The sequence below is a fragment of the Anaerococcus sp. Marseille-Q5996 genome (assembly GCF_946893725.1).
GTDB lineage: Bacteria > Bacillota > Clostridia > Tissierellales > Peptoniphilaceae > Anaerococcus > Anaerococcus martiniensis.
On record NZ_CAMPPE010000001.1, the window covers coordinates 57,672 to 115,342 of the forward strand.

Below are 57,671 nucleotides of genomic sequence, written 5' to 3' on the forward strand. Positions count from 1 at the left end.
TCTTATTGAAGGAAGTGAGCCTGGCAAATGTCTTGCAATTAGAGCTGATATGGATGCTTTACCAGTTCATGAAGAAACAGGACTTGAATTTGCATCTACCCACCCAGGCAAGATGCACGCTTGCGGCCACGATTCCCACACAGCTATTGCCCTAACTGCTGCAAAAATCTTAAATGAGAACAAAGATAAATTAAAAGGATCTGTAAAATTTATCTTCCAACCAGGAGAGGAAATCCCAGGTGGTGCAAAACCAATGATTGATGAAGGGGTTTTGAAAAATCCAAAAGTAGATTTCATAATCGGTATGCATGGAGGCCACCTAGCAGAAATCCCACGCGGATCTATTGCCTTTAAGGAAAATGAAATGATGGCTGCCATGGATAAGTTCACTATAGAAGTAAATGGTAAAGGTGGACATGGAGCAAGCCCACATCTTGCTATTGACCCAATAGTTATTTCTGGGGAAATCCTAATGGGACTTCAAAAAATTATTTCCAGAGAGATAGCACCAGTCGATTCTGCCCTAGTTTCAGTTTGCAAAATCAACGGTGGTTTTACTCAAAATATAATCCCAGATAAGGTAGAAATGATGGGAACAGCAAGGTCTCTTGATGAGGATGTAAGGGATGTGGTTGAAAAAAGAATTGGTGAAATCTGTGATGGAATTGCAAAAACTTATGGTGGATCTGCTGATGTAAATTACGAAAGATTTTACCCAGTGCTTAACAATGACCCAGAATTTACCGGTCAAATTAGAAATATTGTAAGCGACTTAATGCCAGAAGATGTGTTTGAACTTAGAAAACCAGTTATGGGTGGAGAAGACATGGCCTTTTACCAGCAAGAAGTACCAGGCTGCTTTATGTTTTTATCAAACCTAACAGAACACTCAGATGGAGTTTGCTATCCAAACCACAACTCCAAATTTAACCTTGATGAGTCCCTATTCTACAAGGGAGTTGCTACATTTATTGCATCTGCCTTTGAAATTTTAAAATAGAAAGAGATTTTATGCACAAATTTAAAATAAAAGATGACTTAGGCATGCATATTACAGTCCTGATTTTGGCTATAATAAGCATCCTAATCGGTCCAAAAAACTTAAATGTCGGAGGAATAACAATAGTATTTTCTCCCCTGATTTGGGCAATGGTTCTATCATTTGCCGTTTATATGTCACCAATTAAAACTTTAACAGAAAAAGAAGCTCCAGCTGCAAACTCCATGATGAGTATCATGCTTGCAATCCTTATTGCAAAACTAGGAGTTGCCAGTGGATCCCAACTTGAGGCTATCAAAGAAGCAGGCCTTGCCCTTGTTTTACAAAACTTTGGTAACCTTGGTACAATTATTATTTCTCTGCCAATTGCCATGCTTCTTGGCCTAAAAAGAGAATCTATTGGTATGTGCCATGCCCTAAGTAGGGAATCAAACGTAGGCCTTATCCAAGACACTTATGGAGCCCAATCTCCAGAATTTAGGGGTGTAATGGCAGTTTATATTATAGGAACAATTTTAGGACCTATAATTTTAAGTATCATAACATCAATTACAATTTCTCTAGGAATAGTTAGCCCACAGGCAGCAGCCATGGGAACTGGAGCAGGATCTGCTTCTATGATGACAGCGGGACTTTCTGCACTAATTGCAAATTATCCACAATTTGAGGCAGAAATAACAGCCTTTGCTGGGCTTTCAAACCTAATTTCCAGTGTAATTGCCCTGCCACTTGGTATATTTTTAGGGCTGCCAATTACAGAATTTTTATACAAGAGACTTGATAAGCTAAGAGGAGGAAAAGGTGCAAAAGTTCAAAACTGATTTTCCATCCATACTTATAGCCCTATTTTTTACAATAATTGCTTGTACTGTTGCAAATATGATTGGCTATGAGAGCCTGGGCAATTCTCTGCCTGGTATCTTGGTTTTATCTGCAATTACCCTAGTAGGATATTTTTTATCATATGTAGTACCTCTTAAAAAAGTATCGGCAGTGCTTTGGATTTCAATTATTGCAATCCTTATTTCAAGCCCAATATCACCAATATCTGATTTTGTAATAACAAGTGTGGATAATCTAAATATCAACGCAATTATTACACCAATCCTAGCCTATGCGGGTGTTATAATCGGTAAGGACTGGGGAGCATTTAAGTCAGTTGGGGTAAAGGGAGTTATAGTTTCTATTTTTGTAATCATAGGAACATTCTTAATCTCAGCCCTCCTAGGTGACTTCTTTATGGGTATATTTAACTAAAAATAAAAATCGCTAAGTTTTTATCCTTAGCGATTTTTTATTTATTCACTTTCAAAGGTCCTAGAAAAATCAGAAAACCACTTTAATTCTTCTTCTGCAGTTTTCTCATCCCAACCGTATTGGCCGATTAGAAATTCTTTAAAATTTTCTACACTTGTAAGGTCGGCATCTAAGGGCTCACTTTTTAAAGCTCCCCAATGATCTATTGCCAAATGCCCATTTTTATTCCATATATCTTTTATTTTTAAATCCATATCATACTCCTTTGCTGCAATATAGATACCCAAAAATAAGTTATAAATCCACAGGAGCCATTAAAACTTTTCCTGAGCCGCGATAAACATTTACAAAGCCTTCTCCACTGGCAGCAGATCCTATTAGTGACCTTGTTGTTCGCTCTACTGTAAATTTTAGTGAAGAAGACCAGGCTACTGCAAAAGACCCGTCTATTCTTAGCTCATCATCTTCTAATTCTACTTCGATTAGCTCATTTCTTGCGACCGGAGATTCTAAAGCTACTACTCCATTACCAAATAAACCTAGGTTAAACAATCCTTCTCCACCGGCAACTGCTGATGAAATTGAAGATCTGGCTACTGTCTTGTGGTCTAGGGATGATTCGCAGGCTAGGAAATATCCATCTTCTAAAACCAATCCACCATTCCAGTTTTTAACATCAAGTAGGACTATGTATTTGTAAGTTGGTTCTAAAACTACCATTCCTAAGCCGTGGTATTCTGGTTTTATGGCTGATTCGTTGGTTGCAGATGATCTTAGGCTCTTGCTAAAGAAATCTCCCACACCCTTGATGCCTGTACCAGCATTTACATCACCAACCATCCATTGCATAGACCCTTGTTGAAGAGTTACTGGATTTACCTGTAAATCACAAATTAATTGCTTTAGCCTAACTCCCATTTGAGCTGCAAAATATTCTTTTTGGGCAGTTTCCTTAGTTACTGACAAATCTCTTTTGTATTCTGCTACCCTAAAGGCCCCTTGCTGGTCAGTTATCATTATGTCATCATTGTCCAAAAAATTATTAATCCTAAACACATCTGTCTCCCTTTTATATAATTCTATAATTAATTATATTACAAATTTAAGAAAATTTAACTTTTATACTAAAAAACGGAATCTACTTTAAAATTTAAGCAGATTCCGTTAAAATATTTATACTTAATCTTATTTTCTAATTATCCAACAAGTCTTTCAAGTTTTCTGATGATTATTCTTTGATTCTCTACTAATTTTGCTAACTTTTTTGCTCTTGGATTATTTTTATTAGCTCTAACTACTCTATCTGCAAAATCTAGTTGTTTTTTACAATTTTCGATAGCAGCTCTTAGGCGAATCCTTTGCTCAGGCTTAAATCTAACAGTTCTTCTTTTTCTGTCATCATCGTCGTCATCGTCGTCATCGTCGAATTCGTATGCTTCATATCTGTCATCTAGGTCGTCATTGTCATCTGCAAATGCAGAAACTCCTGGCAATACCAAGCTAGTTGCTAGTGCAAGGGCAAATACTTATTTTATTTTCATACTATATTATCCTTTTTAAAAAATATTTATTATGATGTGAAACTGATTACATATATATTATACAATATATTGTATTGATTATCAGCTTATTTGTAAAATATTTCAAAAAAATTTATAAAATTTAGTTTAATTAACTAAATATCCCGTTTGTTTTTTAAATTTATAATATTTATTGAAATTTAAGGTATCTAATTTGTGGCACAAAAAAAGACGGGATATTCCCGTCTAGCTTATAAAAGTATAGCCAGCAGCAAAAGTGGACCTATTACAAGTAGTAGTCCTGGCAAAAATACTCTTATTGCTGCTAAAAACATTGCTAGTTTGTCATTTTTTTCAAGATTATTTTCATCTAACAAGTTTTCTTTTTCATAGATTTCATCTGCGTTTTTTTCGCTAAACCTATCTATGGGTTTTCTCATAGAGCGCTCATTTCTTCTAGGTCGTGTTCTTCTTTATTTCTCAAAGCTTGATTTTTTTCAAAGGCTTTTTGTTTTTCTTCTTCACTTACTTCCATAAGGTGGCAGGCTACATAGTGGCCATTGCCGTAGTCTTTTAGTTGTGGTTGGTAAGTTTTACAAATATCCATTGCATATTGGCATCTGGTGTGGAAACGGCATCCTTTTGGAGGATTTACTGCTGAAGGAATGTCTCCCTCAATTGTTTGCAGTTCTTGGCCTTGGTCCACATCTGTTCTAGGAATTGCTTGTAAAAGCGCTTGAGTATATGGATGCATTGGATTATCGAAAATTTGCTCTGTGTTTGCAAGTTCTACCAAAACTCCTAGATACATTACCCCGATACGGTCAGATATATATTTTACTACTGAAAGGTCGTGGGTTATAAATAGGTAGGTCAAATTGTTTTGATCTTTTAAGTCTTGAAGTAGGTTTATAATTTGTGATTGGATTGAAACGTCAAGGGCAGATACTGCCTCATCGCAAACTATAAAACTTGGTTTTAGGGCTAGAGCTCTTGCAATACCGATTCTTTGTCTTTGTCCACCTGAGAATTGGTGAGGATATCTGTGCAAGAAATATGGTGCAAGTCCGCATTTTTCCATAGTTTCTTGGATGTATTCATTATATCCTTCATCTTTTCTTGATTTGAATAAATCATGGCCTAGGACACCTTCACCGATGATATTTCCAACTGTCATCTTTGTATCTAGTGATCCATATGGGTCTTGGAAAATCATTTGTAGGTCTTTTCTCATCTCACGCATTTCTTCATCATTTAGTTTTGAAAGGTCGATACCATTGTCTTTTTGACTTTCAAGCTCTTCAAAGCCCTCTTTGTCTTTTAGGGTGTCTCTATACGCTTCGATGTTGTTATGTTTTTCACCAACTACTTTTGATAATTCGGATCTTTTTGCAATTAATTCCTTATATCTTGGGTCATTATCACGTTTATTGTAATATTCGTCCCATTCTCTTGATCTCATTTGAAGTTTTTGCTCAAATACATCTATATCAGCAATAACTTTTGCACGCTCACGAAGACTTGTGTAATAGTCATTTAATAGGCTTTGGACCTTATCTAGGTCATCAGATACTAAAAGCCCACCAGCTATTCTTATCATATTTAAGTATTTTTCTTCGATCTCGCGGCGTTTGAACATTGCTTTTTCATTGGCCGCTGCACGTGCTTGATCATTAGCTGCATTTTCAATCTCAGCATAGATGTTATTTAGCTCTTCATTTGCATTTTTGTAGGTTGGGAATTGTTTAGAGATATTGCTAATCATTGTTCCCATGTATGCTGGTGCAACATCTTCTAAAGTTTTTCCGTAATAAAGGGTTGTTCCCTCTGTTTGGTCATAAATTTGTAAAAGTGTTCTACCAAAAGTAGATTTTCCACATCCGGATTCTCCTACTAGACCTAAAGTTTCACCTTCATAGATGTCAATAGAAATTGATTCATTGGCATGAACATAGGAACTAGGTCCTCTGTTGAATAGACCTTTTTTCTTAAGAGGGAAATATTTTTTAAGGTGTCTTATCTTAAATAATACCTTTTTTTCATTAGTATTTTCCATCTTCTCTTTCCTTTCTATTTGGATAGTGACATCTGATTCTTTGATTTTCATTAACTGCAACTAGTTCTGGCATTTGGTTTACGCATTTTTCTGTGGCAAATTTACATCTGTCTGCAAATTTGCAACCCTTTGGTAGATTTAATGGGTGTGGTACAGATCCAGGAATTATGTCTAGTCTCTGATTTTTATCACTTGTAATTGATGGGATAGAATTTAGTAGGGCTACTGTGTAAGGATGGTTGTAGTCTGTAATATCTCTTTTGAAAATATATTCTACTGGAGACTGTTCTACAATTTGTCCTGAGTACATTACCGCTACTTCATCTGCCATTTGGTTGATAACACCAAGGTCGTGGGTTATAAATAGGATTGATGTATTAAGTCTGTGTTTTAAATCATTCATCAATCTTAAAATTTGCGCTTGGATAGTTACATCAAGGGCAGTTGTTGGCTCGTCTGCAATTAATAATTTTGGCTCGCAGGCTAGGGCCATAGCAATCATTACCCTTTGGTTCATCCCACCTGAAAGTTCAAATGGATATTGTTTTGCTACTATGTGTGGATTTGGGATTTTTACAGAAGCTAATAGTTCCTCAGTTCTTTTTGCTGCTTGCTCTTTATTCATATTTCTATGAAGCATAAGGACTTCTGAAATTTGTCTTTCTACTGTAAAAACAGGGTTTAATGAGCTCATTGGCTCTTGGAAAATCATGGATATTTCATTTCCCCTGATATTTTCCATTTGGCTCCTGTTATATTTTACTAAATCCTCACCCTTATATATTATTTCACCATCATATATTTTTTGGTTTGGTTCAAATAATTGCAAAATACTCATGGCAGTTTGACTTTTACCAGAACCAGACTCACCAACAAGTCCTAAAGTTTTTCCCTCATCAACTGTAAATGACACTCCATTTACAGCTTTGATAAGGCCTTTTCTTGTGGAAAAATATGTGTGAAGCTTGTTAATTTCTAATAAACTCATTCTTTTCCTCTATCTCTCATTTGCTCTAGGGTCAATTGCATCACGAATTGCATCCCCCATTAAGTTTACAGAAAATGATACTAAAAATACTGCAAGTGCTGGGAAGACCCATCTCCACCAGTAAATATTTAATACTTCTGAACTTTGGGCAGCAGATAGCATATTACCCCATGATGGTGTTGGCTCTTGTACACCAAAACCTAAGAATGACAAACCTGATTCTGTTAGCAAGTTGCCAGCATAACCTAAGGTAGCATTTACAATTACTATAGATAGGATATTTGGCAGGATATGCTTAATCATAATTTGTGAATTTTTTACACCAAGGGCACGGGCCGCTGTAATGTAATCACGTTCACGTTCTGCAAGGATTTGTCCACGCACAAGACGAGCTAGTCCTGTCCAGCCTAGTAAACCTAAAAGCACCATAACCATTGTTATTCTTTGGGTTTGGCTAGCTCCTGGTGGCAATAAGGCAGAAAGTGAGATAAGCATTGGATAAAATGGGAATGATGAAATAATTTCAGAAATCCTCATTAAAATATTATCCACTCGTCCACCTGCAAAACCTGCAATCATACCAATTATTACACCAAGTACAACTTGGATTACAGTTGAAATTAGGGAAATAACCATAGTCATACGACCACCGTGGATTAATCTTGTAAAGATATCACGACCTTGATCATCAGAACCAAATCTAAATCCATTTAGACCCCAGGTTTTGATATTTCCTTCTTTATCTACTGCATATTGGTTAAAGTATGAGGCATATATTTGTTCAAATTCTCCTTCTGGAGCATTTAATTCACCATAATTGTCCTTACCCCAAGTATAAAGTTTGCCATTTTCATCTAAGGCAGTAAATGTTGTATCCCCACCTTGGATATCTACAATTGGGGCTTCAAATTCTGGAACATTGTCTCCAGAAATACCAGCCCTGCTTGGACCCCAAACATAAAGTTTGCCATTTTCATCAAGGGCTGCTGCAGATGAGCTAGTAAGGGCAACTTTTTTTACAAAGACAGATCCATCTGTAAGTTCTTTTGGCATAGTTGTTTGGTTTTCAGCACCAAGTACACCTAAAAGTTGGATTGTTCCGTCAGTTTTTGCAACCAACATATTGATTGGAGATGTATCAAAATCTTCTACCTTACCTTGAACATCAGATGGGATTAAATTTAGGCGGCTGGCCATGGTTGATCCCCAGACTACAAGATTTTTTGCTTTTGTAAGTACTACTGAATATTGAACACCTGCTCCAACTTTTTCTACCCCCTCAGTTTTGATTTGGTTTTCTTGCATTGGAGGCATTTTTGTTTGGTCAAAGGAATTATTTCCCCAACCTAAGATTTGATTATCATCGGTTGCAAGGATAACGTGTCTATCTCCTGCTGCAACATCAGTTACTTTTTTGCCTTGTAGAGATTTTTTTATATCTTCTGGAACTGTTAGTACCTTATCTTCATTATCAGACCCCCAAACATAAACATTGTCTTCATTTGTAAGTCCAACTGCGAAGGTATTACCAATTGAAATTCTTTTTGTACCCTCAGTTTCCATTTCTTTAGGAAAGTTCATATAGGCTCCACCTGGGGCAACATTTGTAAGGTTACCTTGAGAATAGTATTGGTTAAATGGAAGCACTGCACTTCCTACAAAAACTAGCAATATAATTGCAATAAACATTACTAAACCAATAACTCCAAGTGGGTTTCTAAAGAAGTTTCTAACTGCAACCTTACCTGGAGAAAGGATTGCTTCTTCTTTTAAATCCTTGTTTTCGCTTGATGGATCAGGTCCAGCTCCCACATTTGAATTTGGATTGTTAAGATTTTCTCTTATATCTTCATCTAGTCTTTCATCTTCTGGATTTCTTAGCTCATTTTCAGTATTTGGAATATCACTAGCAAAGGTAAAACCAGCACGCAAATATGATTTTAAGAATTTACCATAAGACTTTAATGATTTATTAAAAGTTTTATTCATGATTTCACCTCTTAAGCTTCCAATTTAACTCTTGGATCAACTAGCGCATAGGCTATATCCATTATCAAGTTGCCTAAAAGGGTTAGTAGGGCATAAAACATTGATAAAGCTAAAATTACGTTATAATCTTGGGAAATAACTGCAGTTATAAGCTCATTTCCTATTCCCCTATATGCAAAAATACGTTCTGTAATTGCAGAACCAGAAAACATGCCAAGTACAGCCCAAGTAAGGGCAGTAACTACTGGGATAAGGGCATTTCTAAATGCGTGTGAGTATATAACTGTTTTTTCCTTAAGACCCTTAGATCTAGCTGTTCTAATATAATCTTGATTTAGGGCATCTAGCATTGAGTTTCTTACATATCTTGATAAAGATGCAAGAGATCCTACAGTTAAGGCAATGGTTGGTAATGTCAAATATCTTACCCATTGGCCAAAGGTGTTTTCCCTAGGCATACCATTTGGAGGTAACCAACCTAATTTAAATGCAAAAATATAAATCAAAAGTAGGCCTATAAAGAATATAGGAATAGACATACCGATAAGGGTTAGGGTCTGGAAGGTCCTATCAAAAACTCCTCCCCTGTGGGTGGCCGACCTTATACCAATTAAAATCGATAACAAAAATGAAATAATAGTAGAGCCTATATTTAGATAAATAGTATTTCTAAGTGGTTCTCTTAAGTGATCTGTTACTGGTTTTTTTACTCTAAGTGATTCTCCCAAATCCCCTTGTAGGGTTCTGCCTAACCATCTTACATATTGCTCAGGATAAGATTTATCAAGACCATAACGTTCTGATAAATTTTTATACATTTGAGCTTCTTGCTCTTTTGTCATAGCTGTTCCTTGAGGCATCATAGCTTGGATAGGGTCTCCAGGCATGGCTTTGGAAAAAGCAAAAAGCATTATAGAAATGATTAAAGCTGTTGGAATCATGCTTAATATTCTTTTTACTATATAACGAAACATAACTTTCCTTTCTATATTGTTATATAAAGAAATTTTTAAATAATTTTACATAAATTTTACTAACTAAATCGCTAAAATCTAAGATTTTTTAGGCCTTATTGAAAAAGGTTATAAACTTCCAAAATAACAATTTTTATAAATAATATATTAATATAATGCACTTATTTTGTCAAATAAAAAAGTCCTATATTACCACTAAAAATTGCCATTTTGTAGGCAAAAATAAATGGATTTGCGAGTATATATTTATACACTCAAATTAATAATAATTTTAATTTAAAGATAATATTTATTTATAAATACTAAAAAAGCCCACTAGATGTGAGCTCATTTAGTTTTATAATTTATTTGACTATTTTAGTGTAACACCATTGATTTGGTCTTCGATTCCCCATGTTGGTGTATTAACATCAAATCCTTCAACTCTTGTTGTATATCCTGTGTGGTATAGGTTTGAGTAAAGTGGGATTTGTGGTAGGTAATCATTGTACCAAAGTTGGAATTCTTCCCAATTATCTAGGTATTCTTCTCTCTTATCTGATGGTGTTTGACGAAGTTTTACTGTCAATTCATCAGCTTTTGGATCGTTTGTTCTAGATTTGTTGTCATTACCATTTGAGTTATATTGTGCCCATGGGTCGTATACATCATCAAACTGTTGAGCCATTGAGAATGCTGTAAATTTAGCATCTTCTTCTGGGAATACATAGTATTCTTGAAGTGTTGGGAATGATCCTGCTTGGATGTTATATTCCATACCTGCTTGTTTAGCATTTACTGGTAATTGGCTGTTCATTAAGCTTGTGATTGGAGATTCTTCAGAACCGAATTGGTTTACTACAAGTTTTTCACCGTTTTCATCGTATCTGTAGTAGTCAAATCCTTCTGCATCAGCGTTAAATGCTTCTTCAGCTTTTGCACGGTCCCAAGGTGTTGTTCCATCAGCTTCAAATTTATATGGTGAGTTGTCTAGTACTTCGTTAGCTGTATCGATGTTTAATTGATAGTTTGTAAGCTCTGGATTAGATTCTAGATCTGCTCCACGTTCTTTGTACATCCATTGGCTAAGACCATATGCACCGTTAGTTACTACACCATAACCACCTGCATATGATTGAACGAATGTATTTCTATCCATTAGGTGAGCGATAGCTTGACGTACTTCTTTGTATTGAGTAGCTCCTCTGTCTGTTAAGAAGTTAAGTGAACCGTAACCATTTCTTTCAAATGTGTTTATCCCGATTTTGCCTGCATCTGCTGCAGCTTTCATCTTATCGATTTTTCCGCCATCACCTTCTTGTTGCCATACGTCTATGTCTCCATTTTCTAATAAGTCAACAGCTATATTATTGTTTACGTATTGAACAATGATGTTTGGAATTGTAGCTTTTTCTCCTTTGAAGTTTCCTTGGTATTCTGGGTTTAGAGAAAGTTTAACCATATTGTTGTTGTATTCGTCAAATTTGTATGGTCCTGAAACTACACTTGGAGCTGTTCTGTATTCGTTATATACATTTAGCATTGCTTGTTCGATAAGTTGTTCTGTTGGGTCAACATCACCGTCAAGTTTTTCTTGAAGGCCTGCAACTTTTTCATCATTAGCTTTTTTAGCTTCTTCATAAGCTGCTTTGTCTTCTTCTGATGCATCTTGTGCTGGTTCTTCTACTTCTTTGAATTCTTCATTTGCTCTATCAATTTGTTCTTGAACTGAGTCTTTGTATTTTTGAACTTCTTCTTCACTTGGTGTGTAGCCATCTTTTGCAACTAGTTTTTTACCATCTTCACTCAATGCTAGGTTTTCTGTAACTGCGTGCATTGGGAAAGCTGATATAGCTGCTAGGGCTTTTTCATAGTAGTAAGGAAGTTGTTCTGCAGCGATTGTATATGAGAATGTGTTTTCATCAATTTTTTCTACTGCATCAAATGTATCTGATTTACCAGAGTGGTAAGCTTCATATCCTTTACCAAATAGGTCACCAGGGTTTACTGATCCTGTTAGAGGCATAAATTCTGGGTGAGTAAATAGTAAAGATCCAAAGATATAGTCATCTACTGTTAATTCTTTACCATCTGACCATTTTAGACCTGGTTTGATTTTGAAAGTAAATGTTTTTGATCCATCTTCGTTATCTGTTGTTTCTGGTTCACCATCTAGTACTGCTGAGTTTGCAAGCCATTCTCCATTTTCATCAACGATCATTGTTTTAAAACCGTTAGATCCTTCGATACCTAGTAATTTTCTAATTACAACGTCGTATGCAGAGTTTTGCCAACCTTCAAAAAAGTCACCAGAAAATTCTGCAGAACCGATTACAAGGGTATCATCACTTGTTTGTGCTTCGAAGTTTTCTAATTCTGCTGCGTTTTCAGCATCTTCTTCGCCTTCAGCGTTTTCTGCTGTTTTATCATCTTCTTTTTTATCTTCGTTTGCGTCATCTTTATTTTCTTCAGCATTTTCTTCTGTAGTTTCTTCTGCTGCTTGATCTTCTGTTTTAGCTTCGTTATCTGTAGAAGTGGTTGCTGAATCTGTGCTTCCTCCACAAGCTGTTAGGGTTGTTGCTAGTCCTAAAGCCATTAGGGAAGAGAAAACTTTTTTCATTTTCACTTTGCTTTCCTCCATTAAATTGTGATATGAGTATTTTATGCTAAAAAAATATTTTTGTCAATACTTGAAATAATTTTTTATTAATCACCGCGTATTATTATACATATAAATCATTGAAAAACCATTATCCTAATAATGCCCCTGCAAATTTTTCCATATTCCTTTATTTGATTGAAGTGGCAAAGATAGTGAAGTTTCAATCTTTGTTAAAAATCTATACTATTTCTATAGCATAGAAGTGGATATCCTTTGCCTATGCATTTTTTTAGGAAAATATAAATTTTTATTAACTGATTTTTTTAATACCTTTTTATTTATAAATGAGTTTTGAATAAATTTTAATTTTGTCCACAAAAAAACAGCCTAAGCTTGGCTTAGACTGTTAGTATATTTTTCTTATTTTTTGTTAACATATGATCCACTAGAGCTTGCTCCTACAAGTCTAAAGTATTTTACTGGTAGGCCTCTGCTATCTCCCATGTATCCTTTTCTAGGTGTTACTGCTACACCATTTTTGCCATAGGTCATGTGGATGATTGTATCTTCTTGTGGATTTAGGATAAATCCTGTATGGCCTGCTGCTCCCATAGATCCACCTGGTGTACCTGCTACGAAAATATCTCCGTGTTGAAGTTCATTTTCTTTTATTTCATACATTACAGTACCCTTTGCTCCCATTTGGAATAGAGTTTCTGTGTTACCAACCCAGGCATCTTTGCCTAAGAATCCTCCGTGGATTAGGGCTCTGTAAACTGCTGATGAACAGTCAGCTTGTGTTGCTGAGTTTCTACCAGCTCCCATATTGTATGTCATTTTTTTATCTCTTGCAGCAAACATCCATTCCATTACTTTATCAATGCTTTTTTCTCCTGGAATGTTGTTATCTTCTTTTGTTGCTACACCATTAGCATCTACTGTGTATACAACACCTTTTTGTGTAACTGTTTGGTTTGGTGTTAGACCATTTTGTGTGAAATAATAATAATTTCCGTCTATTCTCCACACACCTTCTTTTACAAATCCTGCTTCGTTTGTGTGGTATTTTTTGCCATCTAGTTCTACCCATGAGTTTTTAATAACTTTTGCTAGACCTTTGGCATCTGATTTGTAGTATTTACCTGCATAAATAGATGATTTATTTTGTTCTAATTTTCCATTATCATCAAAAACGTAAAGATTTTTGTTGATTGTTTGGGCACCCTTAGCAATTTTACCATTGTTATCTGATCTATATGTATTGCCAGCTATTGTAAACCATTTATTTTTTATGTTTGTTGCTACACCATTTCTGTCAACTTCATAGTATTTGTCAGCTGTAACCAGTTTTTTGTTTGTTGTTAGTGTTCCTCTGTCGTTAAAATAGTATGATTTGTTGCCAATTGTAGCAATACCTTTTAAAAGTTTGCCGTTATTGTCGTTGTAGTATTTGTTTTTGTTGATTGTAACCCAGCTATTTTTAGGCGCAGTCATAGAACCATCATTAGCTAATTCGTAGTGAGCCTCACCTGTTACAATTTTTTTGTTTCTTTGTAGTTGGCCTTCTTTGTTGAAATAATATTTTTTGTCTTTGATTTGGGCAATACCCTTTGTAAGATTGCCCTTTTCATTCATATAGTAAATATTATCGCCAATACGTCCCCAAAGAGTTTTTGGGTTTGTTGCATTACCGTCTTTGTCAATTTCATAAAATTTATCTTTTACTATAACATTTGTGCCTTTTACAAGCTTGTTATTTTCGTAATATTTTGTATTATTTCCTTCATGAACAAAGTATCCTGTGCCTTTTGGAGCATAGTAATTTGTTTGGTCAAGATTTGTTTCTTCTTCTTTGGTTTCTTCTACATTTTCTGTTGAATTTTGTTTTTCTTCTTTTAAGTTATTTTCTACTTCTTTTGTTTGAGAAACTTCTGCATTTTGATAATTAGATACACTTTGAGCTTCTGCTGCATTGTAATCTTCATTTAATGCTTCATCTAGGTTTGAGTTGTCATAGTAAATTACATCATTTACATCAGCGCTAGATGGAGTTTGAACTTGTACTTCTTCTGCTGGTTTTTCTTCATCATTTAATTCAACACTAAAATCAGCTTCTGTTAGTTTAGAATCTGTGTTTTGTAAGTCTGTAGTATTTTCTTGTGGTGTAAGGCTTTGGGATTGATCAATAGATTCGTAGTTTGAGATAGCTTGATCATCGTAGTTGATTATTTCTGGTGAATTAATATCAGAATTTTGCTCTGCTTCTAAATTTTCGCTTTCTTCGGTTTCGTAGTTATCTAAATTAGTCGACTTGCTCGGTTCAACATTTAGGTCATACCCCTCATCAGCATATGATTTATCGGCTGTAGTAACAGCAGTGGATACAAATAATGTTGAGGCAAGTAACAATGTTTTGTTAAATTTTTTCATTATTCTCCCTCACTCTATATTACAATATTATTACAATTTGTTCTTTATTTTTTAATCACTGAACATATTATAATCTATTTTTTCATAAATTGCAACAAAAAGGTTACAATTTTTTGAAATATTTTAAGTTTTATTAGGATGAATAGTTAAAATTTGGTTACAATTGCCCCTCCAACTACTAAAATTTAGCGAAATAGGGTAAAATAAAAATTGATTAGGAGGCCCTTATGAAAAATAACAAAATTATAATTGCACTTGGACTAGTCCTTACACTGACAGCTTGCGATCAAAATGCAAGCAAAACAGCAGTTTCAGAAGAAACTATCTCCCAAGCCCTAGATGGCCCAGTAGAAAATCAAGACATAGTTGATGAAAAGCAAGATCAAACTGAAGAAACTCAAACAAACGAAAATGAAGATAAAAATGATGCCACAGACCTAAACAAATGGCGCGATATGATCCTAAATATAGGTGAATTTTCACCAACCCTTGTAAAAAACCTAACCGATGATGATTTAGAAAAATTAATCGAAGATGCAAATCAATTAAGCGAAGAAACTGGATATTGGGATGCAAAAGACTTTGTTTTCCAAGAATTAGCAAAAATGTATCCAGAATTAGCAAATAAATTCCCACTAGACTCTGTAGAAAATAGATATAACCAAGAAGCCGCAGAAGAAGGCGACTATAATGGTACTTTTGATTACGAAAGACAATTAATGATTGATATGGGTTATCCATCAAACGAGGTTTGGGCAATCGATGATAAAAGTGTCCAAGACGCCTTCCATGAAGCCTACGAAGATGATATAGACCTATATTATGAAGATTATGTAGAAAATGCCGCATCAATTCTCTTTGGCGAAGACGAAGAAGACGATGATGATCAAGCAGAAAGCTCAACAGAAGATCAAAAATCAGAAAATACAAGTAGTAAAAACAAAATCAAAAAATACGGCTCAAGCCAAACAGACTACGATGCGATCAAAGCATCCCTAGTCCAATATTACGAATTTAGCCCAGCAAGTGTCAACCAAATGACCAACAACGACATAGACATAGCCTACACCAGAGCAATGGCAAGACTAGAAGAAACAGGCACAGGTGATATAGGACTAATATTTGAAGAACTAGGAAATATGTTCCCAGGATCCAGCAAAATGTACCCAGGAGAACAAACAGAAGAAAACTAGGGAAAAAACTCCAATCCCCTCTATATATAAGTAGAGGGGATTTTTTGTGGGCAAATTTAAGAGTACTTGTAATAGATATAATATTTATATAGAGCTAAAAAAAGATTTCTCAAAATGTAGAAGAGAAAAAACTAAAAAATAATCCAAATATAAAGGTATAGTAAAAACCAAGGCTAAATAAAGATTAAAATAAAAAGGGATTTTGAAAATCCAATAAAAAAAAGAATTCGCGGAGCGAACTTCTACTGCTCATTGCCCTCCGCAGGAGCAGAGGGGGTGAAATGGGTCGGGGGTCCGGGGAAGGGCCAAAGGGGCCTCTGCAGCCCCTACGGCCCTGCTCCCCGGTATTCGAAGTAATAAACTAAATAATTAAATTAAATTTACTTACCAAACAAAAATCAAATAAAAAAAATTTTAATCAAAAATATTTAGCAAAATATTTAAAACAAGGAGACCTATGACAGTGATAGTATTAGCTGGAATGATAGCAGCTGGCAAGTCAACAGTATCAGCAAAACTTGCCCATGAACTTGGCACAGACCTAATGATAGAGCCAGTAGATGAAAATCCCATCCTGCCTCTTTATTATAACAACAAAGAAAAATACGCGTTTTTGCTTCAAATATATTTTTTAAACGAAAGGTTTAAATTAATAAAACAAGCCCTAAAAAATAATAAAAATGTCCTCGACCGTAGCATCTACGAAGATGAACTATTTACCAGGATAAATCTAATGGAAGATAACATCACCCAAGTAGAATACGACGTTTACAAAGACCTTTTAGACAATATGCTAGAAGAAATCGAAGACATGCCCAAAAAAGCCCCAGACTTGCTGGTTTATCTTGACATAACATTTGAAAAGTTTTTATCAAATTTAGCCAAGCGAGGCCGAGTTTTTGAACAAATAGATGAAAATACAGAAAAAGGCAAAAAAGACCTAGCCTACTTTAAACTCCTCCACTCCGAGTACCAAAAATGGTACGAAGAATACAATTACTCTCCAAAAATCAAAATCGATATGAACAAATACGATGTAAACAAAAAAGAAGATTGGGATCAGGTTTTCAAATTAATAATGGATGCCTTTGATGAGAGTCTAAGAGACCAAGAGAAAAATAAATAAAAAAATGGCCTTAGAGTTTTAAACTCCTAGGTCATTTTTAATATTATTTGTACATATTATTCTCTTTCATTAAAGCTATACTTTCCACCATAAAAGGGCGGTCAGAAATATTAGTAGCCCTATAAATTTCATAATCTTCAAATCGAGTAAAGAAGTCAAACAAACTGTACATTCTAACTGGTATATCTGAATAAAGTCCAGTATAAGTAGTTGAATTTATATTCCTCATTTTTAATAAGTATTTTCCAATATTTTTATAAGTTTTAAAACGTAACTCATCCAATTCAAACCAACTAATATTTAAAAATTTATCTTTATAAGATAATTGATTATAATTATTTTCCATTGATCTTATAATTCTAGCAAAAAAATTCGATACCATATCTGCTATCCTTATTCCCTCACTATATTCTGAATTAATTACTTGTACGGAACTCTTATTAAATAAGAACTCTGCAGATGATAGAATAGTTTCAGTTCTATGACCTCCTCCATCTATAAATATTTCAGTACCTAATATATCTGCATTTAAATTCTCTAATAATTTATATAGTCCATTTAAACTATAGATGTAGTTCCATTTATAGTCTTCTCTAAAGTCTTGCTTTTTTATAGCTAAAAGCAATAACAATATAATATAATCTGACATTTGACCATAAAGTCTGTCGATTTCTGAATCTCCACTGTTGACTTCGATTTCTTTGCTTATCATGTTTACTTTTTCATGAAAATCTAATGGTTTGGAGTTTGAGTCAAATAATACTTCTAATAATTCTTCTGTAACATTATCGTGCAAAAATTTTATAACTGTATTCATTGTTTTTTTAAAGTTATTTGATTTTATCCATTCGTTGTAGTTTTCTGCAAAAACTGAGTGAATTACTAACTCAAATTTACTAATAGTAGATAGGTGTACAATGGTATTTTCTCTATTTAATAAATCAAATAATTCATAATAAAATCTTACAAACTTATCTTCCATTGATTTAAATCCGTAAGTAAAATTTTTGGATTTTATTGTTTTTGCTTTAAATTCAGCATCTGCTCTAATACCTATTAATTTTTTATACCTGTTCTCTAAAGTATTATATTCGTTTAATAATTTAGTTGTATTTTCTTTTTTATTCCCTATGCCTGCTAGTGTAAAATAAGAGCTATGATGTTTATCTGATATATTAATTAACATATTATTAAGTGTCAGATTAGAGTCATGCATCGATTCATCTATAAAAAATCTATAACTATCTTTATAAGTTGCTTTACTTTGCATATAATTACTTAATTACCTATTTCTTGGTACATTTTCATAAGCTCAGCCACACATTCAGACTCGGTCATGGTACGCCAATCAAAACCATAGGCCTCCATGACTGCTTTGTCATTTTCTTGGTGGGCACGTCTAAGTTCCTTTGGCATAGTAAGCTCATCATATAAGTCTGCCAATGATGATGCTGGATAAAGGTCACGGGCATCGAGGATAGCTTGGGCAGTTTTTTCTATTTTTTGTTTTTGTTCTTGGCTTGGGTCTGGCCATGGGAAGTTGTTGTAGACAAACGGTGAATATCTATATCTCATTTCTAATCTTCCCGCAACAAATCTCATCCATCCCATATGAACGTTTGATAATAAAACACCAAACAAATATATTTCTTTACTATTTAATATCTGAGTGGAGTCACTAGCTATTAAATTTTTATCTACATATCCAATTGGTATATACTTTCTTCTCTCTGATGAAACTCTTGGTATAATTAAATAATCGTTTTTAGGTTGTCTTATTTGTGTAAATAAATATGGAATTTCAGCATCTTTTTGCACTGATTTCGTTGGAGATGTTAATCTTTTATCCCTAACATTTTCTAATCTTTTTCTTATTTCAGGAATATTTCTATATTCGGTTGGGTTTATATCTACTAACCATAGGCAATATCTAGTCTTATTATTAATGTAATCATCAGCACCGGCATATTTTTTTAATAAATGTCCTTTTGTAGGATATTTTTTTATAAACTCTTCAAATTCTTTTTGTGAGAATATTAAATTTCCTCCATCAGTTGGCTGGCTTCCTTTTATCATTTTAGGAACATTGCCTTTAGGCTTACCTCTACTTTCTAATATTATATCAGGAGCATCTAACAAATAGTTATTTATTCTTTTAGCTTTTTTTATTCCATTTTTAGAGTCGAAAATATATTTATTTTCTTTAGAAAACTTAAAAAAGCTAAATCCTATTATTACACAGTGAACAGCTGCTTTAAATTTAGCTTCGCTGTTCCAAACAAATGAATGATATGCAAAATCTATAGAGTATTTATCTGAAAATAGTTCAGTCATCAGTACTGCTTGCTCACCTTGAACTATAGAGTTTGTAGATACAAATGCAACGTGGATTCTTTGATTATTGATATATTCCATGGCTTTTTTGTACCAAGCTACAACATAATCTAGCTTTTTAAAATTACCTTGATTAAATATTATATCCATATCCTTTTGTTGTATTTTTGACCTATTTTGATGTCCAACAAAAGGCGGATTACCCATTATATAATCCAAATCATCTTTAGCCACTACTTCTTCCCAGTCCATCCTTAAAGCATTGCCTTCTACTATGTTGGCGTAGGATTTGAGTGGCAAAAAGTCTATGTTAGCGTGGATGATCTCCTCTGTTTCTTTCATCATCTGGTCTTCTGAGATCCAAAGGGCGGTTTTTGCTACTGTTACTGCAAAGTCATTTATCTCTATTCCATAAAATTGGTCAAGGCTAACTTTGATAGGATTTTCTACATCTCCCATAAATATTTGGTCACCAAAACGAGTTTTGATGGCTTCATTTTCTAGTTTTCTAAGGGAGAGATAGGTTTCTGTAAGAAAGTTCCCACTACCCTCTCGTGTCAAGGGTATGATAAATATTTTAATGATTTTTGATTTAAAAATTAAATTGTATTATATAATTGAATCTTTATATTATGCTATAAGTTCAGAGATAAAGTCCATATAATTGTGTAAAAGTATAAAAGGTCATGGCCCCCTTTTTTAAGGTACAATGTTTTTGACTACAAAACATACCTGAAAGGAGAACCATGACACAAGTACATTTTACCTTAAAACAAGAAGAAATCCAAAAATTAATTGAAGGCTCTGTAAAAGATGATCTTTCAAAGAATATTTTAACTACCGTCTTTAACCAACTTATGGAAGAACAGAGGAATCAATATATTGGCGTTGGCGCCTATGAGAGGGATGAAAATCGTGTATCCTCAAGAAATGGATATTATGACAGAGAGTACACAACTCGCATTGGTAGCCTTACTTTGCGTGTTCCTCGTACCAGAGATGGCCTATTTTCTACAGACATCTTCGATCGTTATCAAAGACATGAAAAAGCGCTTTTAGCGGCCATGCTCGAGATGTATATCTCTGGCGTCTCTACAAGAAAAGTTAGCCAAGTAGTGGAAGAATTATGTGGGAAAAACATCTCTAAATCATTTGTTTCCAACCTCACAAAAGAATTAGACGATATCGTAGAAAACTGGAGAAATGCTCCCTTTGAGAAAAGTTATCCTTATCTCATGACGGATGTCTTGTATATAAAAGTCCGAGAAAATTCTCGTGTGGTTTCTAAAAGCTGTCATATTGCCATTGGCTTCAATGAAGAAGGAGAACGAGAAGTTCTAGGTTTTCTCATCCAAGAAGGCGAAAGCGAAGCGACTTGGACCCATTTCTTTGAATACCTAAAGAGAAGAGAGTTGAAAGGGATTCAACTCGTCATCTCTGATGCTCACAAAGGGCTAGTACAAGCGATTCGTAAGTGTTTTACAGGCGTTTCTTGGCAACGTTGTCAAGTCCATTTTGTAAGAAACATATTTGCTACCGTCCCCAAGAAGAACTCCTCTCTTTTCAGAGAACAAGTAAAAGCCCTGTTTCGAATCACAAACCTTGAGCAAGCCCGAGCCTTAAAAAATGAGATACTAGAACAATTTAGTGAAGAAAAAGGATATCAAATTGCTTGTACATGTTTGGATGAAGGCTTTGAGGATGCCTTCCAATATGTAATCGTTGGCCAAGCACATACACGGATTCGCAGTACCAACCTCTTAGAGCGCCTCAATCAGGAAGTACGAAGAAGAGAAAAAGTTGTTCGCATTTTTCCAAATACAGCTTCAGCCACTCGTTTAATCGGGGCCATGTTGATGCATCAACATGAAGATTGGATAGGTGCTACAAGAACTTACATAAAACTTTAGAAAATAGCAAACATTGTACTAGGAACTTTTACACAAGATTTTGGACTTGACTAGTTCAGATTCAATTTTTTCGGTTAAGCTAGCTAGCTTATTAATAATATATGAGTAATCTTCACTGGTCCTTTTAATAAGATATATTGGTGGAGTTTTCATATTAAATTCTTGACCTAAAACTCCTGTTACATTAGGTGAATTTCTATGAGTCATTTGATTCCTGTAATCAGATAAATATCGATGATTGCCCTTCCAAGTTTCATCATCTACCGCTCCGTTGTCTCTACAATCCTGCTCAATATATCTTTTCAATTCACACATTTCTTTTCTTAATTCCTTATAATTATCTATTTCATGTATTTTATGTTCATTATAATATCTTTTGTCAATGCATAACAACTTCTTATAATATATATCTCTACTTTTAATATTTATCTCATAATATATATTATAAATGTTAGCTAGTATGTCCCAGAGAGTAGTTATACGAAATATTGCATTTTCAATATAATAATATAATAATCTTTCATCACTATATTTATCATTCGAAATAGCCTCGAATGATGAAGACAAATTAGTATCATACCAAATATGTAGTGCCTTTTTTAAAGAATACTTAATAGAAAAATCATTCTCATATATACTTGTGTTAAACGCTAGATATTTAGAAACTTTACCAAGCATGTTCTTTGGATCAGTTGAAGAAACACCTAAAATATATTTATTTTCTTCTATCCATTTTATTTTAAATCTATCTACATTAATAGCAGCTGTAGAATCTAATAACCCGTATAAGTATTCTTGTTCTTTTTTAATAATACATTTGTTATCCGACATACGCACACTCCTATTCATTTAATTTCCTTACAAAACTTTATGGAAAAGGAGACCCTAATAGTGGATCTCCTTCTATTTTACTATTGATATTCTATTCTTTCTATACCCTTGCCAGAAATATAAATTGTTTTGATATACTTCCTAACAATATCTTCAGTAAGGTTATCTATGCTTCCAGCTTGTTTAAGCTCTTCATCTATTGCTTGGATACGTTCTTTGTTCTCTTCATCAGACTCTTGTATATGATTTTTTATTTCTACAAAATCTTCTCTTGAAATTTTACCAAACTTATAATTTTCAAACTCTATCCTCTTCTTCTTTGATAGCTGGTCATTCCTGTCATAAAGTTCTTTTTGCTCATATAGAAGTTTTTTCTTTTCTGTCTTATCTGTATGAAACTTATCCTTAAGGATTCTAAATACCTCTTTTTCTAATTCCTTATAATGAGGTAGTTTTTCTTCCTGCTCAAGCATTCTACAGTAATAACAGTAAAGATTTATACCTATTAACTCTTTCCCATTAGAACTTTTACCAAATCTTATCTTATAACCACATTTATTACATCTTACAAAAGTTGCAAGAGGACTATTTTTATACTTACTCTTATTTCCTATAAAACTATTTTTATGCCTAGATTTTAATATTTCTTGAACTTCATCAAAGGTTTCTTTGCTTATAAGAGCTTCATGATTATCAAAAATTCTTATCCATTCTTCTTTAGGGTGATATATAACCTTACCACCATCTAGCTTACTCTTGCTTGATTTATTAAAGACAAAAGTCCCTGTGTATGTTTCGTTTTTTAATATCCTTCTAACCATGCTGTGAGACCATATTGTATCTTCTACAGTAGATTCCCACCTATTAGCATAGGCATCATAGCCTTTTATCTCTTTTCTCCTTGCCCTTGCTGTAATAACGCCCTCACTGTTAAGAATCTTTGCAGTTTCATTCAGGGTATGTCCTTCAAGGATAAGTTGAAACATATATCTAATATTATCAGCTACCTTTTCATCAACTATAAGCTTATAGTTATCCTCAGGGTCTTTCAAATATCCATAGGGTGGAGTTCCAGAGGTGTATTTTCCTTGCTTTTCGCCACAAGTAAAGCAGTAGTCATTTTCTCTGAAATATCCCTACTATAATAATCATTAAGAAGGTTTTTAAATTGAATATCTAATTCAGTTCCATTTTGAACTTCATTACTACTATCATAGCCATCATTGATTGCTATAAATCTAACTCCCATAAAAGGAAAGATGTTTTCAAGATAATCACCCATTTCTATATAATTTCTCATAAATCGTGACATATCTTTTACTATGATACAGTTTACCTTTCCTTGTTTTACCTTTAAAAGAAGTTTGTCTAAGCCTGGTCTTGAAGTAGTGCTACCACTATAGCCCTCATCAATAAATTCTTCTATATTTGTCTTTTTAAGCTCTTGGTCATTAAAGATGAAGTTCTTTATAATATTTCTTTGAGAATTTATAGTGTCTTCTGTATGCCCTAGATTCCCTTTTTCAAGTACGGATATTCTAAGATAAATAGCAGTATTAATCATTTGACCTCATCTCCCTTCCACCTAAAAAGCCTTTTAAGCTAATTTCTATAGTTTCATTATCATATACATCAATACGTTCAATATATTTATGAACAATATCTTCATCTAGCTTGATGTCTTTATTGGAAAATAGATTATCAAATAATCCTATTTCCTCTTCAGCTTGAGCTTCTATTGAAAGGATTTCATGTATTGTTATAATATTAATTATTAACTAGCTCCTCTTTAAATATTTTTGTTAAATGATTTAATGAGTAGTTTACACGATTTGGTTTAAGCCAATCATCTAAAAACATAATAAGCTCTTCCTAAGATCTTAAAGCATCCTCTGCTATAGCATATATATAAAACCTTATTTAGTATCCATAGTTATATACTACCACCATTTCTTGTTTTACGTATTGATGTTTATCCCATGGTTCATTTTTTTGTACATATGGTGAAAACCTTTATAGATATAGGTTTTATCCATATTTAACTGATAATTGCACTTAAGCTCCTTTCAAATTTCACTTTGTTTCTGAAATAAATATCTCAGTCCTTCTTTGCTACTATCATTATCATTATTTCTAATATCATTAGTTATAGACTCACCATTATATATATCATAACCATAAGGCTCAGTAATAAAAATACCTTTCCCATTTGAGTAGGAAAGCAATTCTGCTTGATATGACTTCGATGCATCAACAGGTATTATGCCGGTTAGAGTCGTCTCTTCTCTCTTAGCCCTTATATCTGCAATAGAAGCTCTCATCTTCCTAAGATCACTCATAAGTCTTCCACAAAAATCATTTGGAATTTGAACTGTATATTTTAAATAAGGTTCTAATATTTCAGTTCCTGATTTTCGAAGAGCTTCCCAAAATACATATGGTGTTAAATTCCTAAAATCAGAAGGTGTACTTACTGGACTATAGTATAATCCATAGACAAAAGTTATTTTTAAATCTGTAACTTCCCATCCATAAAGCCCTTCTTTACAAGCCTTCTCTACAGCATCTTTTACTGCATTTTGAAATGAATTATTTAAATATCCATAGGACACCTCTGTCTTATATAATAATCCTGACCCTATTGGTAGTGGTTCTATTGACAGTCCAATAGATGCCCAATAAGGATTTGGTGGAACCTCTATATGGATTACTGCTTTAGAGTTTCTCTTAGGTCGTTCTTTATATATTGTTTTCAATTCACCAAATTCAGTATCTATTTTATATCTGTTTTTAAGTAGTGATTTGATTACTTCCATCTGAATATTTCCAAATAGCTTCAATATGATTTCTCCAGTATCTCCGTTAATTTCACAATCGAGAAATGGGTCTTCTTCAGTTAATTCAAATAGTGCTTCTATCAGTTTGCTTCTTTTGCTTAAATCACAAGGTTTAATTGATGCTCTCAATGCCGGTTGGGCTATCTTTATATCTAAAATCCCGTCATATTTCTTACCAATATAATCACCTATCTTCAGAGAATTAGCATTAGAAATAATAGCAATATCCCCACTATTAACCTGATCTACCTTCACAATTTCACCATTCATAATTGATTCCAGACTTTTTATCTTGAAAGTTTCTTCTGTGCCATTTATATAAACATCTTGACGTGTCCTTATATTCCCACTGAATACTCTTAGGAAAGTAATCTTACGGGATTCTTCATCCCTATCTATCTTATAAACATACGCAGATAGGTTATCTGTAATATTATCATTATTTACAGGAAGATAGTTTGTAATGGCAAATAGCAACTCATCAATCCCAATATCTTTTAAAGCAGAACCATGCAAAACAGGATAAAGATTGCAACTATTTACCTCATCCAGAAATACATTATCATACTCTTTTTCTGTAATGACATCGCCATTTATATATTTTTCTGCTAGATAATCATTTATATCCAGTAACTTCTCTATTATTTGACTTTGAATTACTTTATCATCCCTTACATTTGTCAATTCAAAATCACCTTTATCTTTTATTTTAACTGATTGCATTATTGCAAGATTAGAAGTTAATTTCTCCTGTATTTGAGTGTATATTTCATCCAAATATACTCCCTTTCGATCTATTTTATTCACAAATATAAGGGTTGGAATATTTAATTTCACTAAGGTATTAAAAATCACTTTCGTTTGAACTTGTATTCCCTCTTTTGCTGAAATTACTAAAACAGCTCCATCTAATACTCTCAGTGTTCGTTCAACTTCAGCTATAAAATCCATATGCCCAGGGGTATCTATGATATTTAGCTTTGTATCATTGTAATTAAATGAAACTGTAGATGCTCGTATAGTTATCCCCCTATCTCTTTCAAGTTCCATCGAGTCCGTTATCGTTGTACCATTATCGACTCTTCCAATCTTATTAATTGCCCCACCTTTGTATAATAAACCTTCTGTAACAGTTGTTTTTCCTGCATCAACATGGGCTAATATTCCTATATTAATAATTTTCATTTTATACCTCCACAATTATATAAAAATCCCCTGTGATAAAATACTCTCTTCACAGGGGAACTTATTTTTTATATAACTGCTTAAAGTAAATATGACATATACAATTCGATATAGCATAATCGTGCTATATCTTTAATCTGGTCAATGCCTTATAATACATAAAAATATAAATTTATTATTATGAGAATATTTTTAAATAAAAGTACAATTAACAAGCCATACAAATATTAACTAGTATGGAAAATGTACTTGTTCTATTTTATTAATAGTTATTTAAAAATACTATGCCTCATATGATAAAACTCCTTTAATTAATACTACATATTATAATATTTGTTTTTATTATATTTGTCAAGGAAGATTTGATCCCTTAACGCATTTAACTTGTCATATTACTAATAACTCGTAGAGATTTTTATAGGAATTCATCTTTACATGATATATTCAAATCTTAATTTTCCAGATTAGATGATGTTGACCCTCTGCCCAATAATTCTCTAGGAAATATTCAGGTTCACCAAACCTTTTTCTCCATATTTTCTGTGCATTGGAATATCCACTATCCATACAAAACTCTTTGATTCCTTTACATTGTAATTCTTGAATCATAGCATTCAATAGTAAATTACCTATACCCTGTCCTTGGTAATCTGGTCTTACAAAAACTGTACCTATTTCATAAAGGTTCTTATATTTTCCATGTGTACAACTATTAATTAGGTCACTGGCAGGTCCATATTCTATTGTACCTACTATACAGCCCTCATATTCTGCTATTAGGAAACATCTAAGTTCTCCATTGCTCTTTAGATCATTTTCTAAATATTGCTTCTTAGATTCAATTTCTTCCTCTAAATCTTCTACCATTTCTTCGATACCTTCCTTGATAAAGGTATCGACCACTACAATTTTAAAAAATTTAACTAATCGGTATTTGTCATCTTCAGTTGGTCTTCTAATCCTAATGTGCATCAATTAAATCTCGCCCCTCTAATCACTCTATACTTAGTCTCTTAATAGCCTGCTCTACATCAGATGTGAAAAAAATATTTTTTCCTTTATTACATTCATAAATAAAATCTTTCAAACTCTTACTTGTATATATAGAGAAATCTCCCACGATCATGACAAATCTTGTTTCAACCATGGTGCATACTCTGTTTTCTCATATCCATAAGACCTCCCTAGATAAGAACAACGGCCTTCCTCACAAGTAACCGTCACATTTACTGTATAAGGTTCGGGTAGTATTGGACTTTGTTTTGTTATGTAAACTCATCCACTTTATTTCACCCTGATGTGGCTTCTGTTCGCCAGTTCGGGATTTTGCCTCTAGTTTCCTTCAGATTCCATGTCGCTGTGGATAAATTTACTTTTAGCTAAAGGTTCCTACCAAATAGCTTTTACCATCAAGTTGTTGCCCATGTTGGGCACACAAATAAAAAGGAGTAGCAAATGCTATCCCTTTTTTCAACAATCGCGCCCTTTTGTTAAATTAAATTATTATTGAACAATTAACATAAACTGGTAGAATCTTACGTATGTATTCAAGTTGCTAAGTCACGACCACCTTTGTAGGGAAAAGAGAATAACGGCAGTGAGAGATCCACCCAGAATTGCTGCTCCATGTATATCATGAAACACCAACAGAGTTATCACACCAATGAAACCACCTATACTAGATAGGGTGCCTAATAATTTTTCTGGATTTTTCCTTTTCATGATAATTCCTGTAAGAACCCCAACCATAATGAAGAGTCCTATTGATACATAGATTCTTCCACTTGCAAAACTGACAAGACCAACAACAATATAAAGACTTAACAAGAGAGAAAGTGGATTTGCTACCTTTTTCCTACTTATCAATGTAATAATATATAATCCATGAATTTAACCAAAGTGATGAAGATGATTCTCTTACTCGAGATGAAATCATGAAACTACATGAAAAATATAGCAAGATTAATGATGAAGCTTATAAGAAATTAGCAGAATGAAAAAATTTAGTAAAGAAGATATAATTTTGCTCCACAAACTCCTTATAGAGCAATACGGTGGAGATAACCGAATAAGAGATTTGGAATTGCTAGATTTATCTATCAATAGTCCCTATCAAACTTTTGATGGAAATAAAAGGATAGGTGCTCACTGTTTAGTTATCTTATTAGATGCTAATAATTATCCCTTATCTTACAGTCAAGGAGAACTAATAGATGTAATAATGGGAATAGCAAGTTCCAATTTGACTGAAAATGACCTATTAGAATGGGTAGAAAATCACATAAAAAAATCAGACCTCAATTGAGATCTGATTTTTTATTCTTTATTTTTCCTTAAAACAAACCAAGTTTATCTTCTGATCCATCGATCATGATATTTTTAACTTGTGTGTAGGCATCTAGGGCTAGTTTGTCTGTTTCACGGCCGATACCTGATTCTTTGTAGCCTCCGAATGATGAACCTGCTGGGAATTGGTTGTAGGTATTTACCCAAACTCTTCCTGTTCTTACACCATTTGCTACTTTCATGATTCTATAGAAATCATTTGAGTAAATACCGCCTGCAAGACCGTATCTAGAGTCATTTGCTTTTTTGATTACGTCTTCTTCGTCTTTAAACTTATCTACTACTACAACTGGTCCAAAGATTTCTTCTTTTACTGCATCGTTATCTTCTGGCACATTTGCAAGAATTGTTGGTGCAAAGAATGCTCCTTTGTCTAGGCCATTTTCTGTTAGTGGGTGGCCACCTGTTAGGACTTCACCACCGCTTGCTTTAGCTTTTTCGATAAATTCTTCGATTACTGTAAATCTTTCTTTATCTCTTAGGGCTCCCATTTGTGTTTCTGGGTCTAGTGGGTCTCCAACTTTTACATTTTCAAAGGCTTTTACTAATTTTTCTACAAATTCATCATAGATTGTTTCTTGAATAAATAATCTTGATCCTGCAGAGCACACTTCTCCTTGGTTAAATAGAATACCTACTTGGGCTCCTTCGATTGCTTTTTCCATATCGCAATCATCAAAGATTACGTGAGCTGATTTACCACCTAGCTCAAGAGTAGCTGGGATTAGGTTTTCTGCTGCAGAAATACCTATGTGACGTCCAACTGCTGTTGATCCTGTAAAGGCAAGTTTGTCAAAACCTTTGTGGTGTTGTAGGTACTCACCAGTTTTTGATCCCTTACCTGTTACTAGGTTGATAACTCCTTTTGGCAATACATCTTCGATTAGTCTCATAAATTCTAGGATAGAAAGTGAGGTGTGGCTTGATGGAGAGATTACAATTGTATTTCCTCCAGCAATTGCTGGTGCAAGTTTCCATGCTGCCATTAGTAGTGGGAAGTTCCATGGAATCATTTGTCCAACTACACCTATTGGTTCACGTTTTCTAACTGAGATAAATCTTCCGCCTAGTTTTGTAATTTCATCTTCATCTGCTCTTAGAACTGCTGCAAAGTATTTAAAGTGGTCAGAAACTAGTGGTATGTCTCCACCCTTTGTTTCACGGATTGGTTTACCATTGTCCATTGATTCTAATTCTGCAAGGTAGTCTGCATTTTCATCTACTTTTGCTGCTATGTCTAAAAGTAGTTGGACTCTTTGCTCCTTGCTCCATGAACCATACTCTCCCTCAAAAGCCTCACGAGCTGCCGCAACTGCCTTGTCCACATCAGCATCATTTGCTGCTGCAAACTCACCAAGTTTTTCTCCTGTAGATGGGCTTATAATGTCAATATATTCGCCACTTTCAGGTTTTATCCATTCACCATTTATAAATAGCTCATATCTGTCTAGTCTTTCCATTTTCCCTCCAAAATAAAATTTTCATAAAATTTTCGCTTTTAGGTTTGATATTCATTATCAATCATACCCAATCTTTTCAAAAAGTAAACGTTTACTAAAATATTATCAATAGTGTTTCACGTGAAACACAAAATCCACGGCTTGGCCGTGGATTAGATTGTTTCCATTTTTTCTAATTCTAGTGTGAATTTTTGGACTATTTTCTTTTCTATCCTTGATACAGTCATTTGGCTGATGTCTAGGGTTTCTGCAATATCTATTTGGGTACGGCCCTCATAGTATCTTAGCTGCAAAATTTCTTTTTCTAGATCATTTAGCCTTGAAGTTGATTTTTCTATCAAATCTGTAAGTTCTACTGAATCAAAGTTTCTATCTTCTTCGCCTATCATATCGGCAAGGTCAATGGAGTTTTCTCCTTTTTGGACTTGGTATTTCATATCAAGACTTTGTGGTGAGTAAACCTTACTTGCTTCCATGGTTTCGAGTATCGTTTCTTCATCTTCTCCCAAATAATCTGCTATATCTTTTACAGTTGGGGTTCTTTGAAGTTCTTGTGGCAATACTTTTTTGGCATTATTTATTTTTTTATAAAGGTTTTGGATACGTCTTGGTACTCTTATTACCCAACCCTTATCTCTAAAGTAGCGTTTTAACTCTCCCATTATTGTTGGAGTTGCAAAGGAAGAAAACTCATAGCCCTTTGATGGGTCAAACCTATCTACTGCATAGATTAGTCCAAGGCTTGCAACTTGATAGAGGTCTTCTTTTTCGATTCCCTTTCCTACATATTTGTTTGAAAGGATATCTACTATATACATATGCTCTTCTATTAGCTCATCACGGAGCTTTTTGTCACGTGTTTTAGAATACTCTTCAAATTTCTTTTTGATTTCTTCTTTGTATGCTTGATCATTTTTATCTGGCTGTTTTTTATCTGTCATTACTTAGCCCTTTGTATGATTTTGATTTCTCCATCATTTATATTTACTTCATCTGCTAGTTCTTTTAAAATCAAATCACGCATTTTTAGTGCTCTTTCATCTAGAGACTTATCATTGCCTAAGACACGGATTTCAAGATTTTTCTCTGCTGGAAGAAATTCTATAGTCACATCTGTGTCTGATAGTTTGTAGTTAATGGCCTCACTTACTACTACCCTTAAATCTTCCACTTCTTCTATATTAAATCCTAGGTCACTTGCTAGTGATGCTGTAAAAAGTCTGATTGATTTTATATATAGTTTTTTTGGGGGTATTGTTATGCTGATTTTTTCCATTTTCTACTCCATATCAAATAGATCTGTTAAATCAGTTATTTTAAATAATTTTTGGATATTGTCCTTGGCATTGATGATTTTTATTTCTTTGCCATTTTCATTTACCATTTTGTAGATATTCATAAACATACCAAGACCTGTTGAGTCTAGGTAGTCTAATTCTTTTAAATCTATTCTTACATCCTTATTTGGATCGATTTCTTCATCTATAAATGATTTAAATTCATCTTCTGAATATACATCTAGGTCGCCGCTTAATTTTATGGTTTGAATGTCATCTATTATTTCTATTTTTTTATCAAACATTTTCTTCCTCTACTTCTACTCCAAGGCTAGCATCATATTTAGCAACTGATACGATTTTGTCTGACTCATCTTTCAAATTTTTTAATGTAACTCCCATAGTATTTCTACCTGTGGTTGAAATATCTTTTGCAGTTATTCTAATCATATCACCATTTAGTGATACCATCAATACATCATCATCAAGGTCTACTGGCAGAGTGTCTACTACGCAACCTGTTTTTTCTGTAACTTTATGGCATCTGATTCCTTTTCCACCCCTGTTTTGATTGTTGAAGTTATTAAAGGATGTTTTCTTACCAAAACCATTTTCTGTTACAACAAGTAGGTAGGTTTCATCTCCCTTGATATTCATAGCTACTACTTCATCATCTTTGTTTAGCTTTATAGCACGAACACCACGAGCTTGACGGCCCATGCTTCTTACATCTTCTGTATTAAATTGGATAGTCATACCATTTTTGGTTGAAATTATTAGTTCTTCTTCCTTGGCAATGTGGCGGGCAGATATTAGCTTATCTCCCTCTTCTAGGCCAATGGCTATGATTCCATTTCTTTGGATGGATGTAAAGTTATTTGCATCTGTCTTCTTAATTTTACCATTTTTTGTTTGAAGTACTATTTGATCATCATCTTCTAGGTAAGAAAGTGGCATAATTTCTGTAATTTTTTCACCTGAATTTAGGGATAAGATATTTATTATGGCTTGACCACGGCTAGTACGGCTTCCTTCTGGGATTTGGTATCCTTTTAAGCTATAAACCCTACCAAATGAAGTGAAAAATAGTAAATCTTCGTGGGTATTTGTAGTCATAATGCGTTTGATAAAGTCATCTTCTTTTGTGTTTGCAGCTGAGATTCCCTTGCCACCGCGATTTTGTACCTTGTAGGTATCTACTGGTAGACGTTTGATGTAACCATCATTTGTAAGAGTAATTAGGATATCTTCTTCCTCAATTAATTCTTCAAGGTCGATTTCTCCCTCATCAGCTACAATTTTAGTACGGCGTTCATCACCGTATTTTTCTTTAATCTCATTTAATTCTTCTTCGATTAGTTCGATTAATTTTTCTTCTGAGTCCAAAATGCCCATCAAATATGAAATAGTTTCTTCAAGTTCCTTGTTTTCGGCGTTTAGCTTTTCAATTTCAAGTCCTGATAGACGTTTTAATCTCATATCTAGGATTGCTTGAGATTGTAAGTCTGTTAGGCCAAATCTTTCTAGGAATATTCCCTTGATTTGATTATCATCATATGAAGAACGGATGATTTTGATTATTTCATCGATATTATCAATGGCAATTATCAAACCTTCTACTATATGCTTACGTGCTTTGGCACGGTCTAGGTCAAATTGGGTTCTTCTTGTAACAACTTCTTTTTGGTGGTCTATATAATATTTGATTAATTCCTTAAGGGTTAGGACTTTTGGAATGCCATCTACTAGAGCAAGGTTTATAATACCAAAGGTTGTTTCAAGTTGGGTGTATTTGTAAAGATTATTTAAAACAATATTTGCATTTGAATCGCGTTTGATTTCAATGACGATTCTCATACCCTTACGGTCAGATTCATCACGGATGTCAGAAATACCGTCTATTCTCTTATCCTTTACCAAATCAGCAATTTTTTCGATTAGCCTTGCCTTATTCACTTGGTATGGGATTTCTGAAACTATGATTCTTTCACGATTTTTCTTAAATGGTTCTATTTCTGCTATACCGCGTATTTTTACTTTTCCACGGCCTGTTTCGTAGGCTTCCTTGATACCATTTTTACCTAAAATCTTTGCACCAGTTGGAAAATCTGGTCCTTTTATGATTTGATTTAGTTCTTCAATAGATATTTCAGGATTTTTCATGTAGGCAATGGATGCATCGATGGCTTCATTTAGGTTGTGAGGAGCCATATTTGTTGCCATACCTACGGCTATACCGCTAGATCCATTCACCAAAAGATTTGGGAATCTAGATGGCAAGATGGTTGGTTCTAGTTCTTCTTCATCAAAGTTTGGCATAAAATCTACGGTATTTTTGTTAATATCACGTAGCATTTCCTTGGCAATTTTAGACATACGCACTTCTGTATAACGCATTGCCGCTGGGTCATCACCATCTATTGAACCAAAGTTACCTTGTCCTTGGGCAAGGGGATATCTGGTTGAGAAATCTTGGGCAAGTCTTACTAGGGCATCATAAAGGGCTGAGTCACCGTGAGGGTGATACTTACCCATTACTTCCCCAACAACTCTGGCTGATTTTCTAGTTGGTTTGTTTGGATCAAGACCTAGGCCTTCCATACCATAAAGAATTCTTCTATGAACTGGTTTTAGTCCATCGCGCACATCTGGCAGGGCACGAGAAACTATAACTGACATAGAATAATCTAGGTAGGCATCCTTCATCTTGTCTTCTAGATTAACATTTATAATATTATTATCATTTTTAATTTCTGTCATTTTGCCTCCTATACGTCAATATTTGTTACGTATTTGGCGTTTTCTTCGATAAATTCGCGGCGTGGTTCTACCTTTTCTCCCATTAGTAGGGCAAAGGTATCATCAGTTGTTGTTGATTCGTCATCTTCCACAACGCGTAATAAAATCCTATTATCTGGATTCATTGTTGTATCCCAAAGTTGTTCGGCATTCATCTCACCAAGACCCTTGTATCTTTGGATTTTGTAAGATTGTTCGCCAATTTCTTTTAAGACCTTATCACGTTCTGCATCTGTATATACATAACGTTCGCTGCGGCCTTGAGAAATTTTATATAGGGGTGGTTGGGCAACATATACGTGGCCATCATCGATTAAATCCTTCATATATCTATATAGGAAAGTTAAAAGCAGGGTACGAATGTGGGCACCATCGACATCGGCATCTGTCATGATAATGATTTTGCCGTATCTTAGTTTTGAAATATCAAAATCTTTGCCTATACCTGTACCAAAGGCTGTAATCATGGCCTTTATCTCTTCAGAATTTAAAATTCTATCAAGTTTTGCCTTTTCTACGTTTAAGATTTTCCCACGTAAAGGTAGGATGGCTTGGGTTTTATTGTCACGGCCACCTTTGGCAGAACCACCAGCAGAGTTACCTTCGACGATAAAGATTTCATTTTCGCTAATATCTGTTGATTGGCAGTCGGCAAGTTTACCTGGAAGGGTAGCGCTATCTAAAATTGATCTTTTACGAGTAAGGTCCCTTGCTTTTCTTGCAGCTTCTCTGGCTCTTCTTGAAGATAGGGCCTTATCTAGGATAGTTGCTGCAACTTTTGGATTTTCTTCTAAAAATGATTCTAATTTGTTAGAGAAAAATGTATCAACAGCTCCCCTTACCTCTGAGTTACCAAGTTTTGCTTTTGTTTGACCCTCAAATTGTGGTTCAGATATTTTTACAGAAACTATGGCTGTCATTCCTTCACGGACATCTTCACCTTGGAGATTGTCTTCATTTTCCTTAAGAATTTTATATTTACGGGCATAATCATTTACACCACGGGTTAGGGCTGACCTAAATCCTGATAGATGTGTACCACCTTCTGGTGTGTAAATATTATTTGCAAAGGTTAGGATATTTTCGCTATATGAATCTGTATATTGGAAAGCAATTTCAATTTCTGTGTCTTCTTGGCTACCTACAAAATGTGGAATAGTTTCCATTATTGGATCTTTGTTGCGGTTTAAATATTCTACAAATTCGCTAACCCCACCGTCGTATTTAAATGTTTGAGTGGATTCATCACGTTCATCTTCAAAGATAATTTGTACACCAGAATTTAAAAAAGCCATTTCACGGAATCTGCGTTCCAAGGTTTTTTTATCAAATTCTGTTGTTTCAAATATTTCTGCATCTGGTTTGAAGATGATAGTTGTACCAGTTTCTGATGTTTCTCCTAAAACTTCAAGATCACTTGTAGCGACTCCTCGTTCAAAGCTCATCCTGTAGTGGTGGCCATCTCTTTTGACATCAGCTATTAAATATTCTGATAGAGCGTTTACTACTGAAACCCCTACCCCGTGTAGTCCACCTGAAAATTGGTAGGCAGATGAGTCAAATTTACCACCAGCGTGAAGAACAGTTAAAACAGTTTCTAGAGTTGATTTTCCAGTTTGTGGGTGTTCTTTTACTGGGATACCTGATCCATCGTCTTCTACACTAATAATATTATCTTCTGATACAGTTACTTTTATGTAATCACAACGACCAGCTAGGGCTTCATCTATGGAGTTGTCTACAACTTCGTAAACCAAATGGTGAAGTCCTTTTTCGCTTGTCGAACCGATATACATACCAGGTCTTAGACGGACAGGTTCAAGTCCCTCTAAAACCTTAATATTACCGGCATCATAATTAGTTTCTGTCATATTTTTCCTTTCTCATTCAAATATCTAAAATCTTGCCATTTGCAATTTTTCTGATATTTGACTTATCTACCATATCCAAAGACTTGGTGTTGGTAGCTGTAATAATTGTCTGATAGCCCGCTAGGTTTTCCAAAAGAAAATGAGATCTTTTTTCATCTAGCTCTGAGAAAACATCATCAAACAAAATGACAGATTTTTCACCTGTCACTTCCATAATTAGTTTTACTTGGGCAAGTTTTATATTTAAAATTGCAGACCTTTGCTGGCCTTGGGAGCCAAAATTTTTGATGAGTCTATCATTGATTGTAATATCAATATCATCCTTATGAATCCCCCTTTGGGTAGTCATATATCTAAGGTCATCATTTCTTGCACTTACAAATTTTTGATAATAATCTTCCAATGAATCAGCATTTATATCTGGATTGTAAATTAGTCTTAAATCCTCCTTGCCTGCTGAAAGTTTGCTGTGATAGTCATTTGCAAATTGGTCGATTATTTTTATAAATTTGGCCCTGCGTTTAAAAATTTTAAAGCCGTATTTAACAAGCCCCTTATCAAAGGCATCCAATTGCTGATTAAAATAAGGAGAATTTTGCTTTTTCAAAAGTTTATTTCTTTGGTAAATTAATTTTTCATACTCTTTTTTGCTATTTTTGTAGGCAAAATCAATGGATATTATGATTTCATCTATCAAATCACGCCTAAGATTTGGTCCTTCTTTTATAATTAGCAAATCTTCTGGAGTAAATAAAACCAAAGAAAAAAGTGCCTTTAAATCTTTGTTCCTCTCATATTTTACTCCATTTACGCAAATTTTCTTTTCCCCATCCTCAATATCTATTAAAACCTTTTTAAAATACCTGTCTTTTCTTATTAGTCCCTTTAAATGCATACGGTCTTTACCAAAGCTAATTATGTCCCTATCACGTATTTTTTTAAAGGATGTGGCATTGGCTAGGTAATATAAGGATTCTAGAAGATTAGTCTTGCCTTGGGCATTGTCTCCCAAAAAAATATATATACCATCATTAAAATTTACATTCTCATTTTGATAATTTCTAAAATTTTTAACTTCTATTTCGCTTATCCACATTATATGATTGTTATGCTAATATTATCAAAAATAACCCTATCGCCCTTGTATAATTTTTTGCCAGGAATAAAGCAAGGCTCATCGTTAAGAAGGACTCCTTCTTCTTTTATGATTAGCTTAGAAAGGCCACCTGAATGGACTAATTGTGTAGCCTTTAGTAGGTCTTTTAGGGTTATCATTTCAGCTTCAAATTCTAAATTTTCCATAAAATTTCTTTCTTTTTTAATTTGCTAGTCTAACTGGCAATACAAGGTAGGTGAATTCTTCATCTTCATATTTGCTATCTACTGGATAAATTAGGCAAGGATTTAATGAAGATTTGAAGGTTAATTTTATATTGTCAGACTCATTTGCCTTTACACCCTCTTGCATGTAGCGAGCGTTAAAGGCTATGTCTAGATCTTCACCATTTTGTTCAGTTTCTACAACTTCTTTTACATCTCCCACTTCTGAGTTTGATTTGATAACCATGTGGTTTTCAGCAATTTCTATCCTAATTAGATTTGCTTTTCCTGGATCAGAAAGTACTTGGGCACGGTCAAGGGCACGAGCTAGGCTGTCCCTACTTAATATAACTGATGTATCAGAAATATCATTTATAATATTTCTGTAGTCTATAAAGTTTTTGTCAATTACTTTGCAATACATAGTAGTCGATTCACTTTTAAATACTATGTCATTTTCATTTTTGAAAATGTAAGTTGTATTATCATCAGAAATTATCCTAGACCACTCCATAAGAGATCTTTTTGGGATAATAAACTCGCTATCTTCAAAGGAAGAAGGATAGTCAATTTTATTTTTCTTAAGCGCCACCCTATAACCATCAAGGGCTACCATATTTAGATAATTTTCCTTTAATTCAAATAAAATTCCTGTTAGGGCAAGTTTTGTTTCATCTATGCTAGTTGCAAATTCTGTTTGTAGAATAGATCTTTTTAATTTATCATTGGCAATTTCTATTGGCTCAGAATCTGGCAATGACAAGTCTTGTTTTTCAAAATATTCAAAGGCTATTAGATTAAAGTTTGAGTTTTGGCTTTTGATATTTATTTTACCATCTTTAATTTCGATTTTTACCGTATCATTTGGCAATTTTCTAATGATACCTGAAAATAGATTTGCCTTTACTGCCATTTCACCTTCTTCTTTTACTAGGGCTGGGATAGAAGTTAAAATTGTAATTTCTCCATCAAAAGCAGTCAGTAAGAGTCTATCATCTTTTGCCTCAAAGTATATTAATTCATGAATTTGAATATTGGTATTTTTGCTTACTGCCTTACTTGCTATGTTGATAGCATTCATTAGCTCATTTTGTTTTACTTCAATTTTCATAAAGTGCTCCTCATATAACTATATATATTTAGTAGTATTAGTAGTAGGGGGTGTATATATGTGGATAAGTATAATTGATGTTTATAATATGCCAAAATTTTTCCAAAATCACTTAAGGAAAAGTCTTGGATAACTTTTGTCTTTATCCACATATCCTTTTTCATAGATTGTTAAAATATAAATTTTAACTTATCCACAATGATATCCACCAAGATATACACATTTTACTCTGTAATTGCTTTTTTTAGACTTTCTATCTCATCCTTAAAATCAGGATCTAGGGCCATCTCATCTTTTACTTTATCAATCCCATGCATGACTGTGGTGTGGTCACGTTCAAAGGCATTTGATATTGTAACTAAACTATCATCTAGGATGTCGCGGGCAAGATACATTGAAATATGTCTTGGACGAACTAAATCTTTTTTCCTGGATTTTCCTTTTATATCAGAAACTTTTATATTATATTTCTCGCCCACAAATCTTTGTATATCCTCTATACTTACGTGTTTTTTCTTATTTAAACTCCTGGTATTGACGCCCTTTTTGGCATCATCCATATTTATAGTATTTCTATTATCACCCTTAGCATAGGCTATGGCTGTTGATAAGGCTCCTTCTAGGTCTCTGATATTTGTATCAATATTTTCTGCTATATAGGTTAAAATTTCATTATCTATATAGGCACCTAGTTCATCAGATTTTTTTTGAAGGATTGCAACACGGGTTTCAAAATCTGGTTTGCCAATATCTACTGTAATTCCCCATGAAAATCTGGATAATAATCTGTCTTCCAAGTCCTTTATTTCAAGGGGTGGTCGATCAGATGATAGGACGATTTGCTTATCAGCATAGTAGAGGTCATTGAAGGTGTGGAATAACTCTGTTTGTGTACCTTCTTTGTTAGATAAAAACTGAATATCATCTATTAATAGTATGTCAGCTGACCTGTACTTATCTCTAAATTCTTGGTTTAGGTTTTGGTTTTTATTTTTGCTAGATGGTTGTATACTAGCAATCAATTCATTTGTAAAGCGTTCACTAGAAATATACATAACATATAAGTCATCGCGTTCTTCTAAAATCTTATGAGCTATAGCCTGCATCAAGTGAGTTTTTCCTAGCCCTGATTCCCCATATATAAAAAGAGGATTATAAATTTTGGTAGGATTGTCATTTATAATATTTTGGGTAACTGCACTTGCAATGGCGTGGGCATATTGGTTTGACTTACCTTGAACAAAATTTTCAAAGGTATAATTGCGGTCAAGAATAGGTTTTGGAAACTTATTTACTTCCTTTAAACGCATTTGCCCATTGGCCTCATAATTTTTGCCCATTTCCATTACCCTATTGTAGCTATCGCTATCTTTGGCAATAACCACAATCCTAAGATCAAAATCATTTTCTTTATTTATATTATCTAGGGCCTCTTGAAGGGCTGGAGTCCATATCTTTTCGTAAACAAACATCATTTCTGATTTTGGAATCTCAAGATAAAGGGTGTTTTCGTATAGATTTAAGGGTTTTAGTATATCTATCCATGTATCATATTGCGATTGGTCGGCAATATTCATTTTCATTTCATTTTTTAATTCATCTGTAATGTATTCTAAACTAATCATTACCATGCCTTTCATAAGAAAATCTATCCACATAGTCAAAAGCCTATATTTCAAATTTTAACTAGGATTTTGATACTTATCCACCAATGTGGATTAAATTGTGGATAAGTCTATGTTTATAAAAATTTTCCTTACAATTTGGGGATTTATTATAAAAACCATCATAAAATATTTTTATTTTTAAAACTTTTCCACATAAAAACATTTCATGAAAAGGGATTTTTATCTTTTCCCAAGTCTTTTACACCTGAAATTATACTACAAATTAGAGGATTTGACAACTTATCCACAGGCCATTGATAAGTTTTGGGAAAACTATTATTAAATTTTAAATTCAACTTTTAAAATATGTGCATATGTGGATAAGTCTGTGTATTTATTAAATTTATTTATATTATTTTTCTCTTTATCCCAAGATTATGGGATAAGTAATTTTTTACAATCACTATTGCTCATATTTATCCAAGTAAAATTTGTGTTTAAAAGCTGTGCATAAAAATTTTTCCAAAAATCTTATCCACAATGAAATTTTATCAGCTATTTTAAGGGTTTTTAGTATATTTATAAATTTTATTATGCAAATCTTATTCATCTACCCATTTTTTTATGTAAAATTGCTAAATAATCTTGACAGATTGCCCCTTTATTCATATAATAGTATGAGTCTAAAATTATAAGTAGGAGGTGTTAGTATGAAAAGAACCTATCAACCAAATAGAAGAAAAAGAGCAAAAGATCACGGTTTTAGAAAAAGAATGTCTTCTCCAGGTGGAAGAAGAGTACTTAAAGCTCGCCGCAAAAAAAATAGAAAAAGATTATCTGCTTAATATAGTAGATAGTAATCCTAGCTTTTAAGCACAGCTTATTAGAAATTTAGGACGTAGATGGAAAAGCGACTTAGTTTAAGAAAAGATACTGACTTTCAAAGAGTTTACAGAAAAAGTGATGCTTTTTATAACAGAGACTTTACTATATTGATTAAAAAAAATGGTCTAAACCATCCTAGATTTGGCTTTTCTATTAGCAAAAAAATTGGCAAGGCCAACCAGCGTAATGCCTTAAAAAGAAAATTGCGCGATATAGTAAGGATAAATTACAATAAGCTCAATGGTGTTGATATTGTAATTATCCCAAAAAAACATGTTACATCTTATGATTACCAGGCCTTAAAAAAGACTTTTGGCCATGTTATGAGCATTGCTTTTAAAAAGAATAAGATTTTTTATGTTAAATAAAATTTTTATAAAAATGATAAATTTTTACAAGACTTACATTTCTCCACAATTAGGCTTTGGAAAATGCAAATATTATCCTTCCTGCTCAACATATGCAGTTGAGTGTTTTACTAAATATGGATTTTTTAAAGCATTTTTTATGTCTTTGTGGAGAATTTTAAGATGTAATCCTTTTTCCAAGGGCGGATACGACCCTGTTAAATAATCCAATTAGTCCTACACACGAGAATTTATTAGAAAAATGGAGAGTATATGATAAATTTTTTAGCTTCCTTATTAGGTCAACTAATGAGGTGGATTTACGATTCACTTAGCTCTAGCCAAGTTGAACCTAGTAATATAAGTTTTTATGCAATTTCAATTATCCTTATGACCCTGCTTGTCAGCCTTATTATCATCCCTGTTACAGTTTCCCAACAAAAGACAGCAGAAAATACCCAAAAGATTAAACCTAAAATGGATGAAATAAAGAAAAAATATTCTTATGATCCTCAAATTATGCAACAAAAAATGCAAGAGCTTTATAAGGAAGAAAATGTAAATCCAGGTCTATCTTCATGTCTTATTATGATTATCCAACTTTTAATCATCTTTGCCTTATTTAGAGTTATGCAGGATACAACCAAATTCGTATTCCCTGAAGGCATTGAAGGAATAAGAAAAGATTTTTACTGGATAGGTGACCTTACTCAAAAAGATCCATATTGGTTTGGTTTGCCACTTGCAACAAGTGTTTCTCAAATTTTAGTGCAATTATTTTCAATGAAAACCAACCCACAAATGGCTGAAGGGCCAATGGCAAGCATGAATAAAACTTTTTTAATGATGCCAATCTTATATTTCTTTATGTTTAGAGGTCTACCAGCAGGTCTACCTTTATATTACACAATGAGTTCTTTAATTAGACTCATAATCATGGTTATAATGCATTATACAATCAAAAAACCTAATCAAGTTCACACAAACGAGGTAAAAAATGAGAAAGTCAATAATAAAACAAGCAAAAACAAAAGATGAGGCTATTAGAAAAGCTCTAGCAGAAATTGGTAAATCAAGATCTGAAGTAGAAATTGAAATCATAGAAGAAGGATCAGCTGGATTTTTAGGCTTAGGAAGCAAGGATGCAGTTGTCCGCATCAGCTTTGATGAAGATATCAATGAAGCTATGATAGATTTAGAAAATGAAATCAGATACGATTCTCTAAAATCTGGCGAATTTGACAAAGAATACAATATCAAAGACCGCAGCAAATACTACGAAGATGAAGCCCGTGCCAATTATGAAAGCCAAGAAGATTATGAATCAGAAAATGATTCCTATGAAATTTATGAAAAAGAAGGCAGGGACTTTGAAGCAAGCATCCATCAAATAACATATGATGACGAAAATTATGGCGAATACGAAAGACTTCAAAAGATAAATTCTTACCAAGAAAATTCAAAGGGTCATAAAAGCGAAAATGTGGATTTGACCAAAGAATTAGATGAGAGAATAAGCAAAATTGACAATAACGAAAACTATGAAGCCCATGTAGTTGACCCTTGGGAAAATGAAAGCAAAGAAGAAAAAAGCTTTGAAAATATAGACTTTGACCAAGAAAATAAAGAAATTTCAGACCAAGAAAACTACAAGGTCATAAGTAAGTCATCAAAAATAACATTTGAATCAAATCCAGAAGTAGACCTTGAAAACTCTGAAGAAGATTTAAAAGATGAAGAAAAAAAAGAAAAATCATCTGATTTGGCAGAAGACTTTAAAGTAGAAGCAAAACCAACTATTGCCCAAGAAAAACAACAAACAGACATAGAAAAATTTTATAAGGCCAAAGAATTTTTAGAAAATATCCTAAAAGAAATGCACTTTGAAAACCCAAGTGTATACGGCAACCTAGAAGGTTCTATCATAAAACTTGATGCAAAAGTTGCTGAAGAAGACACTGGAATAGCAATTGGAAAAGGTGGAGCAACCCTAGATGCAATTGAACTTTTAGTTAGAAAATCCATCGACTCAAGAGCAAATAACCTAAGAGTAAATGTAGATATCAATAACTACAAAAAACGCAGGGACGAAAAAATTGTAGAACTTGCAGCAGATACAGCAAGAAAAGTTCAAAGAAGCAAAAAACCTTGGAACTTAAAATACATGAATTCCTACGAAAGAAGATTAGCCCACGAAGAAATCAGCAAATATCCAAATATAACAAGCCACTCAGAAGGCATGGAACCAAAAAGATATATAGTTGTTGACTATGTGGATGATAGCGAAGAATAAAAAAGGCAGTCATATTGACTGCTTTTTTTGTTTAAAAAATAAATGTCTCGGTACTTTGATATATAAGATAGTTAATATTAATTAATATTTTACAAAAAATATTGTATAAAATTGTGGACATTTTAACAGTAACTTGATATTATATAAATGTAAACGATATTTTTAGGAGGTTAAATATGGATTTTTACCAAGAAGCAAAACAATTTGCTAAAGAACACATCGAGCCATACACTCGTAGTAGTGATGAGGAAAGCAGATTCCCTGTAGAATCTTTTGAAGAAATGGGAAAAGCAGGATACTTTAAGCTCTTAATCCCAGAAGAAATGGGTGGACTAGGAAAAACAGCTGTTGAACACCAACAAGCAGTAATGGCTTTTGCTGAAAGTAACCCAACAGCAGGGCTTTGCTATATGATGCATAACGTAGCTTTAATGACAGTTTTAAATGAAGGAAATGAAGAACTTAAAAAACGTGTTGTAAATGATATTATTGAAAATAACGTTTTTATGGCACTTGCTTATTCTGAATTTGGAACAGGAACTCACTTTTATATTCCAGAAGTAAAAGTAGAAAAGAAAGAAAACGGCGAATATGTATTTAATGGTGTTAAATCCATGGTAACAAGTGCAACACATGCAAGCTATTACTTAATTTTAACCCCATCAACTGAAAAAGAAGGAGATATAAATAACTGGCTAGTACCAATTGACAGTGAAGGTTTAGAATTTAAAATGGAACATTGGAAAGGCATTGGCATGAGGGGAAATGTTTCTTGCCCAATGCAAATAAACGGTGTAACTCTTCCAGAAGAAAATCGTATTGGTGAAGAAGGTTCTGGAGAAGCTCAAGTATTTAATATAGTAGCTCCATACTTCATTTTAGGTCTGGCTAGCGTTTATACAGGACTTAACTTAAGACTTTCAAATGTTACAAATGACTATGCCTTAAATAGAAAATATCCAGATGGATCAAATCTTGCTAACATCGAAACAGTACAAGTTCACCTTGCAAAAATTTATTCTAATGCTTTAAGCTCAAAAGCTATAACAGAGCTTGCAGCAAGATCATTGGTTGATGGTGAAGAAGATGCTGTAGCAAAAATTATTGCAGCAAGAGTTTGTGCAATTGAAAGAGCAATCGAATCATCTAATCTTGCAATGAGAGTAGGTGGCGGAAAAACCTATAATAGAATGTCAGAAATAGAAAGACTAATGAGAGATGCCTATGCAGGACAAATCATGGCTCCATCATTAGATATTTTAAATGTTTGGCTAGGAAGAGCTATTACAGGCCAACCATTACTTTAATACTTAATCAAAAAGGAAGGTTTTTTAATGAATAAATTAAAAGTTGGAGCTGTTATTTATGCTCCAAGAGTTACTGTAATTTGGGAAATGATTGAAAAATTCTATAAGGAAAACGGAGCAGAGATAGAGCCGGTTTTCTTTAAGGACTATAAACTCCAAGTAGATGCACTTGTAAATGGAGATATTGATGTAGCTTGGAACTCCCCACTTGCCCAACTTGATGCAAGACTTAGACTTGATGAAAAAGAAAAAATTGCTTGCATGAGAGATACTGACAGAGACCGTCAAACATATCTAGTAGTTAAAAAGGATAAATTTAATGATATAGCTGACCTTAAGGGTAAAACAATAGGTTTTGGTGCTATAGACTCTCCCCAAGCAAGACTTATACCAATCTATCACTTGCACAAAAATGGCCTAGAATTTGAAAAAGATTATGAAGAAAAAAGATTTAATATAGGTGTGGGACTACACGGTGATCACGTTGGTGGTGAACTAGATAGTATGAAAGCCTTATTAAATGATGAAGTAGATGCAAGTTTTTGCCTAGATTTAAACTATGATGCTTGGGTTGCTGATGGAACAATTGATAAAAATGAAGTAGAAATTTTATCAAAAACAGATTACTTTGACCACTGCATCTTTACCTTTAACCCAGAAGTAGCTGATGAAGACATTAAAGAATTTGATGACATCATGTTTAAAATGGATTATAACAAAAAAGAAGATAAGGAAATCATGGACCTAGAAGGCCTTACAGAGTGGATGCCAGGTAGACGCGAAGGTTTTGAACAAATTACAAAGGCAAATGAATATCTAGGAAACTTTATCGAAGGTTTTAATAGTGAAAACTAATTTATTTAAAACATCTCTTATAGGGTCTATGCCAAGAGGCCATGAAATATTAATGGCCCGTAGGAAACTTAGCGCAGGCTTAATAGATCAAGAAACTTACGAAAAATTAGTAGATGAGAAAACAAAAGAAGTAGTAAAACTTCAAGAAGATTTAGATATAGATATAATAACAAGTGGAGAAATAGGACGTGATAACTATGTATCATTTATATCTGAAAAACTTGGTGGAGTTTCTCAAATGTCTATGGCAGAAATGCTAGATTATGTGGATGACAAAAGAGAATTTGAAAATATCTTAAATACCCTAGATGTCCCAGCTTCTTCTATAAAAAATGCAATTTGTACGGGTAAAGTAGAATACACAGGCGATATAGTAGCAAGTGAACTTAAAAAATTAAAATCTTTTACCGATAGACCTGTAAAAATCACCCTACCAGGTCCATACCTTGTAACCCGTAGTATGTGGCTACCAAATGTCAGCTCAAATTACTATGATAGTAAGGAAGACTTGGGTGAAGATATAATAAAAATCTTTAAAAAAGAGATAGCAAAATTACAAGGAATAGGTGTTGATGTCATCCAATTTGATGAGCCAGTTCTAACAGAGATAGTTTTTACAGAAGGTAGGCCAAGGACCTTTATGTGTGCTTCCCTATCCCAAAGAAAAGATCCGACAGAAGAATTAGAATTTGCAACTCATCTTATAAAAAGTGTTATGGATGGCATAGATAGTGAAAAATCTATAGCCTCCATGCACGTTTGCAGGGGCAATTGGAGCAAGGATGAAAGTATCTTACTTGAAGGCCCTTATACACCACTTCTTGATTTATTTTCTGATATAAATGCAGATTTGCTGGCCCTAGAGTTTTCCACACCAAGGGCAGGAGAGTTAAAATCTCTCTTAGCAGATGAAAGAATAAAAAACAAGTTAATTTTAGGGCTTGGAGTTCTAAATCCTAGATTTGATGAAAAAGAAGATGTAGATGTAATCTACAATAGAGCCAAGGAAGCTTTAACTTACATTGATAAAGAAAATCTATGGCTAAATCCTGATTGTGGCTTTGCAACATTTTCTAATAGGCCTGTAAATGAATACGAGAATATAAAAGCCAAAGTGGGATCTATGGTAGAAGCAAGGGATAGATTGAGAGCTGACTATGAATGATGATATAAATTATTTTTCCAAATCATTTAGGGCGGTGGTCTTTGATGAAGATGTTAAAGTTTATAATGAAAAAACATCCACAAGTGTCGACCAAGCCATATCCTTTGATTCGGAAAAAGATGAATTTACGTCTATAGATTTATTTGTATCATCAATTGTTTCAGAGATTTTGCTAACCATGATGAAAGTAGCAAAAAAACGTGGGGAAATTCTCCAAGATATAGAAGCTAAGGCGGACTTAGAAATCTCAAATCCCATGTATTTATTAAATGTAATAGGTTATGAAGATCCAGGTTTGATAGAAAAACTAGAAGTAGATGTTTACTTCTTCTCTTTTTTAGAAGGAGAAAAACTGGACGAATTTTTAGATGAAGTTTTAAAAAGGACTTTAATTTATAATACCTTTAAGGATAAGGTTAAAGTTAATTTTAAAACAGTTTTATAATAAAAAGCAGTCATTACTGACTGCTTTTTTTAATTTTTGTTAAGCTTGATAATGAAGTAAGGATTTATGTGTTATTTGATTACTTATTATCAACAAATGTTGACTTTTACTAATTTTCTACTATAATCTTTATGTTAATAACCACTAGTCAAAGTAGTGGATACAATCGTACTATGAAAGGAAAATTTTATGAGTGAAGCTACTATTGCAGCTATTTCTACTCCAACAGGTACTGGTGGTATATCCATTGTTAGGATGAGTGGGGATAAAAGCAAAGAAATAATTGATCAAATATTTGAGCCTATCCACGGTGGGCCAATAGATATTAAAAAAGATAATCGCAGGATGCGCTATGGTAATATCGTCGATGGGAATGAAATTATCGATGAAGTTATGGTAAATTTTATGGCAGGTCCTGGGACCTATACTAGAGAAGACATAGTAGAGGTTAATTGCCATGGTTCTTTTATATCTGTAAAAAAGATTTTAAATCTTCTTTTAGATAAGGGTGCAGTTCTGGCTGAGCCTGGTGAATTTACTAAACGTGCTTTTTTAAATGGTCGTATAGACTTATCTCAGGCAGAAGCTGTTTTAGATATTATAAATTCTACAAATGATTTGTCCCAAGCCCAAGGGATTAACCAATTAAATGGGTCTTTGAGAAATGAAATTGAAGCAATTCGTAAGTCTCTTTTAGAAGCTCTTTCTAGGTTAGAATATTCTATAAACTTCACAGAAGATGGCGAGGACCTATCTCCTGATGAAATTATAAAATATATGGACCAGGCTAAGACTAGGATTGATAAGCTTTTAAATACTTCTAACAAAGGGAAAATTATCAGAGAAGGTATCAATACTACAATTTTAGGAAAACCAAATGTGGGTAAGTCTTCCCTACTTAATGCCCTATTAAAAGAAAATCGTGCCATTGTTACAGACATCCCTGGCACAACCCGTGATTTGATTAGTGAATATATCAATCTAGGTTCATTTACCCTAAAGATAAATGATACAGCAGGTATCCGCGATACTGATGATATTGTTGAAAAAATCGGTGTGGATAAGTCAATAGAAATTTCAAAATCTTCTGATTTAATCATTGCCTTATTCGATACGTCAAGAGAATTTGATAAGGAAGATCAAAAAATCCTTGACCTAATCGAGGGAAAAAATTCTATCATTATCTTAAATAAAACTGACCTAGACCAAAAATTTGATAGGGCAATTTTTGATAATATTGACTTGCCTATTATAGAAACATCTATGACAGAAAATATTGGTATCGATAAATTAGAAGAGACAATTACAGAAATTTTTGATACAAGCGAAATTAATCGTGAGTCCATTTTAATTACAAATACCCGCCACGAAAGATTATTAAATCAAGCTGGCAAAAAACTTGATGACTCGCTTACTGACATTAAAATGGGCATACCCCTTGATGCAGTAGAGGTAGATTTACGTGGGTCCTATGATGATTTGGGACTTATAATTGGTGAGTCAGTTTCAGATGAAATAATGGATAAGGTCTTTAAGGAGTTTTGCGTTGGAAAATAATAAATATATACACGATAGTTATGATGTCGTAGTCATCGGTGCAGGCCATGCAGGTTGTGAAGCAGGACTTGCTGCCGCAAGACTTGGCATGAAAACTTTAATATTAACTACATCCTTGGAATCAATAGCAGATATGCCTTGTAATCCAAACATCGGAGGAACAGGAAAAGGTCACTTGGTGCGTGAACTAGACGCCTTGGGAGGAGAAATGGCAAAGGTGATTGATAAAACATTTATCCAATCTCGTATGCTAAATACTTCCAAAGGACCAGCTGTACACTCACTACGTGTTCAAGCTGATAAAAGAAAATATCATGAAGAGATGAAAAAGGTTTTGGAAAATGAGCCAAATCTTGACATCTTTGAGCAAGAAGTAGATAAGATAAATTATGAGGATGGAAAAATTGTTTCATGTGAAACAATCGAGGGAGCAATCTTTCCTTGCAAGGCTGTCATAGTTTGTACAGGTACCTACTTAAACGGAAAAATTCTTATGGGAGATTTTGAAAAAGTTTCCGGTCCTCATGGTTTATCAGCTGCAACCTACCTTTCTGATTCTTTAGAAGAAATGGGATTTTTCTTACGTCGTTTCAAAACTGGGACGCCCGCAAGAATTGACCGTAAGACTATAGATTTTACAAAAACTGAAGTTCAAGCTGGGGATGCGGAAATAGTACCATTTTCTTTTGAAAATGAGGGTAAAGATTTCTCAGGCCACAAGCAATACGATTGCTATCTGACCTACACCACCCTTGCTACAAAAGAAATCATAATGGCAAACATAGACCGCTCCCCTATCTATGGTGGAAAAGTTGATGGTATTGGTCCAAGATATTGCCCATCTATAGAAGATAAAATGATTCGTTTTGAAGATCGTAATATCCACCAAGTTTTTCTTGAACCAGAATCCTTATCTACTGATGAGATTTATGTCCAAGGAGTATCATCTTCCCTACCTCAAGAAGTGCAAATGGATTTTTATAAAACCATTAAGGGTCTGGAAAATGCAAAAATTATGCGTCCAGCCTATGCTATTGAATACGATATGATTGATACAAGGGAATTAAATCTAACTTTAGAATCCAAGACCTATTCTGGTTTATATTTTGCTGGACAAATAAATGGATCATCTGGTTATGAAGAAGCAGCTGGCCAAGGTCTTATAGCAGGTATAAATGCAGCCTTAAAAATAAAAGGAGAAGATCCATTTATCTTAGATAGGTCAGATGCTTATATAGGAGTTTTAATTGATGACCTTGTTACTGAGGGTACAAATGAACCTTATAGGATGATGACTTCTCGTTGCGAGTACCGCCTAACCATGCGCCAAGATAATGCTGACCAAAGGTTAACTGAAAAAGCATACAAAATTGGACTGGCAAGTGAAGAAAGATACCAAAAAATGGTTGATAAGTATAAGGCCATAAATGATGAAAAAGAAAGACTTAAAAATATTATTCTAACTCCAACAGATGAAACGAATCAAAAATTAGCTTCAATTGGTACCAACCCAATTTTAACTGGAGTTAGCCTATATAGTCTTATCAAACGTCCAGAACTTGACTATGAATCAGTAGCAATTTTTGATAAGGATAGACCAAAGCTTCCAAAATTTCAACAAATCCAAGTTCAAACTGAAATCAAATATGAAGGCTATATAGCAAAACAAATGGCTGACATAGATAAGTTTAAAAAACTGGAAAATAAAAAATTGCCAGCAGACTTTGACTACAATAGCATTGATGGTCTAAAAAAAGAAGCAGCTGCAAAATTAAACGAAATAAAACCATCATCAGTTGGCCAAGCAAGCAGGATTTCTGGAGTAACACCAGCTGATATAAATGTACTTTTAATTAGACTTAAGACAGGAGAAGTAAGTGGACAAAAATAAAATGTATGAAATTTATAGCGATTATCTAATCGAGGTAAATTCTCACACAAATCTAACAAGTATAACAGATCCAGAAGAGATAAAAATTAAACACTTTGAAGATTCACTTTCAGTTCTTCCTTATATAAAAGAAGGAAATAAGGTCTTGGATATAGGAGCAGGTGCAGGATTTCCTGGTATCCCCCTTCGTATCGAAAAAAACTTTGACCTAACCCTAGTCGATAGTGTAAATAAAAAAGTGAATTTTATGAATGAAGTAATTGATAAATTAGACTTATCTAATGCCCGTGCTATCCACACCAGAGCAGAAGATTTTGCAAAAGAAAATCGAGAATCCTTTGATGTAGTAGTAAGCCGTGCAGTTGCAAATATGTCAACTCTTTCTGAATTGTGTTTACCATTTTTAAAAGTTGGCGGAATCTTTATTGCACTTAAGGGTCCAAAAGCTGATGAAGAATTGGAAGCAGCCCAAAATGCAATAAAAATTTTGGGCGGTAAAGTTAAAGATATCGAAAGATTTAAAATTGATGACAATGACAGGGTAAATATTATCGTAGAAAAAATCCATCCGACCAAAAAAAAATATCCACGCGGCAAAAACCAAGCAAAGAAGAATCCCCTTTAGGATTTTTCTTTTTGTTTTTATGAATAGTTATATGGGTAATATAAAAATAAAAGGAGTAGCCATGAAAAAGTTTTTTAAATTTTTATTAGTAGCCATCCTTGTAGTTGGATTTTGGCTAGGCATGGATTTTGTTTCTATACGCTTGCTCGGCCTTATATCTGGTATCCCTCTTAGCGACAACAAAGCTTTGCTAGAATATGCTGTAGCAAATATTCATTTTAAATTAGCCTTGCAATGGATAATCACAATTGCTTTATTATTTATTTTTTTCAATTTACGTGAAAAAAGACTTTCAACTAGTCAAAAGCCTTACTTGAAAAATAAAGGTTTTTTAACTGATTCTTGGAAAATGGTCATAGTAGGTTGGGGCTATGCTTTTTTTGGTTTACTTTTAACAGGAATTTTATTAAACATATTAGCTGGCAACCCTATAAATTTTGAGACCCTTCACCCAGTAAATGTGTTTGATGAACTTGTTTTAAGTGATGTGATTTTATTTTTCGTATGCATGGCTGTCTTAGTTCCTCTTGGTGAGGAATTATATTTTAGAGGTGTTTTATTTAGAGAAAGTAATTTACTCTATAAGCTGGGGCCAGCAATGATTTTATCATCACTTATATTTGGAATAATCCACTTTAATATTGGACAAAGCATCAATGCATTTTTCCTAGGATTAACCCTATCCTATGTTTACTACAAAAGAGCAAATATCACAGATGCAATTATCGTCCACGTGGTAAACAACTTTATTGCACTTTTTGTAAATATAAATATAATAACTTATTATATAGCTTTTATAGGTGGCTTGATCTGCTTTATATTTGCTATCAAAATTTTAAGAGACATGAAACATAATAGCGTTAATAAGTTTGATGTTTCACGTGAAACAATAAAGGATAGGTAATGAAAAAAGTTTTGCAATTTTTGGGCATAGGATTTTTGGCTATGCTCTTTGTTTATGGAACGGAATTAATTTCTTCTATTATATTGGCAGCTATGATTAGCTCATCAAATCCTAGTGGATCTGAAGCCAGTATATTAACAGATGTAATTAAATACCAGGTTGTTGTTGGCCAACTTTTAAGATTAATATTAATATGGCTAGGATTTAAAATTTTCAAAAAAGCCCAGCCTAATAGATTTCAAAACCCTATAAAAAACCGAGGTTTTTTACCTGATTCGTGGAAGATGGTGATAATTGGTCTTGGAGTTGCTGGCTTTGGAAATATAATAATTTCTTTGATTTTAACCCTAGCAGGCGATAATCAGATGGTAAATGATATCTTAAATCAATTCAACCAAGCCTTTCAGGCAAATACAAGTTTTGATATATTAATTATGTTCTTAGGAGTGGTTATACTTGCTCCTATTTGTGAGGAGATTATTTTTAGGGGAATTGTTTTTGAAAAATTTAATCAAATATATTCCCTAAAAACTGCAATTATTTTAAATGGTTTGTTATTTGGAATTTACCATTTGAATATCCTCCAAGGAATAAATACATTTTTTATGGGTATGGTCTTAGCCTATGTATATTACTATAGAAGAAATATAACAGACGCTATACTTGTACACTTGGTAAATAATTTACTGGCACTGGGCTTATCTTTATATCAAGATGTTGCCAGTCTAGTAATGATTATTTGTTTGATCTGTATAATAATAGGGATAAAATTTTTAATAGGTTTTAAAAAAGAAGTTAATGTAAATAGAGTTGAATAAGTATTATATATATAGAAGGAAATAAATGAGAGCACAAATTTTTTCAATCGGTACGGAGATTTTATTAGGTAATATTGTCGATACCAATTCCCAATTCATAGCCCGAAGGCTAATGGAGTTTGGTATCGACTTATACAAAATGGAAACTATTGGTGATAATCCCAAAAGACTTTTTGATGCCTTTAAGGCTTGTGATGGTGAAGTTGATTATGTAATCACAAGTGGAGGTTTAGGTCCAACTCCTGATGATATTACAAAAGAAATGGCAATTAAGGTTTGCGAAATAGAAAATGAAGTAGAGCTTGATCAAAAATCATTCCATGCTTTGCTTTCTTTTTTTAATGGAGATGAAGAATCTGCTCAATCCAACATTAAACAAGCCATGTTTCCCAAATCTGCCATTATTTTAGAAAACACAGTAGGAACTGCTCCTGGTTGTATATTAACTAGTAAAAAGGGAACAAAATATATTTTAATGCCAGGCCCACCAAATGAAATGAAAAATATGTTTAATGAAGAAGTTGTTAAATATATCACCAAAGAAGCGATAATAGAATCCAAAATTGCAAAATTTGGTCTTTTAGGTGAATGGGACATGGCAAGAAGAATTGACTTAGATAGGACTGAACCAACCATAAGTCCATATATAACTGATGAAGGACCCATACTGAGGATAACAGCCAAGGCAGATAATAAAAGTGAAGTGCAAAGACAATTACAAATTGGAGTTGATTTAATAAATAAAAAGCTAAGTCCATATGTAATAACAACCGAAGATATAAGAAAAGAAGAAGTATTAATCAATTTGCTTAGGGATAGATCAGAAAAAGTGTCTACTGCTGAATCCATAACTGGTGGATTAATTGCATCATCTATAATTGACATTCCAGGCGCTTCAGATGTTATAGACCAAGCTTATGTTACTTATGCAGATGAAGTAAAAGAAAAGATATTAAATGTTTCACGTGAAACAATAAAAGAGTACAGTGTAGTAAGTGAAGAAGTTTTAATACAAATGCTAGACGGTTTATATGAAAGAACTAAGGCTAATTTATGTCTAGCAACCACCGGCTATGCCCATACGGGCCAAGTGTGGATTGGTATAATGTATAATGGTAAAAAATATACAAAACTCTTACAATTAAATGGAGATAGAAATCGAGTAAGGCTCAGAGCAAAAATAAAAATTATAGATATAGCCATACTTGTAATGAGAGGTGAATATGAGAATAATATCAGTATTTAATCAAAAAGGAGGAGTTGGAAAGACAACCACAGTTGTAAACTTGGCTGTTGCCTTAAATTACTTGGATAAAAAAGTCCTAGTAATTGACATCGACCCACAGTCAAATACTACAACTGGTTTAGGACTTGATAAGTACAATATTGAAAACTCCTTATACGAATTATTTTACGCTAGCGAAGAAAATCCCGAACTAAATCACGAAGATGTTTCAGAAACAGAGGATGAAGTAGATAATTCTACAGAAAATGAAGAGTTAGAAGTAGAAAACGAAGAAGATACTAAAGAAGTTTTAATTGAAGAAAATCCTATTAATATAGAAGACTATATAACAAAAACAAAATCAGGGGTTGATATAATACCTTCTGAGTCTGCCTTATCAGGTTTAGAAGTAGAATTAGTTGACCTAGATCCCCTAGAACGTACCCGTCAATTAAAAAACTTGCTTGGATTGATAGATGAAGATAAATATGATTTTATACTAATTGATTGTCCTCCTTCTCTTGGACTGCTTTCCATAAATGCTCTTGTGGCAAGTAATTCAATTATCATACCTATTCAAACCGAGTATTATGCCCTAGAAGGGGTAAGTGAGCTTATGAATACATATAATATGGTCAAACAACAATTGAATGAGGATTTAGAAATAGAAGGCGTTTTATTATCTATGTTTGACAAAAGAGCGGTCTTATCATATGAAGTTGTTGAAGAAGTTAAAGCTTATTTTAAAACAAATGTATTTAAGGTAATGATTCCTAGAAATCCTCGTTTGGCTGAAGCACCTAGCCACGGTTTATCAACTATCGAATACGATTCAAAATCGCAAGGTTCTGTTGCATATATTGCCCTTGCAAATGAAATAATAAATAATGAAGAAAATAGAAAGGGAGAATAGATGTCAAATAAGAGAACCCTTGGACGTGGATTGAATTCCCTGATTCCAGAAGTAAATAAAAAAGAAGAAAAAAATACAAATTATTCTTTAAATAAAGCCTACGACAATGAAATAAAAAAAGAATTAGAAACAATTGAAAATGTAAATCCTACTGACAAGATAGAAAAAATTGCCTTAGACAAAATCAAAGCACGCACTAACCAACCCCGTAAGCACTTTGATGATGATGCTATAAATGATCTTGCAGCATCTATAAAAGAATATGGCTTGCTAAATCCAATCGTAGTTTCAAAAGTTAATGACAATTATGAAATTATTGCAGGTGAAAGAAGATTTAGGGCAAGCAAAATTGCAGGTCTAAAAGAAATTGATGCTATTATCCGTGATTATGGTAAAAAGGATGTAGAAATACTATCTTTGGTAGAAAATGTCCAAAGGGAAGATTTAAAGGTTTTGGAAGAAGCAAATGCCTATAAAAAATTATCTGAAGACCACAATATGACCCAAGAACAAATCGCAAAAACCATGGGAAAATCTAGGTCATATATAGCAAACACTCTAAGACTTTTAAATCTTACTGATGTTGAGAAAAAAGCCCTAGATGATGGCAAAATTTCTCCAAGTCAAGCTAGAACACTTTTATCAATAACTGACAATAACCAAAGAAGCCTTACCCTAAATGACTTTATAAATGGTAGAACAAATATCCGTAAGGTGGAAAAGAAAACTACTAAGACCAAAATATATGATGAAAAAGTAGACTCTAACAAAAAAACTTACGGGCCAAACATCGACCAAATCCTAGTAGAAGACCTAGAAGAAAAATTTATGGATGAAGTAGGATCTAAGGTAGCAATCAATAAAACAGGAAAATCATATAAGGTAACCTTTGATTGTTTTTCTATAGAAGAAATAGAAAACCTATATAATAGGATAAAAGATGAAACTAATTGATATGGATGTGGCTACCCTCATAAGTCAAAGTCGAAAAGCTGATGCAAATCCTGGTGGTGGTGCAATATTGATTCTAATATCAAATCTTGCTATAAATCTTTGCCTTATGATGGATAAGGATAATTTTGGAAACCTGAGTGAAAAAGCCAACGTTTCACGTGAAACATTACTCCATATATCCAAGCAGTACGAAAAATTTATGCAAGATGATGTAGATAATTTTAATGCTCTTATGGATAAGATAAAAAACAAAGAGGCAAAGGAAATTGATTATAAAAATGCAGCACTACCTCTTATTTCAATGGTGGATGGTAATTTGAAATCATTGGATGAAATAAGTTTTTTTCTAGAATATGGAAAAAAATCCACTCTTACCGACGGTCAAATTTCAAATGACTTGCTATATCAGGCAATATTATCTTCCTTTGCAACTATAAAAATAAATTTAGACCAAACAGATTTATCATATGATTTTGATGAAAAAACTAGGCTTGCAAAAAATCTATATCAAAAAAATCTAGACATTATTGAAAGAAGGAACAAATGACAGTAGTTTACGTATTATTAGGAATTTTGGCAATTCTTGTCGTAGTAGAATTTGCCATGATTCAGTCTATGAATAATAAATTAAGAAGGCAAAAAAATCGCTATGACCACCTCTTAAGAGGAACTAGCGAAGAGGTCAACCTTGAAGAATTACTTTTAAGATTAAATGACCAAATCGAATTATCAAACCAACAATTAAAATCAGTTGACCAAAGGTCGCTAGAGGCTAAGGACACAACCATGGGCTCCATTAGCAATATGTCCGTTGTTCATTTTAATGCCTTCGATGGGGATACAAGTGAACTATCATTTTGCCTTTGTTTGCTAGATAATTTCCATAATGGAATTATTTTAACTAGCATCTATGGCAAGGACGGATCCACTATTTATTTAAAAGAAATTTCAAATGGTCAAAGCCGTGGGGAAATTTCCCAACAAGAAGAAGCTGCCCTACAAAAGGCACGTGGCAAATAAAAATAATTTGATATTTGTAATTTTTTTGGGTATTAATATTAAAAAGACAATTGATTGAATTTAGGAGGAAAAATGAGCTCAACAATTTTAGAACAAGCTAGAAAAGCAGTAGAAGGTAAAGAATTATCAATAGTATTTCCAGAAGGAACAGACAAAAGAATATTAGAAGCAGCTATCCGCCACAATGAAGAAGGATTAATCAAACCAATCGTTTTAGGAAATAAAGAAGAAATTCAAAAGGCAGCTGACGAAAACGGACTAAATCTTGGTGATTTAGAAATTATCGACCCTGCAAATGATAGCCACTATGATGAGTTTGTAGAAAAATTTGTAGAACTTAGAAAAGGTAAAAATACAAGAGAAGATGCAGAAAAAATGCTTCAAAATACAAACTACTATGGTGTTATGATGGTTAAAACTGGCCTTGCAAATGGAATGGTATCAGGTGCTGTTGGAACAACAGGT

The 57,671-nt window shown here is 33.5% G+C and carries 55 protein-coding genes (2 of these 55 cut by a window edge); 27 read left to right on the top strand and 28 right to left on the bottom strand.

Going from position 1 to position 57,671, the window contains the following annotated elements:
• The 3 genes in view from OC526_RS00260 to OC526_RS00270 are tightly spaced (at most 11 nt apart) and all read left to right on the top strand, a layout consistent with a single transcriptional unit that may run on beyond the window.
• A protein-coding gene (locus tag OC526_RS00260; protein WP_262121098.1) for a M20 family metallopeptidase crosses the window boundary here: on the top strand, positions 1 to 1,000 show its 3' portion. 179 nt of this gene lie to the left of the window's left edge; the window shows 1,000 of its 1,179 coding nt (coding positions 180-1,179); the start codon falls outside the window, past its left edge; the stop codon is at positions 998 to 1,000.
• An 11-nt stretch (positions 1,001 to 1,011) separates the two neighbouring features.
• Positions 1,012 to 1,821, top strand: a complete 810-nt coding sequence (locus OC526_RS00265) for a DUF3100 domain-containing protein (protein ID WP_262121100.1) — start codon at positions 1,012 to 1,014, stop codon at positions 1,819 to 1,821.
• Positions 1,802 to 2,257, top strand: a complete 456-nt coding sequence (locus OC526_RS00270) for a hypothetical protein (RefSeq protein ID WP_262121102.1) — start codon at positions 1,802 to 1,804, stop codon at positions 2,255 to 2,257. Before OC526_RS00265 ends, OC526_RS00270 begins: the two co-directional genes overlap by 20 nt.
• A gap of 41 nt (positions 2,258 to 2,298) precedes the next feature.
• Here the strand turns inward: OC526_RS00270 and OC526_RS00275 are convergent, their stop codons facing one another.
• From OC526_RS00275 to OC526_RS00320, 10 genes are all read right to left on the bottom strand, one after another.
• The gene (locus OC526_RS00275; protein WP_262121103.1) at positions 2,299 to 2,511 is read right to left on the bottom strand and encodes a hypothetical protein; all 213 of its coding nucleotides are present in this window, start codon (positions 2,509 to 2,511) and stop codon (positions 2,299 to 2,301) included.
• A gap of 40 nt (positions 2,512 to 2,551) precedes the next feature.
• Positions 2,552 to 3,313 carry an AIM24 family protein gene (locus tag OC526_RS00280; protein WP_262121105.1) on the bottom strand — a complete coding sequence of 254 codons (762 nt, stop codon included), beginning with the start codon at positions 3,311 to 3,313 and terminating at the stop codon, positions 2,552 to 2,554.
• A gap of 140 nt (positions 3,314 to 3,453) precedes the next feature.
• Positions 3,454 to 3,756, bottom strand: coding sequence for a hypothetical protein (locus OC526_RS00285; RefSeq protein WP_262121107.1), 303 nt, complete (start codon positions 3,754 to 3,756; stop codon positions 3,454 to 3,456).
• Between the two features lie 272 nt (positions 3,757 to 4,028).
• Positions 4,029 to 4,217 carry a hypothetical protein gene (locus OC526_RS00290; RefSeq protein ID WP_262121110.1) on the bottom strand — a complete coding sequence of 63 codons (189 nt, stop codon included), beginning with the start codon at positions 4,215 to 4,217 and terminating at the stop codon, positions 4,029 to 4,031.
• Positions 4,214 to 5,833 carry an ABC transporter ATP-binding protein gene (locus OC526_RS00295; protein WP_262121113.1) on the bottom strand — a complete coding sequence of 540 codons (1,620 nt, stop codon included), beginning with the start codon at positions 5,831 to 5,833 and terminating at the stop codon, positions 4,214 to 4,216. Before OC526_RS00295 ends, OC526_RS00290 begins: the two co-directional genes overlap by 4 nt.
• Complete coding sequence (locus tag OC526_RS00300) at positions 5,820 to 6,821, bottom strand: ABC transporter ATP-binding protein (protein WP_262121115.1); 1,002 nt, start codon at positions 6,819 to 6,821, stop codon at positions 5,820 to 5,822. Before OC526_RS00300 ends, OC526_RS00295 begins: the two co-directional genes overlap by 14 nt.
• A 9-nt stretch (positions 6,822 to 6,830) precedes the next feature.
• Positions 6,831 to 8,810 carry an ABC transporter permease subunit gene (locus OC526_RS00305; RefSeq protein WP_262121117.1) on the bottom strand — a complete coding sequence of 660 codons (1,980 nt, stop codon included), beginning with the start codon at positions 8,808 to 8,810 and terminating at the stop codon, positions 6,831 to 6,833.
• A gap of 11 nt (positions 8,811 to 8,821) precedes the next feature.
• Positions 8,822 to 9,784, bottom strand: coding sequence for an ABC transporter permease (locus OC526_RS00310; RefSeq protein WP_262121119.1), 963 nt, complete (start codon positions 9,782 to 9,784; stop codon positions 8,822 to 8,824).
• Positions 9,785 to 10,136: 352 nt separating this feature from the next.
• Positions 10,137 to 12,389: an ABC transporter substrate-binding protein gene (locus tag OC526_RS00315; protein ID WP_262121120.1), complete on the bottom strand. Its 2,253-nt coding sequence runs from the start codon at positions 12,387 to 12,389 to the stop codon at positions 10,137 to 10,139.
• Between the two features lie 396 nt (positions 12,390 to 12,785).
• Positions 12,786 to 14,795 carry a peptidoglycan amidohydrolase family protein gene (locus OC526_RS00320; protein WP_262121122.1) on the bottom strand — a complete coding sequence of 670 codons (2,010 nt, stop codon included), beginning with the start codon at positions 14,793 to 14,795 and terminating at the stop codon, positions 12,786 to 12,788.
• Positions 14,796 to 15,022: 227 nt separating this feature from the next.
• On the opposite strand from OC526_RS00320, the gene OC526_RS00325 reads away from it, so the two are divergent.
• Both OC526_RS00325 and OC526_RS00330 read left to right on the top strand, forming a co-directional pair.
• Positions 15,023 to 15,988 (top strand): hypothetical protein, encoded by a 966-nt coding sequence (locus OC526_RS00325; protein ID WP_262121124.1) that lies wholly within the window; start codon positions 15,023 to 15,025, stop codon positions 15,986 to 15,988.
• A gap of 457 nt (positions 15,989 to 16,445) precedes the next feature.
• Positions 16,446 to 17,114 carry a deoxynucleoside kinase gene (locus tag OC526_RS00330; protein ID WP_262121126.1) on the top strand — a complete coding sequence of 223 codons (669 nt, stop codon included), beginning with the start codon at positions 16,446 to 16,448 and terminating at the stop codon, positions 17,112 to 17,114.
• 43 nt (positions 17,115 to 17,157) lie between these two features.
• Here OC526_RS00330 and OC526_RS00335 read toward each other — a convergent pair whose 3' ends face one another.
• On the bottom strand, positions 17,158 to 18,384 hold the full coding sequence (locus OC526_RS00335; protein ID WP_262121129.1) for a DUF3800 domain-containing protein: 1,227 nt from the start codon (positions 18,382 to 18,384) through the stop codon (positions 17,158 to 17,160).
• A gap of 8 nt (positions 18,385 to 18,392) precedes the next feature.
• The gene (locus tag OC526_RS00340) at positions 18,393 to 20,009 is read right to left on the bottom strand and encodes a class I SAM-dependent DNA methyltransferase (protein WP_316043760.1); all 1,617 of its coding nucleotides are present in this window, start codon (positions 20,007 to 20,009) and stop codon (positions 18,393 to 18,395) included.
• A 185-nt stretch (positions 20,010 to 20,194) separates the two neighbouring features.
• On the opposite strand from OC526_RS00340, the gene OC526_RS00345 reads away from it, so the two are divergent.
• Positions 20,195 to 21,358 (top strand): IS256 family transposase, encoded by a 1,164-nt coding sequence (locus OC526_RS00345; protein ID WP_106644193.1) that lies wholly within the window; start codon positions 20,195 to 20,197, stop codon positions 21,356 to 21,358.
• 18 nt (positions 21,359 to 21,376) lie between these two features.
• On the opposite strand, the gene OC526_RS00350 is transcribed toward OC526_RS00345, so the two are convergent.
• The 6 genes from OC526_RS00350 to OC526_RS08330 form a co-directional block, all read right to left on the bottom strand.
• Entirely contained in the window at positions 21,377 to 22,189 is an 813-nt protein-coding gene (locus OC526_RS00350; protein ID WP_154542093.1) for a Cthe_2314 family HEPN domain-containing protein, read from the bottom strand.
• Positions 22,190 to 22,269: 80 nt separating this feature from the next.
• Positions 22,270 to 23,241, bottom strand: a complete 972-nt coding sequence (locus tag OC526_RS00355) for a recombinase family protein (protein WP_154542091.1) — start codon at positions 23,239 to 23,241, stop codon at positions 22,270 to 22,272.
• Complete coding sequence (locus OC526_RS00360; protein ID WP_154542089.1) at positions 23,238 to 23,753, bottom strand: recombinase family protein; 516 nt, start codon at positions 23,751 to 23,753, stop codon at positions 23,238 to 23,240. The genes OC526_RS00355 and OC526_RS00360 overlap by 4 nt, the downstream gene beginning before the upstream one ends.
• Before the next feature lie 502 nt (positions 23,754 to 24,255).
• Positions 24,256 to 26,211, bottom strand: a complete 1,956-nt coding sequence (gene tet / locus OC526_RS00365) for a tetracycline resistance ribosomal protection protein (protein ID WP_262121141.1) — start codon at positions 26,209 to 26,211, stop codon at positions 24,256 to 24,258.
• Positions 26,212 to 26,655: 444 nt separating this feature from the next.
• Positions 26,656 to 27,183, bottom strand: coding sequence for a GNAT family N-acetyltransferase (locus OC526_RS00370; protein ID WP_262121144.1), 528 nt, complete (start codon positions 27,181 to 27,183; stop codon positions 26,656 to 26,658).
• Between the two features lie 22 nt (positions 27,184 to 27,205).
• Complete coding sequence (locus OC526_RS08330) at positions 27,206 to 27,358, bottom strand: DUF4180 domain-containing protein (protein ID WP_077369881.1); 153 nt, start codon at positions 27,356 to 27,358, stop codon at positions 27,206 to 27,208.
• Between the two features lie 846 nt (positions 27,359 to 28,204).
• On the opposite strand from OC526_RS08330, the gene OC526_RS00375 reads away from it, so the two are divergent.
• Positions 28,205 to 28,516: a type II toxin-antitoxin system death-on-curing family toxin gene (locus OC526_RS00375; RefSeq protein ID WP_262121147.1), complete on the top strand. Its 312-nt coding sequence runs from the start codon at positions 28,205 to 28,207 to the stop codon at positions 28,514 to 28,516.
• A gap of 28 nt (positions 28,517 to 28,544) precedes the next feature.
• Here OC526_RS00375 and OC526_RS00380 read toward each other — a convergent pair whose 3' ends face one another.
• The 10 genes from OC526_RS00380 to dnaA form a co-directional block, all read right to left on the bottom strand.
• Positions 28,545 to 30,017 carry an aldehyde dehydrogenase family protein gene (locus OC526_RS00380; protein WP_262121150.1) on the bottom strand — a complete coding sequence of 491 codons (1,473 nt, stop codon included), beginning with the start codon at positions 30,015 to 30,017 and terminating at the stop codon, positions 28,545 to 28,547.
• A gap of 152 nt (positions 30,018 to 30,169) precedes the next feature.
• Complete coding sequence (locus OC526_RS00385; RefSeq protein ID WP_262121152.1) at positions 30,170 to 30,958, bottom strand: SigB/SigF/SigG family RNA polymerase sigma factor; 789 nt, start codon at positions 30,956 to 30,958, stop codon at positions 30,170 to 30,172.
• The gene (locus OC526_RS00390; protein WP_262121155.1) at positions 30,958 to 31,293 is read right to left on the bottom strand and encodes an anti-sigma regulatory factor; all 336 of its coding nucleotides are present in this window, start codon (positions 31,291 to 31,293) and stop codon (positions 30,958 to 30,960) included. The genes OC526_RS00385 and OC526_RS00390 overlap by 1 nt, the downstream gene beginning before the upstream one ends.
• Positions 31,294 to 31,296: 3 nt before the next feature.
• Entirely contained in the window at positions 31,297 to 31,599 is a 303-nt protein-coding gene (locus OC526_RS00395) for an STAS domain-containing protein (RefSeq protein ID WP_262121158.1), read from the bottom strand.
• Entirely contained in the window at positions 31,592 to 34,054 is a 2,463-nt protein-coding gene (gyrA, locus tag OC526_RS00400) for a DNA gyrase subunit A (protein WP_262121161.1), read from the bottom strand. Before gyrA ends, OC526_RS00395 begins: the two co-directional genes overlap by 8 nt.
• 8 nt (positions 34,055 to 34,062) lie before the next feature.
• Positions 34,063 to 35,964, bottom strand: coding sequence for a DNA topoisomerase (ATP-hydrolyzing) subunit B (gyrB, locus tag OC526_RS00405; protein WP_262121163.1), 1,902 nt, complete (start codon positions 35,962 to 35,964; stop codon positions 34,063 to 34,065).
• A gap of 16 nt (positions 35,965 to 35,980) precedes the next feature.
• Positions 35,981 to 37,060 (bottom strand): DNA replication/repair protein RecF, encoded by a 1,080-nt coding sequence (gene recF / locus OC526_RS00410; RefSeq protein ID WP_262121165.1) that lies wholly within the window; start codon positions 37,058 to 37,060, stop codon positions 35,981 to 35,983.
• On the bottom strand, positions 37,060 to 37,266 hold the full coding sequence (locus tag OC526_RS00415; protein ID WP_262121167.1) for an RNA-binding S4 domain-containing protein: 207 nt from the start codon (positions 37,264 to 37,266) through the stop codon (positions 37,060 to 37,062). The genes recF and OC526_RS00415 overlap by 1 nt, the downstream gene beginning before the upstream one ends.
• 16 nt (positions 37,267 to 37,282) lie before the next feature.
• Positions 37,283 to 38,395, bottom strand: a complete 1,113-nt coding sequence (gene dnaN / locus OC526_RS00420; RefSeq protein ID WP_262121169.1) for a DNA polymerase III subunit beta — start codon at positions 38,393 to 38,395, stop codon at positions 37,283 to 37,285.
• 224 nt (positions 38,396 to 38,619) lie between these two features.
• A complete protein-coding gene (gene dnaA, locus OC526_RS00425; RefSeq protein WP_316043761.1) occupies positions 38,620 to 40,053 on the bottom strand; it encodes a chromosomal replication initiator protein DnaA in 1,434 nt (477 codons plus the stop codon).
• 659 nt (positions 40,054 to 40,712) lie between these two features.
• Here dnaA and rpmH point away from each other — a divergent pair.
• The 20 genes from rpmH to pta form a co-directional block, all read left to right on the top strand.
• Entirely contained in the window at positions 40,713 to 40,847 is a 135-nt protein-coding gene (rpmH, locus tag OC526_RS00430; RefSeq protein WP_019191371.1) for a 50S ribosomal protein L34, read from the top strand.
• 57 nt (positions 40,848 to 40,904) lie between these two features.
• On the top strand, positions 40,905 to 41,255 hold the full coding sequence (rnpA, locus tag OC526_RS00435; protein WP_262121173.1) for a ribonuclease P protein component: 351 nt from the start codon (positions 40,905 to 40,907) through the stop codon (positions 41,253 to 41,255).
• On the top strand, positions 41,245 to 41,460 hold the full coding sequence (gene yidD, locus OC526_RS00440) for a membrane protein insertion efficiency factor YidD (protein ID WP_262121175.1): 216 nt from the start codon (positions 41,245 to 41,247) through the stop codon (positions 41,458 to 41,460). The genes rnpA and yidD overlap by 11 nt, the downstream gene beginning before the upstream one ends.
• A 47-nt stretch (positions 41,461 to 41,507) precedes the next feature.
• Entirely contained in the window at positions 41,508 to 42,272 is a 765-nt protein-coding gene (locus tag OC526_RS00445) for a YidC/Oxa1 family membrane protein insertase (protein ID WP_262121177.1), read from the top strand.
• Complete coding sequence (gene jag, locus OC526_RS00450) at positions 42,232 to 43,527, top strand: RNA-binding cell elongation regulator Jag/EloR (protein WP_262121179.1); 1,296 nt, start codon at positions 42,232 to 42,234, stop codon at positions 43,525 to 43,527. The genes OC526_RS00445 and jag overlap by 41 nt, the downstream gene beginning before the upstream one ends.
• A 176-nt stretch (positions 43,528 to 43,703) precedes the next feature.
• On the top strand, positions 43,704 to 44,834 hold the full coding sequence (locus tag OC526_RS00455; protein WP_262121181.1) for an acyl-CoA dehydrogenase family protein: 1,131 nt from the start codon (positions 43,704 to 43,706) through the stop codon (positions 44,832 to 44,834).
• A gap of 27 nt (positions 44,835 to 44,861) precedes the next feature.
• On the top strand, positions 44,862 to 45,689 hold the full coding sequence (locus OC526_RS00460) for a phosphate/phosphite/phosphonate ABC transporter substrate-binding protein (RefSeq protein WP_262121183.1): 828 nt from the start codon (positions 44,862 to 44,864) through the stop codon (positions 45,687 to 45,689).
• A complete protein-coding gene (locus OC526_RS00465; RefSeq protein ID WP_262121185.1) occupies positions 45,679 to 46,854 on the top strand; it encodes a cobalamin-independent methionine synthase II family protein in 1,176 nt (391 codons plus the stop codon). The genes OC526_RS00460 and OC526_RS00465 overlap by 11 nt, the downstream gene beginning before the upstream one ends.
• Positions 46,847 to 47,299 carry an OsmC family protein gene (locus tag OC526_RS00470; RefSeq protein WP_262121186.1) on the top strand — a complete coding sequence of 151 codons (453 nt, stop codon included), beginning with the start codon at positions 46,847 to 46,849 and terminating at the stop codon, positions 47,297 to 47,299. The genes OC526_RS00465 and OC526_RS00470 overlap by 8 nt, the downstream gene beginning before the upstream one ends.
• Before the next feature lie 189 nt (positions 47,300 to 47,488).
• The gene (gene mnmE, locus OC526_RS00475; RefSeq protein ID WP_262121188.1) at positions 47,489 to 48,856 is read left to right on the top strand and encodes a tRNA uridine-5-carboxymethylaminomethyl(34) synthesis GTPase MnmE; all 1,368 of its coding nucleotides are present in this window, start codon (positions 47,489 to 47,491) and stop codon (positions 48,854 to 48,856) included.
• Entirely contained in the window at positions 48,846 to 50,747 is a 1,902-nt protein-coding gene (gene mnmG, locus OC526_RS00480) for a tRNA uridine-5-carboxymethylaminomethyl(34) synthesis enzyme MnmG (RefSeq protein WP_262121190.1), read from the top strand. Before mnmE ends, mnmG begins: the two co-directional genes overlap by 11 nt.
• A 1-nt stretch (position 50,748) precedes the next feature.
• Entirely contained in the window at positions 50,749 to 51,372 is a 624-nt protein-coding gene (gene rsmG, locus OC526_RS00485) for a 16S rRNA (guanine(527)-N(7))-methyltransferase RsmG (protein ID WP_262121956.1), read from the top strand.
• A gap of 61 nt (positions 51,373 to 51,433) precedes the next feature.
• Positions 51,434 to 52,276 carry a CPBP family intramembrane glutamic endopeptidase gene (locus tag OC526_RS00490; RefSeq protein ID WP_262121192.1) on the top strand — a complete coding sequence of 281 codons (843 nt, stop codon included), beginning with the start codon at positions 51,434 to 51,436 and terminating at the stop codon, positions 52,274 to 52,276.
• Positions 52,276 to 53,094: a CPBP family intramembrane glutamic endopeptidase gene (locus OC526_RS00495; RefSeq protein ID WP_262121194.1), complete on the top strand. Its 819-nt coding sequence runs from the start codon at positions 52,276 to 52,278 to the stop codon at positions 53,092 to 53,094. Before OC526_RS00490 ends, OC526_RS00495 begins: the two co-directional genes overlap by 1 nt.
• Before the next feature lie 25 nt (positions 53,095 to 53,119).
• The gene (locus tag OC526_RS00500) at positions 53,120 to 54,340 is read left to right on the top strand and encodes a nicotinamide-nucleotide amidohydrolase family protein (RefSeq protein ID WP_262121196.1); all 1,221 of its coding nucleotides are present in this window, start codon (positions 53,120 to 53,122) and stop codon (positions 54,338 to 54,340) included.
• Positions 54,318 to 55,232, top strand: a complete 915-nt coding sequence (locus OC526_RS00505) for a ParA family protein (RefSeq protein ID WP_262121198.1) — start codon at positions 54,318 to 54,320, stop codon at positions 55,230 to 55,232. Before OC526_RS00500 ends, OC526_RS00505 begins: the two co-directional genes overlap by 23 nt.
• On the top strand, positions 55,233 to 56,186 hold the full coding sequence (locus OC526_RS00510) for a ParB/RepB/Spo0J family partition protein (protein WP_262121200.1): 954 nt from the start codon (positions 55,233 to 55,235) through the stop codon (positions 56,184 to 56,186). It begins immediately after the preceding gene.
• Complete coding sequence (locus OC526_RS00515; protein ID WP_262121203.1) at positions 56,173 to 56,733, top strand: cyclodeaminase/cyclohydrolase family protein; 561 nt, start codon at positions 56,173 to 56,175, stop codon at positions 56,731 to 56,733. The genes OC526_RS00510 and OC526_RS00515 overlap by 14 nt, the downstream gene beginning before the upstream one ends.
• A complete protein-coding gene (locus tag OC526_RS00520; protein ID WP_262121205.1) occupies positions 56,730 to 57,206 on the top strand; it encodes a DUF4446 family protein in 477 nt (158 codons plus the stop codon). The genes OC526_RS00515 and OC526_RS00520 overlap by 4 nt, the downstream gene beginning before the upstream one ends.
• Before the next feature lie 72 nt (positions 57,207 to 57,278).
• A protein-coding gene (gene pta, locus OC526_RS00525) for a phosphate acetyltransferase (protein WP_262121207.1) crosses the window boundary here: on the top strand, positions 57,279 to 57,671 show its 5' end (the start). It continues 591 nt past the right edge of the window; 393 of the gene's 984 nt are visible here — the first part of the coding sequence; the start codon lies at positions 57,279 to 57,281; its stop codon lies beyond the right edge, outside the window.

Coding starts and splice junctions, on each gene's coding strand:
- yidD (WP_262121175.1), top strand. CDS start 41,245: ATGTTAAATAAAATTTTTATAAAAATGATAAATTTTTACAAGACTTAC.
- mnmE (WP_262121188.1), top strand. CDS start 47,489: ATGAGTGAAGCTACTATTGCAGCTATTTCTACTCCAACAGGTACTGGT.
- OC526_RS00330 (WP_262121126.1), top strand. CDS start 16,446: ATGACAGTGATAGTATTAGCTGGAATGATAGCAGCTGGCAAGTCAACA.
- OC526_RS00325 (WP_262121124.1), top strand. CDS start 15,023: ATGAAAAATAACAAAATTATAATTGCACTTGGACTAGTCCTTACACTG.
- OC526_RS00495 (WP_262121194.1), top strand. CDS start 52,276: ATGAAAAAAGTTTTGCAATTTTTGGGCATAGGATTTTTGGCTATGCTC.
- OC526_RS00520 (WP_262121205.1), top strand. CDS start 56,730: ATGACAGTAGTTTACGTATTATTAGGAATTTTGGCAATTCTTGTCGTA.
- OC526_RS00370 (WP_262121144.1), bottom strand. CDS start 27,183: ATGCACATTAGGATTAGAAGACCAACTGAAGATGACAAATACCGATTA.
- recF (WP_262121165.1), bottom strand. CDS start 37,060: ATGTGGATAAGCGAAATAGAAGTTAAAAATTTTAGAAATTATCAAAAT.
- rsmG (WP_262121956.1), top strand. CDS start 50,749: ATGTATGAAATTTATAGCGATTATCTAATCGAGGTAAATTCTCACACA.
- OC526_RS00380 (WP_262121150.1), bottom strand. CDS start 30,017: ATGGAAAGACTAGACAGATATGAGCTATTTATAAATGGTGAATGGATA.
- jag (WP_262121179.1), top strand. CDS start 42,232: ATGAGAAAGTCAATAATAAAACAAGCAAAAACAAAAGATGAGGCTATT.
- OC526_RS00300 (WP_262121115.1), bottom strand. CDS start 6,821: ATGAGTTTATTAGAAATTAACAAGCTTCACACATATTTTTCCACAAGA.
- OC526_RS00320 (WP_262121122.1), bottom strand. CDS start 14,795: ATGAAAAAATTTAACAAAACATTGTTACTTGCCTCAACATTATTTGTA.
- OC526_RS08330 (WP_077369881.1), bottom strand. CDS start 27,358: ATGGTTGAAACAAGATTTGTCATGATCGTGGGAGATTTCTCTATATAT.
- OC526_RS00375 (WP_262121147.1), top strand. CDS start 28,205: ATGAAAAAATTTAGTAAAGAAGATATAATTTTGCTCCACAAACTCCTT.
- OC526_RS00395 (WP_262121158.1), bottom strand. CDS start 31,599: ATGTTTGATAAAAAAATAGAAATAATAGATGACATTCAAACCATAAAA.
- OC526_RS00490 (WP_262121192.1), top strand. CDS start 51,434: ATGAAAAAGTTTTTTAAATTTTTATTAGTAGCCATCCTTGTAGTTGGA.
- OC526_RS00295 (WP_262121113.1), bottom strand. CDS start 5,833: ATGGAAAATACTAATGAAAAAAAGGTATTATTTAAGATAAGACACCTT.
- OC526_RS00345 (WP_106644193.1), top strand. CDS start 20,195: ATGACACAAGTACATTTTACCTTAAAACAAGAAGAAATCCAAAAATTA.
- OC526_RS00460 (WP_262121183.1), top strand. CDS start 44,862: ATGAATAAATTAAAAGTTGGAGCTGTTATTTATGCTCCAAGAGTTACT.
- OC526_RS00305 (WP_262121117.1), bottom strand. CDS start 8,810: ATGAATAAAACTTTTAATAAATCATTAAAGTCTTATGGTAAATTCTTA.
- rpmH (WP_019191371.1), top strand. CDS start 40,713: ATGAAAAGAACCTATCAACCAAATAGAAGAAAAAGAGCAAAAGATCAC.
- tet (WP_262121141.1), bottom strand. CDS start 26,211: ATGAAAATTATTAATATAGGAATATTAGCCCATGTTGATGCAGGAAAA.
- OC526_RS00445 (WP_262121177.1), top strand. CDS start 41,508: ATGATAAATTTTTTAGCTTCCTTATTAGGTCAACTAATGAGGTGGATT.
- OC526_RS00335 (WP_262121129.1), bottom strand. CDS start 18,384: ATGCAAAGTAAAGCAACTTATAAAGATAGTTATAGATTTTTTATAGAT.
- OC526_RS00350 (WP_154542093.1), bottom strand. CDS start 22,189: ATGTCGGATAACAAATGTATTATTAAAAAAGAACAAGAATACTTATAC.
- OC526_RS00310 (WP_262121119.1), bottom strand. CDS start 9,784: ATGTTTCGTTATATAGTAAAAAGAATATTAAGCATGATTCCAACAGCT.
- OC526_RS00290 (WP_262121110.1), bottom strand. CDS start 4,217: ATGAGAAAACCCATAGATAGGTTTAGCGAAAAAAACGCAGATGAAATC.
- OC526_RS00505 (WP_262121198.1), top strand. CDS start 54,318: ATGAGAATAATATCAGTATTTAATCAAAAAGGAGGAGTTGGAAAGACA.
- gyrB (WP_262121163.1), bottom strand. CDS start 35,964: ATGACAGAAACTAATTATGATGCCGGTAATATTAAGGTTTTAGAGGGA.
- dnaN (WP_262121169.1), bottom strand. CDS start 38,395: ATGAAAATTGAAGTAAAACAAAATGAGCTAATGAATGCTATCAACATA.
- gyrA (WP_262121161.1), bottom strand. CDS start 34,054: ATGACAGAAATTAAAAATGATAATAATATTATAAATGTTAATCTAGAA.
- dnaA (WP_316043761.1), bottom strand. CDS start 40,053: ATGTGGATAGATTTTCTTATGAAAGGCATGGTAATGATTAGTTTAGAA.
- OC526_RS00515 (WP_262121203.1), top strand. CDS start 56,173: ATGAAACTAATTGATATGGATGTGGCTACCCTCATAAGTCAAAGTCGA.
- OC526_RS00390 (WP_262121155.1), bottom strand. CDS start 31,293: ATGGAAAAAATCAGCATAACAATACCCCCAAAAAAACTATATATAAAA.
- OC526_RS00360 (WP_154542089.1), bottom strand. CDS start 23,753: ATGATTAATACTGCTATTTATCTTAGAATATCCGTACTTGAAAAAGGG.
- OC526_RS00275 (WP_262121103.1), bottom strand. CDS start 2,511: ATGGATTTAAAAATAAAAGATATATGGAATAAAAATGGGCATTTGGCA.
- rnpA (WP_262121173.1), top strand. CDS start 40,905: ATGGAAAAGCGACTTAGTTTAAGAAAAGATACTGACTTTCAAAGAGTT.
- OC526_RS00510 (WP_262121200.1), top strand. CDS start 55,233: ATGTCAAATAAGAGAACCCTTGGACGTGGATTGAATTCCCTGATTCCA.
- OC526_RS00415 (WP_262121167.1), bottom strand. CDS start 37,266: ATGGAAAATTTAGAATTTGAAGCTGAAATGATAACCCTAAAAGACCTA.
- OC526_RS00470 (WP_262121186.1), top strand. CDS start 46,847: ATGAATGATGATATAAATTATTTTTCCAAATCATTTAGGGCGGTGGTC.
- OC526_RS00500 (WP_262121196.1), top strand. CDS start 53,120: ATGAGAGCACAAATTTTTTCAATCGGTACGGAGATTTTATTAGGTAAT.
- OC526_RS00265 (WP_262121100.1), top strand. CDS start 1,012: ATGCACAAATTTAAAATAAAAGATGACTTAGGCATGCATATTACAGTC.
- OC526_RS00385 (WP_262121152.1), bottom strand. CDS start 30,958: ATGACAGATAAAAAACAGCCAGATAAAAATGATCAAGCATACAAAGAA.
- OC526_RS00455 (WP_262121181.1), top strand. CDS start 43,704: ATGGATTTTTACCAAGAAGCAAAACAATTTGCTAAAGAACACATCGAG.